Origin of the sequence: Bradyrhizobium sp. (assembly GCF_035935975.1) — a bacterium.
Taxonomy (GTDB): Bacteria; Pseudomonadota; Alphaproteobacteria; order Rhizobiales; family Xanthobacteraceae; genus Bradyrhizobium.
Map to the genome: position 1 here is coordinate 1 of NZ_DASYWN010000025.1, position 57,671 is coordinate 57,671.

Annotated in this window: 46 protein-coding genes (1 of these 46 running past the window's edge); 13 read left to right on the forward strand and 33 right to left on the reverse strand. The window is 65.9% G+C overall.

Annotation, left to right across the window (positions count from 1 at the left end; all coding sequences use genetic code 11):
• Positions 1 to 217 precede the first annotated feature (217 nt).
• Positions 218 to 4,027: a DUF3971 domain-containing protein gene (locus VGR99_RS13470; protein ID WP_326898864.1), complete on the reverse strand. Its 3,810-nt coding sequence runs from the start codon at positions 4,025 to 4,027 to the stop codon at positions 218 to 220.
• Between the two features lie 195 nt (positions 4,028 to 4,222).
• Between VGR99_RS13470 and VGR99_RS13475 the strand changes: the two genes are divergently transcribed.
• A complete protein-coding gene (locus tag VGR99_RS13475; RefSeq protein ID WP_326898865.1) occupies positions 4,223 to 4,903 on the forward strand; it encodes a peroxiredoxin in 681 nt (226 codons plus the stop codon).
• 111 nt (positions 4,904 to 5,014) lie between these two features.
• Positions 5,015 to 6,379: a M23 family metallopeptidase gene (locus tag VGR99_RS13480; protein WP_326898866.1), complete on the forward strand. Its 1,365-nt coding sequence runs from the start codon at positions 5,015 to 5,017 to the stop codon at positions 6,377 to 6,379.
• A gap of 37 nt (positions 6,380 to 6,416) precedes the next feature.
• On the opposite strand, the gene VGR99_RS13485 is transcribed toward VGR99_RS13480, so the two are convergent.
• Together VGR99_RS13485 and VGR99_RS13490 are read right to left on the reverse strand one after the other, a co-directional pair.
• Entirely contained in the window at positions 6,417 to 7,631 is a 1,215-nt protein-coding gene (locus VGR99_RS13485; RefSeq protein ID WP_326898867.1) for a DUF5666 domain-containing protein, read from the reverse strand.
• Positions 7,628 to 8,503: a DUF6502 family protein gene (locus VGR99_RS13490; protein ID WP_326898868.1), complete on the reverse strand. Its 876-nt coding sequence runs from the start codon at positions 8,501 to 8,503 to the stop codon at positions 7,628 to 7,630. Before VGR99_RS13490 ends, VGR99_RS13485 begins: the two co-directional genes overlap by 4 nt.
• A 125-nt stretch (positions 8,504 to 8,628) precedes the next feature.
• Between VGR99_RS13490 and VGR99_RS13495 the strand changes: the two genes are divergently transcribed.
• Genes VGR99_RS13495 through VGR99_RS13515 form a run of 5 tightly spaced genes read left to right on the forward strand, consistent with a single transcriptional unit; the run spans position 8,629 to position 14,150 of the window.
• Positions 8,629 to 8,790, forward strand: a complete 162-nt coding sequence (locus tag VGR99_RS13495) for a hypothetical protein (protein ID WP_326898869.1) — start codon at positions 8,629 to 8,631, stop codon at positions 8,788 to 8,790.
• A 10-nt stretch (positions 8,791 to 8,800) separates the two neighbouring features.
• Positions 8,801 to 10,729, forward strand: coding sequence for a glycosyltransferase (locus VGR99_RS13500; protein WP_326898870.1), 1,929 nt, complete (start codon positions 8,801 to 8,803; stop codon positions 10,727 to 10,729).
• Between the two features lie 3 nt (positions 10,730 to 10,732).
• Positions 10,733 to 11,473 carry an ABC transporter ATP-binding protein gene (locus tag VGR99_RS13505; protein WP_326898871.1) on the forward strand — a complete coding sequence of 247 codons (741 nt, stop codon included), beginning with the start codon at positions 10,733 to 10,735 and terminating at the stop codon, positions 11,471 to 11,473.
• Positions 11,470 to 12,864, forward strand: coding sequence for a glycosyltransferase family 1 protein (locus VGR99_RS13510; protein WP_326898872.1), 1,395 nt, complete (start codon positions 11,470 to 11,472; stop codon positions 12,862 to 12,864). The genes VGR99_RS13505 and VGR99_RS13510 overlap by 4 nt, the downstream gene beginning before the upstream one ends.
• Entirely contained in the window at positions 12,861 to 14,150 is a 1,290-nt protein-coding gene (locus VGR99_RS13515; protein WP_326898873.1) for an O-antigen ligase family protein, read from the forward strand. Before VGR99_RS13510 ends, VGR99_RS13515 begins: the two co-directional genes overlap by 4 nt.
• On the opposite strand, the gene VGR99_RS13520 is transcribed toward VGR99_RS13515, so the two are convergent.
• The 8 genes from VGR99_RS13520 to VGR99_RS13555 all read right to left on the reverse strand — a co-directional run bounded on the left by VGR99_RS13520 (position 14,151) and on the right by VGR99_RS13555 (position 24,051).
• Positions 14,151 to 15,386 carry an ABC transporter substrate-binding protein gene (locus tag VGR99_RS13520; protein WP_326898874.1) on the reverse strand — a complete coding sequence of 412 codons (1,236 nt, stop codon included), beginning with the start codon at positions 15,384 to 15,386 and terminating at the stop codon, positions 14,151 to 14,153.
• A 108-nt stretch (positions 15,387 to 15,494) separates the two neighbouring features.
• Entirely contained in the window at positions 15,495 to 16,406 is a 912-nt protein-coding gene (locus tag VGR99_RS13525) for a DMT family transporter (RefSeq protein ID WP_326898875.1), read from the reverse strand.
• 100 nt (positions 16,407 to 16,506) lie between these two features.
• The gene (locus VGR99_RS13530; RefSeq protein WP_326898876.1) at positions 16,507 to 16,962 is read right to left on the reverse strand and encodes a hypothetical protein; all 456 of its coding nucleotides are present in this window, start codon (positions 16,960 to 16,962) and stop codon (positions 16,507 to 16,509) included.
• 21 nt (positions 16,963 to 16,983) lie between these two features.
• Entirely contained in the window at positions 16,984 to 17,859 is an 876-nt protein-coding gene (locus VGR99_RS13535) for a DMT family transporter (protein ID WP_326898877.1), read from the reverse strand.
• Positions 17,860 to 17,873: 14 nt separating this feature from the next.
• Positions 17,874 to 18,755 (reverse strand): NAD(P)-dependent oxidoreductase, encoded by an 882-nt coding sequence (locus tag VGR99_RS13540; protein ID WP_326898878.1) that lies wholly within the window; start codon positions 18,753 to 18,755, stop codon positions 17,874 to 17,876.
• A 2-nt stretch (positions 18,756 to 18,757) separates the two neighbouring features.
• Positions 18,758 to 19,889 (reverse strand): peptide chain release factor 2 gene (prfB, locus tag VGR99_RS13545; protein WP_326898879.1). Its coding sequence is split into 2 segments (ribosomal slippage): positions 18,758 to 19,819 and positions 19,821 to 19,889, totalling 1,131 coding nucleotides; the frame shifts between segments, so codons are not numbered across the junction.
• 109 nt (positions 19,890 to 19,998) lie between these two features.
• On the reverse strand, positions 19,999 to 22,512 hold the full coding sequence (locus VGR99_RS13550) for a penicillin-binding protein 1A (RefSeq protein ID WP_326898880.1): 2,514 nt from the start codon (positions 22,510 to 22,512) through the stop codon (positions 19,999 to 20,001).
• 237 nt (positions 22,513 to 22,749) lie between these two features.
• Positions 22,750 to 24,051, reverse strand: a complete 1,302-nt coding sequence (locus VGR99_RS13555) for an N-acetylmuramoyl-L-alanine amidase (protein ID WP_326898881.1) — start codon at positions 24,049 to 24,051, stop codon at positions 22,750 to 22,752.
• A gap of 701 nt (positions 24,052 to 24,752) precedes the next feature.
• Here VGR99_RS13555 and VGR99_RS13565 point away from each other — a divergent pair.
• Positions 24,753 to 27,872: an Rne/Rng family ribonuclease gene (locus tag VGR99_RS13565; RefSeq protein WP_414645120.1), complete on the forward strand. Its 3,120-nt coding sequence runs from the start codon at positions 24,753 to 24,755 to the stop codon at positions 27,870 to 27,872.
• A 79-nt stretch (positions 27,873 to 27,951) separates the two neighbouring features.
• Here VGR99_RS13565 and VGR99_RS13570 read toward each other — a convergent pair whose 3' ends face one another.
• Positions 27,952 to 28,599 (reverse strand): XRE family transcriptional regulator, encoded by a 648-nt coding sequence (locus tag VGR99_RS13570; RefSeq protein WP_326898884.1) that lies wholly within the window; start codon positions 28,597 to 28,599, stop codon positions 27,952 to 27,954.
• 208 nt (positions 28,600 to 28,807) lie between these two features.
• On the opposite strand from VGR99_RS13570, the gene VGR99_RS13575 reads away from it, so the two are divergent.
• Genes VGR99_RS13575 through VGR99_RS13585 form a run of 3 tightly spaced genes read left to right on the forward strand, consistent with a single transcriptional unit; the run spans position 28,808 to position 32,833 of the window.
• On the forward strand, positions 28,808 to 30,304 hold the full coding sequence (locus VGR99_RS13575) for an amidase (protein WP_326898885.1): 1,497 nt from the start codon (positions 28,808 to 28,810) through the stop codon (positions 30,302 to 30,304).
• 50 nt (positions 30,305 to 30,354) lie between these two features.
• A complete protein-coding gene (locus VGR99_RS13580) occupies positions 30,355 to 31,584 on the forward strand; it encodes an MFS transporter (RefSeq protein ID WP_326898886.1) in 1,230 nt (409 codons plus the stop codon).
• Positions 31,585 to 31,600: 16 nt separating this feature from the next.
• A complete protein-coding gene (locus VGR99_RS13585) occupies positions 31,601 to 32,833 on the forward strand; it encodes an FAD-dependent oxidoreductase (RefSeq protein WP_326898887.1) in 1,233 nt (410 codons plus the stop codon).
• On the opposite strand, the gene VGR99_RS13590 is transcribed toward VGR99_RS13585, so the two are convergent.
• Both VGR99_RS13590 and VGR99_RS13595 read right to left on the reverse strand, forming a co-directional pair.
• On the reverse strand, positions 32,830 to 34,926 hold the full coding sequence (locus tag VGR99_RS13590; RefSeq protein ID WP_326898888.1) for a tetratricopeptide repeat protein: 2,097 nt from the start codon (positions 34,924 to 34,926) through the stop codon (positions 32,830 to 32,832). The genes VGR99_RS13585 and VGR99_RS13590 overlap by 4 nt on opposite strands.
• Positions 34,927 to 34,975: 49 nt before the next feature.
• Positions 34,976 to 35,812: a helix-turn-helix transcriptional regulator gene (locus VGR99_RS13595; RefSeq protein ID WP_326898889.1), complete on the reverse strand. Its 837-nt coding sequence runs from the start codon at positions 35,810 to 35,812 to the stop codon at positions 34,976 to 34,978.
• A gap of 105 nt (positions 35,813 to 35,917) precedes the next feature.
• On the opposite strand from VGR99_RS13595, the gene VGR99_RS13600 reads away from it, so the two are divergent.
• Complete coding sequence (locus VGR99_RS13600; protein WP_326898890.1) at positions 35,918 to 36,802, forward strand: SDR family oxidoreductase; 885 nt, start codon at positions 35,918 to 35,920, stop codon at positions 36,800 to 36,802.
• A 26-nt stretch (positions 36,803 to 36,828) separates the two neighbouring features.
• Here the strand turns inward: VGR99_RS13600 and VGR99_RS13605 are convergent, their stop codons facing one another.
• Together VGR99_RS13605 and VGR99_RS13610 are read right to left on the reverse strand one after the other, a co-directional pair.
• Entirely contained in the window at positions 36,829 to 38,163 is a 1,335-nt protein-coding gene (locus VGR99_RS13605) for a dicarboxylate/amino acid:cation symporter (RefSeq protein WP_326898891.1), read from the reverse strand.
• A gap of 83 nt (positions 38,164 to 38,246) precedes the next feature.
• Complete coding sequence (locus VGR99_RS13610; protein WP_326898988.1) at positions 38,247 to 38,804, reverse strand: biotin transporter BioY; 558 nt, start codon at positions 38,802 to 38,804, stop codon at positions 38,247 to 38,249.
• 260 nt (positions 38,805 to 39,064) lie between these two features.
• Between VGR99_RS13610 and VGR99_RS13615 the strand changes: the two genes are divergently transcribed.
• Positions 39,065 to 39,214, forward strand: a complete 150-nt coding sequence (locus tag VGR99_RS13615; RefSeq protein ID WP_326898892.1) for a hypothetical protein — start codon at positions 39,065 to 39,067, stop codon at positions 39,212 to 39,214.
• Here VGR99_RS13615 and VGR99_RS13620 read toward each other — a convergent pair.
• The 17 genes from VGR99_RS13620 to VGR99_RS13700 all read right to left on the reverse strand — a co-directional run.
• Positions 39,211 to 39,840: a phage tail tip lysozyme gene (locus VGR99_RS13620; protein WP_326898893.1), complete on the reverse strand. Its 630-nt coding sequence runs from the start codon at positions 39,838 to 39,840 to the stop codon at positions 39,211 to 39,213. The genes VGR99_RS13615 and VGR99_RS13620 overlap by 4 nt on opposite strands.
• Positions 39,830 to 42,865 carry a hypothetical protein gene (locus VGR99_RS13625; protein WP_326898894.1) on the reverse strand — a complete coding sequence of 1,012 codons (3,036 nt, stop codon included), beginning with the start codon at positions 42,863 to 42,865 and terminating at the stop codon, positions 39,830 to 39,832. Before VGR99_RS13625 ends, VGR99_RS13620 begins: the two co-directional genes overlap by 11 nt.
• Positions 42,862 to 44,304, reverse strand: a complete 1,443-nt coding sequence (locus VGR99_RS13630; protein ID WP_326898895.1) for a hypothetical protein — start codon at positions 44,302 to 44,304, stop codon at positions 42,862 to 42,864. The genes VGR99_RS13625 and VGR99_RS13630 overlap by 4 nt, the downstream gene beginning before the upstream one ends.
• A gap of 1 nt (position 44,305) precedes the next feature.
• Complete coding sequence (locus VGR99_RS13635; protein WP_326898896.1) at positions 44,306 to 44,944, reverse strand: hypothetical protein; 639 nt, start codon at positions 44,942 to 44,944, stop codon at positions 44,306 to 44,308.
• 98 nt (positions 44,945 to 45,042) lie between these two features.
• Positions 45,043 to 45,825, reverse strand: coding sequence for a hypothetical protein (locus tag VGR99_RS13640; protein ID WP_326898897.1), 783 nt, complete (start codon positions 45,823 to 45,825; stop codon positions 45,043 to 45,045).
• A complete protein-coding gene (locus tag VGR99_RS13645; RefSeq protein WP_326898898.1) occupies positions 45,806 to 46,282 on the reverse strand; it encodes a GNAT family N-acetyltransferase in 477 nt (158 codons plus the stop codon). The genes VGR99_RS13640 and VGR99_RS13645 overlap by 20 nt, the downstream gene beginning before the upstream one ends.
• Positions 46,279 to 48,201 (reverse strand): hypothetical protein, encoded by a 1,923-nt coding sequence (locus VGR99_RS13650; protein WP_326898899.1) that lies wholly within the window; start codon positions 48,199 to 48,201, stop codon positions 46,279 to 46,281. The genes VGR99_RS13645 and VGR99_RS13650 overlap by 4 nt, the downstream gene beginning before the upstream one ends.
• Positions 48,202 to 48,357: 156 nt before the next feature.
• Entirely contained in the window at positions 48,358 to 49,068 is a 711-nt protein-coding gene (locus VGR99_RS13655) for a hypothetical protein (RefSeq protein WP_326898900.1), read from the reverse strand.
• A gap of 16 nt (positions 49,069 to 49,084) precedes the next feature.
• The gene (locus VGR99_RS13660) at positions 49,085 to 49,675 is read right to left on the reverse strand and encodes a hypothetical protein (protein WP_326898901.1); all 591 of its coding nucleotides are present in this window, start codon (positions 49,673 to 49,675) and stop codon (positions 49,085 to 49,087) included.
• A gap of 62 nt (positions 49,676 to 49,737) precedes the next feature.
• Positions 49,738 to 50,421, reverse strand: coding sequence for a hypothetical protein (locus VGR99_RS13665; RefSeq protein WP_326898902.1), 684 nt, complete (start codon positions 50,419 to 50,421; stop codon positions 49,738 to 49,740).
• Between the two features lie 71 nt (positions 50,422 to 50,492).
• Positions 50,493 to 51,572 carry a phage major capsid protein gene (locus tag VGR99_RS13670; protein WP_326898903.1) on the reverse strand — a complete coding sequence of 360 codons (1,080 nt, stop codon included), beginning with the start codon at positions 51,570 to 51,572 and terminating at the stop codon, positions 50,493 to 50,495.
• A 17-nt stretch (positions 51,573 to 51,589) separates the two neighbouring features.
• Positions 51,590 to 52,579 (reverse strand): hypothetical protein, encoded by a 990-nt coding sequence (locus VGR99_RS13675; RefSeq protein WP_326898904.1) that lies wholly within the window; start codon positions 52,577 to 52,579, stop codon positions 51,590 to 51,592.
• A gap of 111 nt (positions 52,580 to 52,690) precedes the next feature.
• Positions 52,691 to 54,961: a hypothetical protein gene (locus VGR99_RS13680; protein ID WP_326898905.1), complete on the reverse strand. Its 2,271-nt coding sequence runs from the start codon at positions 54,959 to 54,961 to the stop codon at positions 52,691 to 52,693.
• 1 nt (position 54,962) lies between these two features.
• Positions 54,963 to 56,618, reverse strand: a complete 1,656-nt coding sequence (gene terL / locus VGR99_RS13685; protein WP_326898906.1) for a phage terminase large subunit — start codon at positions 56,616 to 56,618, stop codon at positions 54,963 to 54,965.
• On the reverse strand, positions 56,618 to 56,905 hold the full coding sequence (locus tag VGR99_RS13690; protein WP_326898989.1) for a hypothetical protein: 288 nt from the start codon (positions 56,903 to 56,905) through the stop codon (positions 56,618 to 56,620). The genes terL and VGR99_RS13690 overlap by 1 nt, the downstream gene beginning before the upstream one ends.
• Positions 56,905 to 57,264: a hypothetical protein gene (locus VGR99_RS13695; protein WP_326898907.1), complete on the reverse strand. Its 360-nt coding sequence runs from the start codon at positions 57,262 to 57,264 to the stop codon at positions 56,905 to 56,907. The genes VGR99_RS13690 and VGR99_RS13695 overlap by 1 nt, the downstream gene beginning before the upstream one ends.
• Before the next feature lie 159 nt (positions 57,265 to 57,423).
• Positions 57,424 to 57,671, reverse strand: the end of a protein-coding gene (locus VGR99_RS13700) for a glycoside hydrolase family protein (protein ID WP_326898908.1). 397 nt of this gene lie beyond the right edge of the window; only the last 248 of its 645 coding nucleotides appear in the window; its start codon lies beyond the right edge, outside the window; the stop codon is at positions 57,424 to 57,426.

A 57,671-nucleotide genomic window follows, 5' to 3' on the forward strand; every position in this document is an offset into this window, starting at 1 on the left:
GAAGGAACGCCCCCCTTTTTGCAGGCGACGGTCGCCAAACCGTCCCAGTCCAGTCTCCATGCTGTCCTCCTAGCCAGTCGGACAACACGGAATCAGACATCCTTCCCGTCTTCAACCTCGATGTGTGAATGCCGTAGCGCAAGCGGGAGAGGGAGCGGATCTTACCCTGCGGCCGCAATCGAATCTGACCAGCTACGAACCACAACGATCTCCGCCGCTATCGCCGCGTGAGGCTGCAGCCGCTCGATAGCTGACGGGTCGATCCGGTCGAAGAGCCGTCATTCGACTGCGAGGGGAATTCCTCGAACGGCGAGTTCTGCTTGCCGGTGTTGAACTCCATGATCTTGCGGGTCACGCCGGGAAAGATCGCGGAGATCGGATTGACGCGCATCACCGGGGCGGCCGGCGTGCCGACGACCTCGTAGGTCACACCGATCAATCCCTCTTTATCGCCAGCACCCAGGAACAACCCGAGCACCGGAATCTGTCCGAACATGTTGTTCAATCCGTACATCGGCACGAAGGTGCCGCTCATGCACACCTGGTTGCCGGGATAGTCGATCGAGCCCTCAATGGTGGCGCCGATCATCGGACCCTTGACCACGCCGTCGCGGACAGTCAGCGCGCCATTCTGACGGATGAACTCGGCGCGGAGCGCGGTGAAGGAGACGCCATTCCCCGTACCATTCGGAGCGCCTGCAGCCACCCGCTCGAGCTGCGCCTCGCCCTTCACCGTGAAGTCACGCACGTTGATCAGACCCTCGCGCGAGGTGTTCGCGTCGGATGTCGGCGGCTCCATCGCCACCACCATCTGGCCGCCGATCGCCTTGGTGTAGGTGTCGGTGAAGCGCAGCAGCGCGCCGGCATCGTTGGTCTGGAGGTAGATCACCTCGCGGTTGCCCTGCGCGCGGCCGCCGCGCAGATCCGCCGCAACAGGCGTGTCCTTGCCGATCTTGCCGCTCAGCGTGAAGGCCTTGATGGCCCCGCCGCGCTTCGACATCTTGGCGTCGACGCTGCGCATCGCCTCGCCGTTGAAGCCTGCGACTGCCCCGAGCTTCACGTCGATGTCGAAATCGACGTTCTTCAGCTTGCTCTTGGCATCGTCCTTGGAATTGCCTGAGATCGCCGACTTCAGGAAGCCGCGGCCGTCGAACACGTCGCCGCGCATGGTGCCGCGCACGACGCCGTCCTGGCTGCGCTCGACCTTCAACGAGGCCTTGTCGCCGTCGGACGGCGAATAGGTCGGGAAGTTTGCATTGATGAGATCGCCGTTCGGATCGACCTCGAGCGATCCCTTGATCGAAGCGCCGCCGCCTTCGATGACGATGTCCTCGAAGCGGGTCGACTGCGCCGTCGGCACCACCTTGAAGCTGGCCTTGCCCGACTTGCCCGGCAGCTTGACCCAGCCGGGCAGGATGTTGTCGAGCTTGACCGAGGTCAGGTCGGCCTCGACGCCAAGCTTCGTCGTCTGGTCGGGACCGCCGGCGATCTTGCCCGACAGCTTGATCGGCAGCGTACCGCTCACGGCGGGGCTGAGATCGAAGCCGAGGCGCGCGCGGCTCGCATCGTCCAGCGTCGCCTGCAGGCGGACATCGGCGTCGCCTTCGGCCGGCTTGCGGTAGTCGAGCGAGGCCGCCTGGCCGTTGATCTTGACGTCGCCCTTGACCTGGTAGCCCTGGTTGTTGGCTGCGATCTTGAGGTTGTTGGCCTCCAGCTTCTGGTTCATCACCAGCTTTTCGGCGGAGAAACCGTTGAGATCGGCGGTCACCGCATAAGCGGTATCGGCCTTGGTCAACTCGCCCTTGACCGGCAGGTTGAGCTGGATGTTCGCCGAGAACGTGCCCTTGCTGGTGTTGGGATCGACCACGGTCGACGACAGATCGCTCAGCCGATCATTGGAGAGCATCTCGGCCGCCGCCGGCACCGGTCCGTCGACGCGGAATCGGGTGCGCGACGGCGACGGCTTGGGCGCCATGTCGGGCACCTCGAAGGTGAAGTCCGAGATCGTGATCTTGCGGCCGGCCGGCGTGTCGGCGACGCCCTGCCCGATATTCACGGTCGCGGTGCGCCCGGTCACGCGCGCCTTCAGGTCGGCATCGTGCACGACGGGCATGCCGTCGACGGGGCGGACCGCGACGCCGCTCGCCACGATGTTGACCGACAGGCCGTCGTCCGGAATCGGCGGGCCTTTGCGCGGCAGGTTCTTCGTCGGCGAGTTGATCCCGATCTCGATGCGCTGGAGCGTGCCGCGCTCGATCCGCTCGATCACCCATTCGCGCAACTCGGGCACGACGAGCGTCGGCCACATCCGCTTCATCGCGGAGGCCGACATCGGCGTGCCCGCAAAGCCCAGCGTCAGCCGCGGCTCGCCGGAATAGTCGATGGCGCCGGTGCCGGCGACGCCGATCTCGCCGTTGGAGATATCGGCCTGCGTCAGCAGCAGACGCTTGTGGTCGGTGTCGAAGCGGAAGCCGATCGCGATCCGGTTGAAGACGAGCGGCGGCTCGTTGTCGATGCCGCCGAGCAGGATCGATCCACCGCTGAAGCCGAGCTGCCAGTCGTTGATGCTGCCGTTCGGCGGCTCGAGATGCGCCAGCAGCGTCAGGCGGTTGGCGCCCGAGAGAATCTTGAACGGGGCGACCAGCACGCGCCGGTTGGCGTCCCACTCGACATTGATCTCGGCGGAGTCGATCGCCATCGGATAGTCGGGCGTGTCGGTGTCGATGATGTTGCCCGCGCCGACCGTGACCTTGCCGCGGAAGAAGGTCGGCACGCCGTCGCGGCCGAGCTCGCCCTTGAGCTCGCCCGTCAGCGGCAGATCGGCGGTATAGGTGAGGTCCTTGACCCGCAGCGCCAGGAGGATGTTGGAGGTCGAGACCTTGTCGGCGCGAATGTCGACCGAGCGCACGCCGTTCTCGGCGGGGCCGATCGTGGCGCGCAGCAACCACGGGCGCGCGCCCTCTTCGCCGAGGCTGAGCGTGACGCCACCGCGGGCCGGCCGGCGCAGGCTGAGCGTGATGTTCTCGAACGACCATTTGCTGCCGCGCTGCTGATCGTCGACGATCAGGTTGCCGTTCTTCAGACCGATCTCGTTGAGGTTCTGGCCATCGAGGCCGGTCATGCTCAAGCTGTCGAGCCAGTCGAGGCCCTGGAGAATTCCGCTCTGCGCTGTCGCCTGAGGCGCGGCTTGCGACGCGTCCGGGCCCGCCGGCGCGGTGGCGAAGGGCGGGGGCGGGACGCCGTTGCGCGGGAATGTCGGCGGCAGGCCCGCGTCCTTCTTGGAGGCAACACCGGTTGCCAGCGGCTTTGCCGTGTCGCCGGCGGACACCGTGACGGTGCCGTCGGGCGCAATGCGGATCGCAAGCTCGGCGTCTACGAGATTGAGGCTCTCGGCGCGCAGATGGCCCATCAGGAGACCCGCGCCCGACAGCCTCACCTCGGCCTTCGGCGCGGTGGCGACGATGGCATGGTCGTGGTCGCGGACGACGATGTCGCGGATGCGGACGGCGATGCGGACCCGGCCGGCCCGCTCGATCTGGGTGCCGCCGACCTCAACCGTATTGCCGTGACCGATATTGTCCTCGATCGCAGCCGCGAGCCAGGGCGTCGCGATGTCGAGATTGATGGGACCGGCGCCGAGCCGCCACCACAGCGCACCGAAGCAGCCCACGAAGATGACGATCAGGGCGCCGACGACAATTGCGATCCGGCGAAGCCAGCGTCCGCTCGGCAGCGACCGCCGAACCGAGGAGAAGCCGCCGACGCGAAAGCGCGAATTGGAACGCGACAAGAGGCGGCGCGCGCGATGACCCGCCTCCTCGTCCTCCTGATCTTGATCCCAGTCGGCCTCGTCCCACTCCGGCGGTTCTTGATGGCCGCCGCGCCGATCGAAATCCCGATTGTGATCCTGGGGCGACGTATTCCTTGCCATTGCCTCTCGATACAGGCGCCCATCGTATGACTGAGCGCCGCCCGGACCGCAGCCGTCCACGGGGATCGAAGCACCCCGCGCCGGCGCTGCCGCCATACCTCGAATATTCCTGCTGTTCGTCATTTCGCCCCGGGAGCGCGTTCAACGAGCAGTGGGGTGGTGCGTGGAATTCCTTGTAACCATACTCCGGCGCCGTCAGACTTGCCCAGCCAAGGGCGCGAATCCGGCGTGCCGGACGAGAGCTGCAATACCGCTTTGGTTGACCCGCCGAAAGCGTCGAAAGGAAGGCGTATGTCCAAGAAATCCCGAAAGAAATCGTCCAAAGCGCCCTCCGGCAGTCCGACGGCTAAAAAGAAGACAGTGAAAGCGCGGACATCAACTCAAACGAAATCCGCGAAAACGGCGCGGGCGCCGGCCAGCAAATCAAAGGCGACCATAGCAAAGACAGCATCGCATGGGGCCGCATCGAAACAGTTAAATTCCTCCAAATCGGCTGCCGCGGCGAAAGGGTCCCTGGCCGAGGGCCAGAAGGCCCCGGCCTTCCGCCTGCCCCGCGACGGCGGCAGCGTCGCCACGCTCTCGGACTACGCCGGCCGGAAGCTCGTCCTGTTTTTCTACCCCCGCGCCGACACACCCGGCTGCACCCGGGAGGCCATCGACTTCACCCGCCTGGCTGGCGACTTCGCCAAAGCAGGCACCGCCGTGCTCGGCATTTCCGCGGATTCGTTAAAGGCCCAGGAGAAGTTTCGCGACAAGCACAGCCTCGGCGTCCCCCTGATCTCGGACGAGCAGCACGAGATGCTGGAGGCGTATGGCGCCTGGGGCGAAAAATCCATGTACGGCAAGAGCTTCCTCGGGATTCTTCGCACCACGGTGCTGGTCGGGAGTGACGGCAAGGTGGCCAAGGTCTGGCGCAACGTCCGGGTCGACGGACATGCCGATCAGGTGCTGGAAGCGGCAAGAAGTCTTTAACCAGCCCGTTAAGTTCTAACGGTTCCATTTCCGGAAAATTAACCATGACTGGCCCAGATTGCTGCGGCAATTGAGCCGCAAGGAACCCATCCGACCGGCGCGGGAGTGCCGATGTCGAAAAGTTCTGCCCAATACTCCCCGTACCCCCAGCATCACCCTCACGAACACGGACGAGCCTTCCAGCGTCGTCCTGCCGCCGCGGTGACAGCCGCGATCCCCCTTCCCGCGGCCGACGACGCCTACACCATCGTGCATCACGGCAAGCAGGTCCGCCTCGGACCCGTGGTGTTCTGGATCGTGGTCGGCACCGTCGTACTGCTCGGCCTGTGGTCGGCCGCGACCGCCACCTATTTCGCCTTCCGCGACGACGTCCTCACCCGGCTGATCGCCCGTCAGGCCGAGATGCAGTACGCCTATGAGGACCGCATCGCGGAGCTGCGCGCCAAGGTCGACCGCACCACCAGCCGGCAGCTGCTCGACCAGGAGCAGTTCGACCAGAAGCTCGACCAGATCATGAAGCGCCAGACGGCGCTGGAGTCCCGGGCGACGGCGCTTGGCGCCATGCCTGACGTGACCGGATCGATTCCCCGCTCGACGCAGCAGCGTGGCGACGCCGGCCAGGCCACGACGCAGGGCACGCCCAAACCGTCGCCGATCAGCGACACCGTGATCTTCGTGGCGCCGCCGGATCGCGAAGCGCGGCTTGAGTCGCGCGCGCCGGCCGCGATGGCGCCGCCGACCAGTCAGTTCGCCAAGAACCAGGGTTTTGACAATGTCCTGGTCCGGCTCACGACCTCTCTCGACCAGGTCGAGCGTCGCCAGATCGCGGCACTCAGCGCCGTCGAGGAAGGCATGGATTCGCGCATGCGCCGGATGCGCGGCGTCGTCAGCGATCTCGGTCTGAACCTCGCCAATCTCGAAGCCGCCGTGCCGCGCAGCGCCATGGGCGGCCCGTTCGTGCCGGTCAAGCTGACGGCCAATGCCGGACCATTCGAAAAGCAGCTCAACCGCATCAACGTCACCCGCGCCGAGATGGACCGGCTCAATCGCACGCTGGCGCTGGTGCCCTATCGCAAGCCCGTCATCGGCGAGGTCGAGTTCACCTCCGGCTTCGGCGTGCGCAGCGATCCCTTCCTCGGCCGGCCCGCGATGCACACCGGTCTCGACTTCCGCGCCGCCACCGGCGATCCCGTCCGCGTCACCGCTTACGGCAAGGTGGTCTCGGCCGCATGGTCCGGCGGCTACGGCCGCATGGTCGAGGTCGATCACGGCAACGGACTGTCGACCCGCTACGGCCATCTCTCCGAGATCAGTGTCAAGGTCGGTGAGATCGTGAAGATCGGTCAGGTCGTCGGCCTCGTCGGCTCCACCGGCCGTTCCACCGGCCCGCATCTGCACTATGAAACCCGCATCGACGGCGAAGCGGTCGATCCGCAGAGGTTCTTGCGCGCGGGCGTGCGTCTCAGCGCGGGCTAAGCCCGCGCTATTTCCTTTTTGCGAGACAGGCGGCCCTTTAGCGCCGGCCGCCGCCCATTCCGCCTCCCGGCCCGCCGGGACCTCCGAAGCCGCCACCACCCATGCCGCCGCCGGGCCCCATCGGCCCGCCGGGCGCGCCCATGCCGCCGGGACCTGACGGACCACCCGATGGCGCCGAGCCGGGGTTTGCGCCTGGGCTCGATCCAGGCGCAGCTCCGCCGGGGGCGCCCGGTGCGCCGGGCTGACCACCGCCGGGATTCGGCGTGGTGCGACCAGGATGCAGGATCGAGCCGCCGCCCGACCGGTTGGGACCACCGGCGCCACCAGGCCCCTGCTTCGGCGCCGCCGGGAACTGGCCACCGACGGCCTGCGCCGAGTCGAGCTGCAGACCGCGCGAGCGATCGAACACGCCATTGACCACCATGCGCGCTTCGCCCGCCGCAGGCCCGAACCGCGAGCCGTCGCGCGCGACCAGCCCGGAGCCGAGCTGGAGGTTTGCGCCCGCCCGCTGCACATAGGCTTCGATCGAGAGCCGGCTCGCGCCGACGAGATCCGAGAAATCGTCGATCCGCGTGCGCGCGGCCTGCAGTGACCCCTGGCTCGCGCTGCCCTCGATCTGGACGCGCTGGCCAACCAATAGCGGATCGACGCCGCTCAGCCTGAGCCCGCCGATATGCAGACCATCCGGCCCGCGCTCGACCAGACCTGTGACGCGCGCCGCCGCATCGCGCCGCGGCTCGACCAGGCTGGCGACGATGACGCCGTCGGTGCGGCGCAAGCCGTAGACGGCGACCTGGCTGCCGGCGCGGAGCTTGGCTTCCTTGTCGCTTGCGACGATCTTCTGGCCGAGCACGGTGAGCTCGTTGCCTTTCACCTGCTCGACCGGACCGGAAACCTCGCTGGCAATCGTGATGTTGCGCGTGACCAGCGTGCCGTCGGCCTGACGGGTCGCGACCACGCGCGCGAGCTGGCCGATGCGCAGTGCCTTGGCGCTGGCCGCCTCGCCGTCGATCCGGACCGGAACGTCGCTCGCATAGGTGACGCGCTCGCCGTTGACGTAGATGCTGCCGAAGCGCTGGATCACGCCGACGATTCCGGTGCCGCCGATGCCGTGATCATCGCCGCGCGTCAGCCCGGTGCCGCCGATGCCCTGGTCGGTGCCGCGCCCGCTCTGCGCACGGGCGATCGCGGTGCCGGCGAGCCAGAGTCCGGTCAGCAGCAGGCGGCGGGAAATCAGCGGCGGGCGGCTCATGAGGAGCTGCCCTCCTTGCCGCCGTCCTTGCCGTCGCTCTCCTCATCGGCGTCTTCGCTGTAGATGTAGATGCCGAAGTTCCAGCGGGCATCGCCGCCCTTGTCCTTGGCGAGCGCGCGGTTGGCTTCGCGATTGGCGGTCTTCAGCGCGTCCATCGCGAGCTCGCGCGAACGCGCCTCGAGGCGACGCGCCAGCTTCGGCGAGATGTTGTTGTAGTGCACCGCGCGTTCGAGGAAGCGCGGCCCGTCCGAGACGTTCTGCGCGGCGGCTGCGATGTGGTCGTGCAGGTTGCGGCCGAGATAATGCCACTTGCTGTCGTCCTCGCCCGACGGGACGAAGGCGGCCTCGACCAGCTCGATCTCGTCATTGTCGTTGATGGTGACGAGCTTGCGGTCGACCCATTCGTCGAGCACCGCGCGCGGCCGGACGTCCTTGGTGACGGAGGCGACGAGTTGCTCGAATGACGGCGCATCGCCCTCGGCGGTGCGCGGCAGCGCGAGCGGCTCGCCCTTGGCGTCGGTGAATTCGGGCGCGGCGAGCCAGCGCGCGATCACGGCGCTGGTCAGCGACACCGCAGCCGGCGCCTCGTGCACGGGCGCCCCCGCGCCGCGCAGCCGCGCCACCTCCTTGCGATGGATGCCGGTGAGCAGGCTGACGCGGCTGTCGGTCTGCTCCTTTCCCTCCAGCGCGAAATCATGCTCGGCGACGTTGACGAAAAGTTCGCGAAGCAGCTGCGCCAGCGCCGGAAAGGTCATGCCGCTGCGGATGCAGAGCCGCACCAGCGGGCGCAGCAGCCGCGCCAGCGGCGCGTGCAGCTTCGCGGCGGCATTCGGCTGTGGCGCCGCTGCTTTGGACCCGGACTTGGCATTCATGTCTGAATTGTACCTGCGCCTCACGTGGGACACAATCCCACATTTTCCCGATTTCGGATTGACGTGGTAAATTTTCCCACATATACGAGACGCCACTGAGGGGCGCGACGTAAAGGGACTCACCCATGGCTGACCGCTTGGTCCGCAATTCCACTTCGCTGCGTGCTGTGCCGGCTCCCGATTGGGGGCGCGGCGCCATCGAGCCGATGCTGCCCGCGCTGCTGCGCGGCGTGATCTTCATCTCGGTGCTGGCCGCACCGTTCGTCGCAGCGCTTCTCGCAGGCTGAGCGCGCCACCATGCATCACAGCCACGAAACCCCGCGCCGTCCGTCGGTCCTGCACATCTTCAAGATCTACTATCCCGACCTGTTCGGCGGCACGCTGACCGTGATCCGCGACATCTGCACGAGCCTGAAGGACGCTTTCGCCTCCGCCGTGCTGGTCTGTTCGAAATCGGCCGAGCGACGCGACATCGTCGTCGACGACGTGCCGGTCGAGCGCGTGCGATCGTTCGGCAACGTGATGTCGCTGCCCGCAGCCCCCACCTATCCCTGGCGCCTGTGGCGCAAAATGGCCGAGCACGATCTGCTCGCGCTCCACGCCCCCTTCCCGCTCGCCGACCTCGTCTTCGCCTTCGGGTTCGGCGCCAGGCGGCCGCTGGTGGTGCACTGGCACGCCGACATCGTCACCCATTCCGGCCTGCGCTGGCTCATCGCCCCCTTGATGCGGCGAACACTGCGCCGCGCCAAGGCGATCATCGTGTCGGACCATGCGCTGGTCGACAACACGCCGTTGCTCCGCGAATTCGAGGACAAGTGCCACGTGGTGCCGTTCGGTATCGACACTTCGGGCTATGACTGGCCGAAGATCGAGCCGCACCATGTCAACGATCGCGGCCGCCTCGTGATCGCCTGCGGCCGGCTCGTGCCCTACAAGGGTTTCGACGTGCTGATCCGCGCCGCAGCTGCCCACAATTTCGAGGTCTGGATCATCGGCGAAGGCGTCGAGCGGCCGCGGCTCGAGGAACTGATCCGCTTCCACGGCCTCGGCGAACGCGTCCGCCTGCTCGGCTCGGTCAATGATAGCGAGCGCATCAAGCTGATGTGCCTCGCCGACGTCTTCGTGATGCCGTCGGTGACCAATGCCGAGACCTTCGGCCTGGTCCAGCTCGAGGCCATGGCCGCCGGCCGCCCGGTCGTGAACACCGCGCTCGACACCGCGGTGCCGCGCGTCGCCCGCCACGGCGTGGAGGCGATCACCGTGCCGCCGGGCGATGCCGAGAAGCTGGGCGAAGCGATCGACACCCTGATCCGCGATTCCGAGCGTCGCCGCCGCATGGGACTTGCAGCCCGCACCCGTGCCCTCACCCGCTATTCGGCTACAGCCTTCAAGCAGGGCATGGAGGCCGTCTACCGCGATGCCGTCGCCGCATCCAACGAGGAGCGGTCGCCGACCAGCGAACCGCCGCAGGCGGCCGGCTGGCTGGACACCGTCAAGATCGCCGCGGCGCTGGCCTGGTCCGACATGCGGCACCGCTATGTCCGCTCGCTGCTCGGCCCGTTCTGGATGTCGCTGCAGATGGCGATCGTGGTTGTGGTGCTGGGCTCGGTCATCGGCCAGATGTCGAACGCCAACATGCTGTCACGCCTGCCGATGCTGGCGCTGTCGATGACGGCGTGGACTTTTCTCAACAGTGTCGTGCTCGATGCGACCACGGCGCTGCAGAACTCGGCTGGCCTGATCCGCGACCGGGCCCTTCCGCCAGTCATCTTCCTCCTGCAATGCACGTTCCGCCAGGCGCTGTTCGCGCTGCATAATGCCTGCGTGCCGCTGCTGCTCTGGCTGATCCTGTCGCCGCACGACCTCTCGCACGCGCTGGCCGCGCTGCCGGGCCTGCTGCTCTTCGTGGCCTGCACCTTTGCCCTGAGCCTCGTTCTCGGCGCCATGGCGACGCGCTACCGCGACCTCAAGCCGATCATCGAATCCACGCTGATGCTCGCCTTCCTCGCCTCGCCCGTGATCTGGTCGTCGGACATGATCAACCACCGCTCGACGGTGATGCGGCTCAATCCGCTGACACATCTGTTCGCGGTATGGCGCGAACCGCTGGCGGGCGGCCATGTCGATCCCGTCAGCATCATCTACGTGCTGGTCGCGCTGGCGCTGCTGATCGGCGCGAGCGTCCTGACGCTCGTCCATCTGCGCAAAGCTGCATTCTGGATCTGACGCATGGTCTCGATCAGCCTACGCAACGTCAGTCTCGATTACCCGCTCTACGGCGCCTACGACTACTCGCTGAAGCGGCGGCTGCTCGGACACATCATCCGCGAGCCGGGCGAGATGCGGATCATCCGCGCCGTCGACAACGTCACGATCGAGGCAGAAGCAGGCAGCCGCATCGGGCTGGCCGGTCCCAACGGCTCCGGCAAGTCGACGCTGCTGCGGCTGATCGCCGGCGTCTATCCGCCGAGCAGCGGCAGCATTGCGGTCAAGGGCAACATCGTGCCCCTGCTCGGCCTCAATGCCGGCGTCAACCTCGATTTCGTGGCCGAGGACAACATCGCGCTGCTGCTGCGGATCAGCGGCCGCAAGCCGACCCGCGCCGTGATCGACGAGATCTGGGCCTTCACCGAGCTCGAGAGGCGCATGCGGCGGCTGCCGTTGCGGATGTTCTCCTCGGGCATGCTGATGCGGGTGCTGTTCGCGACCGCCACCGCCTTTCCGGCCGACATCCTCCTGCTCGACGAATGGCTCAGCGTGGTCGACGAGCATTTTGCCGAGAAGGCACAGGAGCGCCTGTTGAACCTGGTGTCGCAGGCCGCGATCGTGATCATCGCCTCGCACGACCAGCCGCTGCTGCGCCGCACCTGCTCCAGCATCATCAATCTCGATCACGGCCGTATCGCCTCGACCGTCGCGGTCGAGCCGCCGGCCCCGCACCCTTACGAGCTTCGCGAGAAACGCGCATGAAACAGAACATCCTCGTCGTCTCCGAAGCGCTGGGCGAGCCCAACCACAAGCGCGGCATCTTCCACTTCACCCGCGAATTGATGCGCTCCCTCGCGGCCGAGGGGCATGAGTTGACGCTGCTGGTGGAGACCACGCGGCGCTTCCGCAAGCTGCGACGGCGCGAGCGGCGTACAAAACTGTTTCCGGCAGAGGCGCCCAACATCGAGCTGCTGGCGCTGTACCGCTTCCTCGACGAGGTCAACATGGCCGAGCCGGCCGCGCGCGGCGGCCTGCGCCGCACGCTCGACTGGATCCGCCACAAGGCCACCATGTCGGTGTCGTGGGACTATATCGTCTGCCTGCTGCGCGCGGTCGGCCTGCGCGGCCTCAAGGCCCGGCTGATCGAGAACAGGACGGCCGCGCTCGAATATGTCCCGCCGGATTTGCGCCATCTCGAGCTTTTCCGCGGCTTCCAGCTCGAGCCCGGCTTCTACAGCTATCAGGATTCCTCGGCATTCTTCCTGCTGCCGCCGCCGCGGGTCGATGCGCGCGACTACGACGTCATCGTCGTGGACACGCCGACGCGGGTGGCGATCCGGCGCAAGCCCGGCGCCAAGGTGATTTGCGTCGTCCACGATCTGCTGCCGCTCACCGACCTCAAGCTCAGCGACGTCGCTACGCGGCTGTTCCTGTCGAGGCTCCTCACCAGCCTGCGCCAGGCCGACGAGCTCGCCTTCGTTTCAAACTATAGCATGATGCGGTTCAGGGAACTGTTGCCGCAATTTGCGCACCTGCCGGCGCGGGTCGTGTATCCCCGCACCCGGTTCGACGCCCCGGATGTCCTACACCTGCCAGCCCCGTCGGGGCGTCCGGGGCGGCCGAGCTTCGTCGTCATCGTCTCGAACGAGCCGCGCAAGAACGTCGCCACCGTGATCCGCGCCTTTCGCGGCGTGCCCCAGGCCGATCTCGTCGTGATCGGCTATGCCGGCGAGACCAGCCGGATGCGCAATCTGCCGCAAAACGTCCGCTTCGCCGGCTATGTCGACGAGCCCGAAAAGGCCGCGCTGATCGCTGACGCCCACGGCCTGATCATGCCGAGCTATGCCGAAGGCTTTGGCGTCCCGATCATCGAGGCGCTGGCGGCGAACACGCCGGTGCTGTGCTCCGACATCGCGGTGTTTCGTGAGGTCGCCGGCGAGCTTGCCGACTATTTCGATCCGTTCTCGACCGATTCTATCGCAGCCTCCGTCACCCGCGTGCTGACACGGCAGGAGGAGTGCCGCGGCAGGATCCGCGCGCGGCGCCACGAACTGGCCGAGCGCTTCGGCTACGAGACCCAGGCCCGCGATTTCCTCGGGCATCATGTGCCCGCCGAAAGCCTCGCCACCGCGAAACTCGCATCCTACGGATGACCGCCGACTCCGCGACGTGGTCCGATCCCGCCGATCGGCAAGGCGGCGGGAGCCGGTGGCGGGCACTCGGCCGGTCACCCGCGCTGGCCCGGACGGCGGATGTGCTGGTCATTCTGATCGCGGCGTCACTGCCATGGTCCACCAGCGCCCCTTCGATCTTCGTCGGGCTCTGGCTGCTCGCGGTCACGCCGACCATCGACTGGCGCGCCTATGGGCGCGAGTTGCTGCGGCCCGCGTTCGCGCTGCCCTTCGCGCTCCTGCTGCTCGCGCTGGTGGGGACGCTGTGGTCGGATGGTGCCTGGGCTGACCGGCTGCACGCGATCAAGCCGGTCGCAAAGCTCGTGCTGATTCCGCCGCTGCTCTACCATTTCAGCCGGTCGGAGCGCGGCCTTTGGGTTGGCCTCGCCTTTCTCGCTTCATGCGCGCTGCTTGCGGTGTTCTCCTGGGTCGTGCTGTTCAATCCCGCCTGGAAGATCACCGCGACGGCGTCGACCGGCGTTCCCGTCAAGAACTACATCGACCAGAGCCAGGAATTCACACTGTGCGCCTTTGCACTGGCGCTGCCCGCGCTGACCTTCTGGCGCGGCGGAAGCAGGATCGCGGCAGCCGCATGCATTGCGTTGATCCTGCTGTTCGCCACCAACATGGTGTTCGTCGCCTCGGCCCGCACGGCGCTGCTCTGCATCGCGGTGCTGCTGGCCCTGTTCGCGTGGACGCATCTGAGCCGGCGGGCGACGCTGGTCCTGCTCGCAGGCACGGTCGTCGCGAGCGCGCTTGCCTGGACGACATCGTCCTATCTGCGCCAGCGCATCACCGACATCGCCGTCGAATACCGTCATGGCCATGAGGACATCAGCCGCGCCTCGACCGCGCAACGGCTGACCTATTGGCGCAAGTCGCTTCACGCCTTTGCAAAGGCGCCTCTCATCGGTCACGGCACCGGCTCGATCAAGCGCCAGTTCGAGCGCGCGGCCACCGGCGGAAGTAGCTTGGATGCGGAGATCGTCAGCAATCCCCACAACCAGACCCTCAACGTCGCCGTGCAGTGGGGCGTCCTTGGAATCGTCCTGCTCTACGCGATGTGGATCGCGCATCTCCGCCTGTTCCAGGGCGGCAGCCTTGCCGCCTGGATCGGCCTCGTGGTCGTGGTGCAGAACATCGCTAGCTCGCTGCTGAACTCGCATCTGTTCGATTTTCACGAGGGCTGGATGTATGTGCTGGGTGTCGGCGTCGCCGGCGGCATGGCGCTGAGGGCGAAAGCCGAACGCACGGACAACGGCCCCTGACTACTGGCTACGCTCGTGGCCGACCTCGCCGGTGATGACGTCCCCGAACAGCTCCCAGGCCTGCCCGTTGAAGCGCATCAGCTGCATCTGCTCGATCGGGAAATAATCGTCCGCCGAGGTGTTGACCATGATGCCAGGAAGCATCAGGTCGGTGTGGAAATCCTTCAGGCTCGCGGCCTGCTTCATGACGTTCTCGCGGGTGAGATTGTCGCCGCACTGCTTCAGCACCTGCGCCATCGCCTCGGCCTGGACATAGCCATAGATGTTGTTGGCGTTGGCCTTGTCGCCGTCAGGATAATACTTGTCCATGAACGCGCGCCATTTGATCACGGCCGGGTCCTTGTCCCAGGTCGGATCGGTCGGGTCCTTCAGATAGACCGTCGAGATGATGTCCTTGGAATAGTCGAGCCCGGCGGGCTTGAGCACCGAGGCGACCGAGGTCGCGGTGTTGGCGAGGAAGAACTTTGGCTTCCAGCCGAGCTCACCCACCTTCCGGATCGCCTGCGCCGAGCCCTTTGGCGCGGCCCATGAGAAGAAGATGTCCGCGCCGGAATCGTGCAGCGCCACGATCTGCGAGTCGATCGAGGGATCGCTGACCTCGTAGGACTTGTCGGCGACGATCATGCTCGCCTTGTCGCCGAGCCCGTCCTTCAGACCCTTGAACTGGTCCTTGCCGGCGTCGTCGTTCTGCCAGAACACCGCGATCTTGCCGTTCGGGAAATTGTCGCGGATATATTTTGCGTAGATCCGCCCCTCGCTCTGGTAGTTGGGCTGGAAGCCCATGGTCCAGGGGAAGTTCTTGGGATCGCCGAACTTGGTGCCGCCGGAGGCGACGAAGAGCTGCGGCACCTTCTTGGCGTTCATGTATTTCATGATCGCGGAATTCGAGGGCGTGCCGAGCGGCTGGAAGATCAACAGCACCTCGTCGCTCTCGACCAGCTTGCGCGCCTGCTCGATCGCCTTGGGCGGCGAATAGGCATCGTCATAGCTGATGAAGTTGATCTTGCGGCCGCTGATGCCGCCCTGCTCGTTGATCATCTTGAAATAGGCGGCCTCGGTCTTGCCGATCACGCCATAGGACGACGCCGGCCCGCTATAGGGCATGATGTTGCCGATCTTGATTTCGCTGTCGGAGGCGCCGGGGTCGTATTTCTTTTGCGCCAGGGCCGGTGTCGTGACGAGCACGCCGGCAATGAGAATGGCGAGGGCAGCAAGGCTTTCGCGACGACCCGGCATCGTTCTCTCCCCTATTTTGTAGTCTTGTTTTGCTGGAGAGTGTCGCAAGGAGACTCGCCGCTGGCAAGCGCGACGATTTTCCGCTGCGCGAAACGGTGATGCTGGAACTTACGTGACGCGCCGCAGCAGATTGAGAACGCGTCCATCGATCACGAGCAGCGCACTGCCGATGACGATGGCGCCCGCGATCTCGCGCGCAGAGATCGGCTCGCCCAGCACCAGCCAGCCGAGAAGAATGGCCGTGACGGGAATGAGCAGCGTCACCAGCATCACATTGGTCGCGCCAGAGCGCCGGATGATCTGAAAGAAGACGATGTAGGCGAGCGCGGTGGACAGGCCGGCAAGGCCGAGCACCGCGAGCCAGGTCGTGAGGCCGGGTATCGGCAGATGCCAGGGCTGCTCCACCACGCCGGCGACGACCGCCATCATCACGGTCGATGCCATCAGCTGAAACGCCGCCGTGCCCAGCGGCGGCGAGTCCTTCAACAGCCGCCGCGCCGCGAGTGCCGCAAAGCCATAGCTGAGCGCACCGCCAAGGCAGAGCAGGATGCCGAGCCCCTGCCCCGACCTCGTCTCGACGCCCCATCCGCGCAGGATGATTACGCCGGCAAGGCCCAGCGCCACGCCCGCCACGCGCCGCATTTGCAGAGCTTCTTCACGCGCCGCGGCCATCACCATCACCGTGAACAGCGGCGTGGTCGCATTCAGGATCGACGCCAGGCCGCTTGGGATGAACGTCTGGCCGATCACGATCAGCGAGAACGGGATGACGTTGTTGAGCAGCCCGATCGCGAGGAACGGCTTCCAGCCGGCGACGCCCTTGGGAAAGCTGATCCCCTGCATGCGCAGAAGCGGCAACAGCATGGCCGCACCAAGAACAACGCGTAGGAACACCAGCGTCAGCGGCGGCAACTCCCGCAACGCCGCGCCGTTGAAGAAGAACGAGCCGCCCCAGAGGACGGACAGCACCGCGAGCAGCGACCAGTCTCGCGCGTCAATCCGGCTATCATTTGGGGACATGGCGTCTCACATTGGTGACTGGCCTCACCGCCTAGTACGGCTCGATGAAGATTGCCACCCGATTTCCGACCGAGTGGGGGCCCGGAAACCAGGGCTCAACTTAGCCGGCACGCAATTTGTGGATCAGAGCATTGTCCGCAGCGGGCTCGAAAGTCCATTCAGCGGCGATACACTCAAATGTCTCATCGCGAAAATAGAACAGAAAGTGACGGGACGAAGTCGGAACTCCACGCGCCATCTTCCAATCTGTCGGGTCCATCAAATGGGGATCTGGACCTGCGATCTCGTAGAACTCTCCCCAACCCGGCGCCAGCTTGCTGTAACGGCATTGGCCCCGAAACCAGCCCTCATCGTTGGTTGCTCCGAGACGATAACGGACACAATTCTCGAAACGAAGGACGCCCTCATCTTCTTCCGCAAAGGACTTGAAGACAAAAGGGTTCAGCAAGAAGCGAAGAAGGACATCATGTCCTGATGTGACCACTCGCGGATACGGGGCATTGGGCTCTGCGTTCCACCCCTCATTCAGCTTCCGAAATGACAACCGCTCGGACATGTCACCTCCCAAAGTGGCGCGTTAGGCCTCTTCGCGCTTTGACGCGCCTCCGATGATATCGGCGACCACCGCCCCGATCACCAGCGCCCCGCCGATCAGCGCATGCACGGCCGGCACTTCGCCAAAGCTCACCCAGATCCAGAACGCCATCAGCGGTGTCTCCAGCGTTGCGATCAGCGACGCCTGCCCTGACGGCAGGAGGCGCGAGCCGAGCATGTAGAAGGTCAGGCCGAGCGCGACCTGGAGGCAGCCGAACGCCGCGAGGATCGCGAGGTTGTGGCCACCGACATGGGCGATGTCATGAGCGAATGGCAGGCTGACGAGGCTTCCGATGAAATTCGAGAGCGCAGCCGCCGCAACCATCGACGTCTCGCGATGGCGCCGGACCACCACCGTCATGGCGGAGATGGCGAGCACCATCAGGCAGCTCAGGGCGACGCCGCCGATATCGGCGCCGGCTCTGATCCCACCGACGGTGATCACCACGCCGGCAAACGCGACCAGGCTTGCGATCAGCGTACGCCAGGTCGCGGCTTCGCCGAGCCACAGCCACGCCAGCGCGGCAGCGACGAAGGGCTGCGTCGCGATCAGCACCGCGACATTCATGACATTGGTCATCTGGAGCGCGGGAATGAACGAGATCATGCCGATCGCGGACAATGACGCCACGAGCAGGCCGCCGCGTCCCGGCACCACCACTTGCCGCAGCGCCGCCTTCCCCTGCATCAGGACGAGAAGCACCGAGATCAGGCTGCCGCCGAACAGGCCACGCCAGAACAGGATGGTCCAGGGATCGAACGGCAGCAGCCGGGTGAAGAATGGCGCGGTGCTCCAGGCAACCGCCGCTGCGACGACGAGGGCAATGCCGAGACCGCGTTCCGATCGAGGCTGCCCCATGTCGATGTGCCCGGCTAGGACGGCTTCTTCGGCCGCGACACCAGCTCGATCATCTTGCCTTCGTCCTCGTCAGGCATGACGGCCTTGGCCTGGGCGTAGGATTCGACCGCAGCACGCGAGACCAGCGGCTTGTCGGCGAGCAGGCTCTCGGCGAGTTTGACGGCATAGGCGGCATCCTTGTGCCGGAGCGCTGCGGTGAAGGTCGCGCCACTGAAATCGCGGGCGACCATGCGCTTGGAGTGGCGCTGCACCTGTGGGCTGGCGGCGACGCCCGCCTGGATCGACTCCAGCACGAGGTTCATGTCGAGCCCGGCCTGCTCGGCGATGGCAAGGCCCTCGGCGAGCCCGGCGATCTGGATCGCGCCCATCAGATTGTTGATCAGCTTGTACACCGTGCCGGAGCCGACCGCGCCGAAATGGCGGATGGTCGAGCCGATCGGTTCGAGGAACGGGCGCGCGCGTTCGAGATCAGCCGCATCGGCGCCGGCCAGCAGCGTCAGCTTTCCGCTAGCTGCCGCATCCGGCAACCCGGTCACGGGGCAGTCGATGTAGATCAGCCCGCGGGCGTTGAGCTCGCGACCCATCTCGCGGGCGTGGTCATAGGAGACGGTGGAGCACTCGATCGCGATGGTGCCGGCCTTGGCGGTATTAGCCGCACCGTTGAGCCCCAGCCAGACGGCGCGCGAGGCTTCGTCATCGGCGACCATGGTCACGACGGCGTCGGCATCGATCGCGGCGTCCTCGGGCGACGTCGCCCAAAGCGCGCCGCGCGCGATCAGATCTTCCGCCTTGGCCTTGCTGCGATTCCAGAGCGTCACCGTGAAACCGGCATCGAGATAGCGGCCGGCCATGCCGTGGCCCATCCGTCCAAGCCCGATGAAGGCGACGCGGGTCATGGCTAGTCGACGTCCTCGATGTCACCGCCGGTGGTGCCGAAGGCGCGCTGCGCCAAGGTCGCGGCCATGAACTCGTCGAGATCGCCGCCGAGCACGCCCGAGGTGTCGGAGGTCTGCACGCCCGTGCGCAGGTCCTTCACCATCTGGTAGGGCTGCAGCACATACGAACGGATCTGGTGGCCCCAGCCGATATCGGTCTTGGCGGCCTGGTCGGCGGCGGCCTTCTCCTCGCGCTTCTTCAGCTCGATTTCATAAAGCCGCGCGCGCAGCATGTCCCAGGCCTGCGCCCGGTTCTTGTGCTGGGAGCGGCCGGCCTGACAGACCACCGCGACGCCGGTCGGAATGTGCGTCAAGCGCACCGCGGATTCAGTCTTGTTGACGTGCTGGCCGCCGGCACCGCCCGAGCGCATGGTGTCGACGCGGACGTCGGATTCCTTGATGTCGATCTTGATGCTGTCGTCGATGACGGGGAAGACCTGCACGCTCGAGAACGAGGTGTGCCGGCGCGCATTGGAATCGAACGGCGAGATGCGCACCAGGCGGTGCACGCCCGCCTCGGTCTTCAGCCAGCCATAGGCATTGTGGCCGGAGACCTGGATGGTCGCCGACTTGATGCCGGCCTCTTCGCCCTCGGACTCCTCGAGGAACTCGACCTTGAAGCCGTGGGTTTCGGCCCAGCGCGTGTACATGCGGAGCAGCATCTGCGCCCAGTCCTGGCTCTCGGTGCCGCCGGCGCCGGCGTGGACCTCGAGATAGGAATCGAAGCGGTCGGCCTCGCCCGAGAGCAGCGCCTCGAGCTCGCGCCGCGCGACTTCCTTCTTCAGGTTCTTGAGCGCAGCTTCAGCCTCGGCCACGACACCCGCATCGCCCTCGGCCTCGCCGAGTTCGATCATGCCGATATCGTCTTCGAGCTCCTGCTCGACCTTGCCGATGCCGCTGAGCGAATCCTCAAGAGAGGTCCGCTCCTGCATCAGCTTCTGGGCTTTCTGGGGATCGTTCCAGAGGTTGGGATCTTCTGCGAGCTTGTTCAGCTCAGCGAGGCGTGCCGTCGATTTCTCGACGTCAAAGATGCCTCCTCAGCAGCCCGACTGACTGCTTGATCTCTTCTACCAACCGTTCGATTTCGGCGCGCATGTCGTTCTCTGATCTCGCGGAATCCCGCGTCCAATTGAGTGTGGGATGTAGCGGCGGCGGCTGCAAAGCGCAACCGCCGGAACCGCGATCGTCCGTCTTGTCCTAAGCCTTAGTACAGGCCACCGGTCGCCGGCCGCATGAAGAAGCCGGAATCCGGCTGCTGCTGCTGCGAGGCTGGCATGCCGCCGCCGCGCCCGTCGGCATCGGCAACACCGATGACCGAGTAATTATCCGGCGGCGCCGTGCCCGGCTTGAAGGCTTCCAGGATGGTTCCGCCGGTTTCGCCGGGGCCGGCGCGCATGCCGGTCTTGGCGACAACGCGGACCAGCTTGATGCCGGCCGGCACCTTGAACGGAACGGCGGGCTTGTCGGCGAGCGCGAGCTTGAGGAAATCGCGCGCGATCGGCGCGGCCAGATGGCCGCCGGTCGCGGCGTTGCCCCTGCCGAGCGCGCGCGGCTTGTCGTAACCCATGTAGATGGCGACGGCGACGTCAGGCGAGAAGCCGACGAACCAGGCGTCCTTGGCCTCGTTGGTGGTGCCGGTCTTGCCGGCGATCGGCTTGCCGACCTCCTTGACCACGGTCGCGGTACCGGCCTGGACCACGCCTTCCATCAGCTCGGTGATCTGATAGGCGGTCATGGAATCCAGCACCTGCTCGCGGCGGTCGATCAGCTGCGGCTCGGCCTGGTTCTTCCAGCCGCCCGGCGCGTCGCAGCCGCGGCATTCGCGCTGGTCGTGCTTGAAGATGGTGCGGCCGTAGCGGTCCTGGATACGGTCGATCAGGGTCGGCTTCACGCGACGACCGCCATTGGCGAGCATCGAATAGGCCGTGACCATGCGCATCGCCGTCGTTTCGCCGGCCCCGAGCGCGTAGGACAGATAATTCGGGAGCTCGTCATAGACGCCAAAGCGGCGGGCATATTCGCCGATCAGGGGCATGCCGATGTCCTGCGCGAGGCGCACCGTCACGGTGTTGAGCGACTGGCGCAGCGCGTTGCGCAGCGTCACCGGGCCCTGGAACTTGCCCGAGGAGAAGTTTTCCGGACGCCACACGCCGGCGCCCTGGCCCTGGTCGATTTCGATCGGCGCGTCGAGCACGACGGTCGAGGGCGTATAGCCGTTGTCGAGCGCGGCCGAATAGACGATCGGCTTGAACGACGAGCCCGGCTGGCGATAGGCCTGCGTGGCGCGGTTGAACTGGCTCTGGTCGAACGAGAAGCCGCCGACCATTGCGAGCACGCGGCCGGTCCACGGGTCCATCACCACCATCGCGCCGGACACTTCCGGAATCTGGCGCAGGCGGTACTGGCCTTCGACCGGCTGTCCCTCCTTGCTGTAGAGCGGATCGGCATAGATCACGTCGCCGGGCTGCAGCACCTGCGCCACCGACGTCGGCTGCTTGCCTTTGGCGTTGCCTTGCGTCGCCCTCGCCCAGCGCACGCCGTCGAGCGTGACGAGGCCGGTCTCGCGCTGCTTGCTGATGGCGCCGCCGAGCTCGCGGCTCGGCTGGAAGCCGATGCGCGCCGACTGGTCGCTGGTCTCCAGCACCACCGCCATGCGCCACGGCGAGATGTCGGACAGCGACTTGATCTCGGCGAGCTTCACGCCCCAATCGCCCGAGATATCGAGCTTGCTCATGGCGCCGCGATAGCCCTGCTGCTCGTCATAGTTCACGAGGCCAGAGACCATGGTCTTGCGCGCCATGACCTGGATCTTCGGATCGAGCGTGGTGCGGACGGAAAGGCCGCCCTCGTAGAGCTTCTTCTCGCCATAGCGCTCGAAGATGTCGCGGCGGACTTCCTCGGCGAAATATTCGCCGGCAAACGTGTGAGCGCCGTTGGAGCGGTTGGTGACGGCCAGCGCCTCCTTGCGGGCCTTGTCGGCGTCGGCCTGCTTGATCCAGCCGTTCTCGAGCAGACGGTCGATCACATAGTTGCGGCGTTCGATGGCGCGGTCGCGGTTACGCACCGGATGCAGCGTCGCCGGCATCTTCGGCAGCGCCGCGAGATAGGAGGCTTCCGCCACCGTCAACTCGTTCACCGACTTGTCGAAATAGACCAGCGAGGCGGCCGCGATGCCGTAGGCGCCGAGGCCGAGATAGATTTCGTTCAGATACAGTTCGAGGATCTTGTCCTTCGAATAGGTCTTCTCGATCCGCATCGCCAGCAAGGCTTCCTTGATCTTGCGGGAGAAGGAGACCTCGTTGGTCAGAAGGAAGTTCTTGGCGACCTGCTGGGTGATCGTGGAGGCGCCCTGCGGACGACGGTTGGAGCCGAAGTTCTGCAGATAGAGCACGCCCGCGCGCGCCATGCCGGTGTAGTCGATGCCGCCGTGCTCGTAGAAATTCTTGTCCTCGGCCGCGAGGAAGGCGTTGATCACGAGCTTGGGCACCGCCTGGATCGGCAGATACAGCCGCCGCTCCTTGGCGTATTCGCCGAGCAGCGAGCCGTCGACCGCGTGCACGCGGGTCATCACCGGCGGCTCGTAATCCTGAAGCTGAGAGTAATCGGGCAAGTCCTTGGAGAAATGCCAGATCAGGCCTGCCACGGCCCCGACACCGACCAGGAACACCACCGTTCCCGCGGCGAACAGGAAGCCCATGAACCGCACCAGCAAGCGCATTATGTGTTTATCCGTTCAAACTCTGGATCAGCCCAGTATCAGCCCAACTGGCACCTGAAACTGGCGCCAACCTCACGTCGCGAATTCACCGGCCTACGCAATCACATCAAGGCCGGGCCTAAAGACGTTTGCCGAGCGGGATTCTCTCCGATTCCGGAACCCCCTGCGGTGTTTTTATAAATCGCCCGCTGTGGCCAAACTAGGGCTTTTGCGGCGGGACGGAAAAAGCCTTCTTCTTCAATTCGACGCTCCCCCGGCGGTCGTCGCCATCCGTTTGGCCAGGAATCCGTCGATCGCCTGCGCCATCGAGCCGACGGCCTTCGACCGCCAGCCCTCGGACACGAGATGCTCGAGGTCGCCCTTGTTGGAGACATAACCGATCTCGACCAGCACCGAGGGCACGTCGGGCGCCTTCAGCACCCGGAAACCGGCGGATTTCAGGGGATGCTTGTGCATCCGTACCGTCGACTTCATTTCGCCCATCAGCAAATGGGCAAAACGGTTTGAAAACGTGCGCGTTTCCCGCTGCGTCAGGTCGATCAGGATGTCGGCGACGTCGGTCGGCTCCTCCGCCAGATTGAAGCCGGCGATCGCATCCGCACGGTTTTCGGCGTCGGCCAGACGCTGGGCTTCGGCGTCGGAGGCCTTGTCGGACAGCGTATAGATGGTGGCCCCCTGCGCATCGCCCTCGGCACGCGGCAGCGCGTCGGCGTGGATCGAGACGAACAAGGCGGCCTTCAGGTTGCGCGCGATCTTGGTCCGGTCATTGAGGGGGATGAAGGTGTCGTCGTCCCGCGTCATCACCACGCGGTATTTGCCGGCCTTTTCCAGCCGGTCGCGCAGCGCGAGGCCAAAGGCCAGCACCAGGTTCTTCTCACTCTCGCCGCTGGACTGCGTACCGTTGTCGATGCCGCCATGGCCGGGATCGATCACGACCACCGGACGGCTATCGGCCTTTTGCTGCGGAGACTCAGGGGCCGCCTTGGCGGGAATCGTCGCCGGCGGCGCGTCGGCGATCGCAGGCCGCAAATCGGGGCGGTTCTCCGGAGCGAGCGATTGCACGAAGGCGGCGCGATCGACCTCCTCCAGCTCGAGCACCAGCCGCGCAGGCTGGCCGTTCGCCGCTTCCACCACGTAGGACTTGGCGATCTTGGCCGGTCCGGTCAGGTCGAACACGATTCGCGAGCCGCCGGGCATGACCAGGCCGTAGCGGAACGCCTTGACCAGCCCCCGCCCCCCGGCCCCGGTGCCGGCCGGGAGCTGAAAATTGACCTGGGGAACGTCGACCACCACCCGATAGGGGTCGTCGAGCGTGACTGCGCGGAAGGTGACGGTCTGATCGATATCGAGGATGAAGCGCGTCTGCTTGCCGTCACCGGCGAGGCGCGCGCCCGTCGCAACTGGAAAATTCGCTACCGCAACAGAGGGTTGCGACTGGCTCTCCGCCGCGCTCAGGCGCGAGGAATCAGCATACGGCAATGCTGCAGCGCACAACAGTGCGCATCCCAGCAAAACGCTTTGATTTGCGCGGCTCGCCAACGATTCCGTGCCTCCGAGCTGCTTTTTTAACGCAATAGAACCACAGGGTTAATCGATCCTTAATGAAGGGATCGCGAAACTCGCCGACTGTGACCGCCGTGCGACGCTCCCTTGCACGGATGGCCCATTCCTCGTATGTACGGAATGCTGACGGCCGATATTTTCGGTTGTGTCGCATTCAGCCTCCCGGTGCAGCGCCGGAGCTCCCAAGATTTGGGAATTCCAGCGTTTTCCGTTCCCCTCTAAGACCAGCGCGGTGCGCGGCAGCGAGGTGGAGCGGGTCAAGCCCCGGCGGCGGACGGTTTCCGGGTACCTCGTTTCCGGGACGGTTCTGACAGCGGCGTAACCCATTACCCGGTCCCTTGATCCCAAGGGGGCGGTTCGTGATCCCCAAGGCGAGCGCGCTCGCGCCATGCCTGGCCAGCAGCAACTGATTGAGGGGCGGCCCCGCCGCCCAATGTTTCATACGGGCCGACGCTTGATGCGCCAGACTGTGCCGACGAATTCTGAAGGACGATTCGCGACGCTGCGGAGTGACAATCCCGCGCGCCGCTTTGGTCCTGAAGCTTCCGGTTCGGCAAGGCGCGAGAGACGGCGTTTCGGCCTTCCCCTCACCCCCGAATCAGGTGGACCGTCGCGTCACCCGGCAGCGCAGATCGCGCCCACGGTGAGTCGCGCCCGCCGCCGCCAAGAGTTAAGACATGCCCAACAAGATGTTGATCGATGCCACCCACCCGGAGGAGACCCGGGTCGTCGTGGTCCGCGGCAATCGCGTCGAAGAGTTTGATTTCGAGACCGCGCAACGCAAGCAACTGCGCGGGAACATTTACCTCGCCAAGGTCACCAGGGTCGAACCCTCGCTCCAGGCCGCTTTCGTCGAATATGGCGGCAACCGCCACGGCTTCCTCGCCTTCAGCGAAATTCATCCCGACTACTACCAGATCCCGGTCGCCGACCGGCAGGCGCTGATCGAGGCCGAGGAACAGGCCCATCGCGAGGCCGAGGAAGAGAGCGAGAACCGCTCCCACGGCCGCCGCCGTTCGCGCCACCGCAACGCCCGTCGCCGCGGTCATGGCGAGCGCATGCGCAGCGATATCGTCGAAGGCCTCGACGCAGGTAGCGATCCCGCGGCCCAGCCGGTCGAGGGCGCCCCGCTGCCGGAGCACGCCGAAGGCGTCCCGCACGAGGGCGAGCATCTGCACGCCGATGCCGGGCATCACGACGAGCACGAAGCTCATGATCACGAGCATGATCATCACGAGCACGATCACGACGATCACGGCCATGACGATCACGGCCATGATGACGATCACAACCACGATCATGACGACCACAATCATGATGGCGAGCACGATCATCACGACCATGATCATGCCGGCGAGACGCCCGCGCCTGTCGTCGCTGCGGTTGGCGCCGAGCCCGTGGTTGCGACCGAAGCTGCCGCCGATGCCGAGCCGCACGAGGCAGTTCTCTCCGAAGCCCATGCCGAATTCCACGCCGAGGCTCTGGCCGAGGCCGTGACGTCAGCCGCTGAACCGGCCGATGCCGTCTATGGCGAGAGCGCCGAGGCGCCGCATGGCGAAGCCGCGGACGCCGCCGGTGAAGACGACGAGGACGAGGATGACGACGGCGAGGAAGCCGAAGAGGAAGTCGTCGAGTCCGTCGGCGGTGACGACGTGCTGGAGGAAGTGCCGGAGCGCACCTTCCGCCCGCGCCGCCAGTACAAGATCCAGGAAGTCATCAAGCGCCGCCAGGTGATGCTGGTGCAGGTCGTCAAGGAAGAGCGCGGCAACAAGGGCGCGGCGCTCACGACCTATCTCTCGCTCGCCGGCCGCTATGCCGTGTTGATGCCGAACACCGCGCGTGGCGGCGGCATCAGCCGCAAGATCACCAGCGCCCAGGACCGCTCCCGCCTGAAAGAAGTGGTGCAGGATCTCGACGTGCCCGAGGGCATGGGCATCATCCTGCGCACCGCGGGCGCCGCCCGCACCAAGCCCGAGATCAAGCGCGACTTCGAGTACCTGATCCGGATGTGGGAGACGGTGCGCGACCTAACGCTGAAGTCGCAGGCCCCGACCCTCGTCTACGAGGAAGGCTCGCTCATCAAGCGCTCGCTGCGCGACCTCTACAACAAGGAGATCGACGAGATCTCGGTCGCCGGCGAGTCCGGCTACCGCGAAGCGCGCGACTTCATGAAGATGCTGATGCCCGCCAATGTCAGCGCGGTGAAGCAGTATCGCGACGGCCAGCCGCTGTTCTCACGGATGGGCGTCGAGAGCCAGCTCGATGCGATGTTCTCGCCGACGGTACAATTGCGCTCCGGCGGCTATGTCGTGATCAACCAGACCGAGGCGCTGGTCTCGATCGACGTCAACTCCGGACGCTCGACCCGCGAGCACCATATCGAGGACACCGCGCTCAAGACCAATCTGGAGGCGGCCGAAGAAGTCGCCCGCCAGCTCCGCCTGCGCGACCTCGCCGGCCTGATCGTCATCGACTTCATCGACATGGACGAGAAGCGCAACAACCGTGCGGTCGAGCGCAAGCTGTCCGACTGCCTGCGGCAGGATCGCGCGCGCATCCAGGTCGGCCGCATCTCGCATTTCGGCCTGCTGGAGATGTCGCGCCAGCGCATCCGCGCCAGCGTGCTGGAGAGCTCGACCGATCCCTGCCCGCATTGCGGCGGCACCGGCCACGTCCGCTCGGTGTCCTCGGTGGCGCTGCAGCTGTTGCGCGGCCTCGAAGAGATCCTGATGAAGGGCGCGACCCACAATCTCGTGGTCCGTACCCGTACCGACGTCGCGCTCTACGTGCTTAACCACAAGCGCGGCCATCTGCGCGACCTCGAAAACGGCTTCAAGGTCACGCTGTCTGTCATCGCCGACCCCAGCGTCAGCGGTCCGCAGGCCTATCTGATCGACCGCGGCGAGCAGGTGCACACGCTTGAAGCCGCCAAGGCGCTGCTGGCGGCACAAGCCGCTGCGAGCCCGCCGCCGGTGGCTGAAGAGGCCTACGAGGACGAGGAGTTCGATCCGGAGCTGGAATCCGAGATCGAGACCGAGGAGACCGAAGGTCTTGCCGAGGAGCAGGCTGGCGGCGAAGCGTCCGCCGAGCAGGACGGCCAGCGCCGCAAGCGCCGCCGTCGCCGGCGCGGCCGCGGTGGCCAGCGCGATGGTGAGCTTCGCGAGGATAGCCCGCCCACCCTTCCCGAGGCGGCCGTTGCGGCCGGCGAAGGCGACGAGGATGCCGACACCGAACAGGAAGGCGAAGAAGGCGAGGAACAGGCCGCCCGCGGCGATCAGCAGGGCAGCGGCGAGCGCCGGCGCCGGCGTGGTCGCAGGGGTGGACGTCGTCGGCGCGGTAGCGGCGAGGAAGGTCTCGCCGGCTCCATCGGCGACGAGCTCGGTGGCAATCAACCGTCGGAAGCAACCGACGCGGTTGCCGATTTCGATAGCTCCGGCAGCGAGCCAGCACCGTCGATCGCGCACTCGGAGCACATTACTCCGGTCGAAACGTCTCAGCCCGAGTTTCAGTGGCAGGCTCCGGTCGAAACGCCGGTGCAGCCCGCGCCTTCTGCCGCTGTTGCAGAGGAAGAGCCCGCATCCGACGACAAGGCAGCCCGACGCCGCTCCACCGTCCGCGAGAAGGTGAGCTTCCTCTCGAGCGGCCCGAGCGAGCCGACAACACCGGTTGCGGCAGCGCCGGAGCCGGTCGCTCCGCCCGCACCTGAGCCTGAGCCCGCGCCGGAAGCAGCCAGCGAGACGCCGGCCGCCCCGCGTCGTGCCGGCTGGTGGTCCCGCCGCTTCGGTGGCGGCGAATAAGCCGGACACGGAATCAAAAACGCCCGGCCAAGCCGGGCGTTTTTCGTTTCAGGACTCCGCTTCAGGACTCGCTGACGCGCTACTCGCGCGAGGCGATCTGGCGGAGCTGGTCGTAGAGATCGGGCGCTTCGCTGGTGCAGAGACAGACGCCTTTGGCGGAGGATGCTTCGCCGGCGTTGAGGTAGGCGTGGCCCATGGTGCTGTCGAGATAGATGCCGTCGCCCTCGTCCAGGATCTCGGGCGCGTAGAACTCGGTGTGGACGGCGACGCGTCCGCTCGTCACGACAAAATACTCCTCGCCGCTGTGGCGCAGCAGCGGGCCGAACTCCTCCAGCGAGCGCGCGCGGACCTCGGCCACGATCGGCACCATGCGTTTGCCGATCAGGTCGGTGCATTGATAGGTGTAGGTGTAGAACTTCGTGGTGATCACCTGACCCTGCCCGGCCCGGCTGATGCTCCGCCGCGCCGTCACCGGCCGACCTTGCACAGGCGCCGCCACCGCCGGATTGAACAGCTCGGCGATCTCCATCTTCAGGCCTGACGTGAGCTGGACCAGCTTGTCGTAGGTCAGCGACATCAGGCCGTTCTCGACCTTGGACAGCGTCGAGAGCGCCATGCCGGTCCGCTCCGCCACCTGCTTGAGCGTCAGGCCGCGCGCCTGGCGGGCCGCCTTGAGGCATTGGCCGAGCTGGGAATTGGCCCCTTCGGGCGTCGTGATCTCGCTCATGCAGCGATCCTAGCACGCCGGCGGAAAAATTGTTGACCTATCCATCTACTCTTTTCGGCCAAAGCGGCCGCTGCGAGCCCCATTTGGCGGCCTGTTGGGCAGCCGAGCCAGCATTTGTGCATGAAACGCCCTAATCTGACGATTATTGGTGCGCCCGCCCCACTTTCCGATATGCTAAACCGTTTTCATAATTTGAAAGGGATTGGCCTTGCCCGACCTGTGCGATTCCAGCGCCGTTGAGCTGCGCCGCCTGCTGGCCGCGCGGACGATCTCGCCTGTCGAGCTGCTCGACGCCTGCCTGTCGCGCATCGCCACCGTCAATCCCGCCGTCAACGCCGTCGTGACCTTGGACGAACCCGGCGCGCGCGCCGCCGCCAAGGCGGCCGAAGCGGCCATCCTGCGCGGTGAGGATCAAGGTGCGCTGCATGGGCTCCCCGTCCTGATCAAGGACACCCAGGACACGGCCGGGATGCGTTCCACCTATGGCAGCCCGCTGCTGCGCGACAACGTGCCGGTGAGCGACCAGGGCTCGGTCGCCCGGTTGCGCGCGGCCGGCGCCATCATCTTCGGCAAGACCAACACGCCGGAATGGGCGGCCGGCGCCAACACCCGCAACCCCGTGTTCGGTGCCACCGGCAATCCCTTCGATCCCTCGCGCTCGGCGGCCGGCTCGTCCGGCGGCTCGGCCGTCGCGCTCGCCTGCGGCATGGCCCCGCTCGCCTCGGGCTCCGACACCGGCGGTTCCTTGCGCAATCCGGCCGGCTTCTCCGGCATCGTCGGCATGCGTCCCTCCTACGGCCTCGTGCCCAGCGAGAAGCGCGTCTTCGGCTGGTCCAGCCTGTCGACCGACGGGCCGATGGCGCGCAACGTCGCCGACGTCGCGCTGATGCTGTCAGTGATGGCGAGCGATGATGCCCGCGATCCGCTCGCCTACGCCTTGCCCGGCGAGCCCGTGCGTGCGCGCGCCGAGCGCTGGGCCGCGCCGCGCCCGGCAGAACTCGGCAAGCTACGCCTCGCCTTCACGGAAGACTTTGGCTTCGCCCCGACCGAGCGGGCGATCCGCCGCGTGTTTCGCGCGCGCGTGGAGAAGCTCGCACCGCTGTTCGCCGAAAGCCGCGAGGCCACGCCCGACTGCACTGGCGCCGATGATGCCTTCGCCGTGCTGCGCGCCGGCATGTTCCTGGCAACGCATGGCAAGAACTACATAGAACGGCCCGAGATGCTCGGCCCCAACGTGCGCGCCAATGTCGAGGAAGGCCTAGGCTATTCGCTTCAAGACCACGCCCGCGCCTCCACGACGCAGACGCGGATCTATCGCGCCTACCAGACCTTCTTCGCGAACTGCGACGTGCTGATCAGCCCGACGATCACGCTCAGCCCGCGGCCCTGGTCGGAGCCTTATCCCGCCGAGATCGACGGCGTGCCGACCAAATCCTATTTCCACTGGCTCGCGCTCGCTTACGCCGTGACGCTGGCAGGGCATCCCGCGATCAGCATTCCGCTCGGCCTCGATGAAGCCGGGCTGCCGTTCGGCCTCCAGATCGTCGGCCCGCGCGGCGGCGACGCCATCGTGCTCGCGGTCGCCGCGAGCATCGAGGCTGCGTTCGCAAGCGATGCGCAAATGTGCCGGCCGGTGCCCGACCTCGCCCGGCTCGCCGCCGCACCGCCGCTGTCGGCCGCGCCCGGCTTCCTCACCTGGGAATAGATAGCCCGGGCAGGCTGACCGCCGGGATCGCCGGCAAATCGGAGACGAGCATGACGATGACGGACCTGCCGAGGAAGACCAGCGTCACCGCCTTCGTCCTGCTCTACATCGCCTACTGCATCTCCTATATCGACCGCGCGGCGATCTCGCTGGCGCTGGCGCAGATCGGCAAGGACTTCAACCTCCAGGCCGCCGATCTCGGCATCGTCATCAGCGCGTTCTTCCTCGGCTACGCCGCGATGCAGGTGCCGGGCGGATGGCTCTCCGACCGCTTCGGCTCGAAATATGTGGTGATCGTCACCATCGTGATGTGGTCGCTGTTCACGGCGTTCACGAGCATCGCCTGGTCGCTGACCTCGCTGATCGCGATCCGCTTCATCTTCGGCATCGCCGAGGGCGGCTTTCCGCCGGCGAGCATCCGCGCCATCGCCGAAGTGTTCAGGAAGGACAGCCGGCCGAAGATGTCGGCGCTGCTGCTCTCCTCCAACTATGCCGGCAGCATGGTCGCGCCGCTGATCATGGCGCCGCTGATCCTCTGGCTCGGGTGGCGCCATGCCTTCAACACGATCGGCATCGCCGGCATCGTGTTCGCGGTGGCCTATTTCGTCTTCGTTCCGTATCTCGGCCGCCCGGACAAGCCCGATGCGAGCGCACCAGCGAAGGCCGCAAGCCGCGCACCGATGCGCGAGCTGATGAAGAATCCGCTGCTGTGGCAGTTGATGGTGGTGTGGTTCGGCCTCAGCTGCGTCAACAAGGGCCTGGATTCCTGGATGCCGCTGTATCTGCTGCAACAGCGCGGGCTCGACCTCAAGACTGTCGGCGTGGTGGCGCCGATCCCGTTCGTGATGGCGACGATCGCGACCGCGATGGGCGGCTGGGTGATGACGACGTTTTTCGCCGAGCGCGAAAAATATCTGCTGATCGGCAGCTCCGCGTTGACCGGCATCTTCCTCTACGCCATGTACAAGGCGGAGACGATCGCGATGCTGATCGTCTTCCAGTCGGTGGTCTATTTCTTCAAATCCTTCGTGCTGGCCTCGGTGGTTGCGCTTCCGACCAAACTGCTCCGCGACGACCAGATCGGATCCGGCGTCGGCATGGTCAATCTCGGCGGCCAGAGTGCGGGCTTTGTCGCACCGGCCATCATGGGCTTCATCGTCACCGGAACCGGATCGTTCGATGCCGCCTTCGGATTCCTCGTGGCGATGACGGCATTGTCGGTCGTCGTTGCCGCGACCATCAACACGGCGCAGCCAAGGCTTGCGCCGAAGCCGGCCTGACAGGAGAATTTTTCCGATGCAAAGCGCGATCATTCTCGGCGGCGGCATGGTGGGCGTGGGCGCCGCCTTGCATCTGAAGCAGCGCGGCTGGACCGTCACGCTGGTTGACCGCAGGGAGCCGGGCCGCGAGACCAGCTACGGCAATGCCGGGATGATCCAGGCCGAGGCGGTCCGCCCCTATCCGATGCCGCGCGACCTCGCCTCGCTGGTGAAGATCGCGACCGGCCGCACCAACGATGTGCGCTACAGCCTGTCCTCGCTCCATCGCCATGTCGAGCCGCTGCTGCGCTACTGGTGGCATTCGGCGCCGAAGCGGCATCGCGAGGCGATCGTCGGCTGGGCGCGCCTGATTGGCTATGCGACGAGCGAACACGATGTCCTCATTCGCGAAGCCCATGCCGACAATCTCATTCGCCGCGCCGGCTATCGGGCGCTGTATCGCGATCGCGCGGCACTCGATGAATCGCTCAAGGCCGCGGAGGAAGACCGGCGCGAATTCGGCGTGAATTTTCGCGTGCTGTCGGGCAGCGAGCTCACCAAGGCCGAGCCGATCCTGCGCGACGATCTGCCCGGCGCGATCCATTGGCTCGACACCTGGACCGTGTCCGATCCCGGCGCGCTCGTCACCGCCTATGCCGAGCTGTTCCAGCGCCTTGGCGGCAACATCGTGCTCGGCGATGCGCAGTCGCTGCAGCAGACCGCAACCGGCTGGTCGGTCAACACCGACCAGGGTCGCATCGATGCGGCCCACGCCGTCGTGACACTCGGGCCGTGGTCGCCGGATCTGCTCTACAAATTCGGCTATCGCATCCCCTTGGTGCGCAAGCGCGGCTATCACATGCATTACACGGGCGGCGCATCGCTCGATCTGCCATTGGTCGACAAGGGCGGCGGCTATGCCATGGGTCCGATGGCCAAGGGCATCCGCATCACCACCGGCGCCGAACTGACCGGGCCGGATGCGCTGGCAACGCCGGTGCAGCTCGCCAGCGCCGAAGCCTCCGCCCGCGAGCTGATCGACCTCGGCAAGCGCGCCGAGCCCGATCCGTGGTTCGGCACCCGCCCCTGCACGCCCGACATGCTGCCGGTGCTCGGCCGCGCCCCCCGCCATCCCGGTCTCTGGATGAATTTCGGCCACGGCCACCAGGGCTTTACGCTCGGGCCCGCGACCGGACGCCTGCTGGCGGAAATGATGAGCGGCGAGACGCCCTCGATTGACCCTGCGCCTTACCGGCCGGAACGGTTCTAACTCTCAGCGTTCGCGGCGAGCACTGCGAGCGCGGCCGACAGGCGCATCAGCGGATCGTCCCATTCGCGGGGACTGCGCTGGCGGAACAGCCGCATGGTCGGATACCACGGGCTGTCTTCGCGCTCGCGCAGCCAGCGCCAGTCGAGCGCGTAAGGCGTCAGCATCCACACCGGACGTCCCAGCGCGCCGGCAAGATGCGCCACCGACGTGTCGACGGCGATGACGAGATCGAGCGCAGCGACCGCTGCCGCGGTGTCGGCGAAATCACCGAGCGCGGGCGCAAGATCGATAACGGCCTCGCCGAGCGCGGCCAGCACTTCGGCATCCTCCGGCCTCGGCTCCTTTTGCAGGCTGTAGAGCTGCACGCCCGGCATCACCAGGCGCGGCAGCACGGCCTCAGCCGGCAGTGAGCGCTGGCGGTCGCCCTTGTGCCTGGCGTTGCCGGCCCAGACCACGCCGACCTTCAGCACCGTCACATCTGCAAGCGCCGCACACCAGCGTGCCAGCTTGGCCGGATCGGGATGCAGATACGGGACCTCCGCTGGAATGGTGTCCAGCGTCGTGCCGAATATCCGCGGCAGGCTCATCAGCGGCAATTGCAGATCGAACGGCGGCAGCGGCGCGCCGCGCGGGATCACCGTCACATCCGGTAGCTGCTGCAACAGCGCGGCGAGCGCGGGCTGAACCTGGAGGATGATCTTGCCGCCGCGCGCCATCACCATCGGCGGATAGCGCACGAAATGCAGGGCATCGCCGAGCCCATATTCGGCGAACAGCAGCAAGGTGCGGCCGTCAAGCGGCTCGCCCTGCCATTCCGGCTCGGCGAAGGCGGGATCGCCGTCCGACAGCGTCCTGCATTTGCGCCGCCAGCGATAGGCTTCGAAGCCGTTTTCGAAGTCGCCGTTCATCAGCAGGAAATGCGCGTGGTTGTACTGCGCGAGCGGCTGCTCCGGATCGAGCGCGATCGCGCGATGCGAGACTTCCAGCGCCTCGTCGATCTCGCCGGCATTGCGCAGCGCGACCGCGAGATTGGCGTGGCCCTTGGCATAGTCAGGATCGGCCACGACCGCGCAGCGATGCGCCGCGACCGCATCGCTGGCGCGCTCCAGTTTCTCGAAGATGATGCCGAGATTGGTCCAGGCCGGGGCGTGATCGGGCCTCAGCAGCAGCGCATGCTCGCAGGCACCGATCGCCTCGTCGAGTTCGCCGAGCTCGGAGAGGCAGGCGCCGAGATTGCTGGCGATCACATGGTCCGATGCATCGCGCGCAAAGCTCTGCCGGTAGATCTCGGCCGCCTCTTGCAAATGACCGGCCTCATGCAGCACGAGGCCGAGCAGCCGCAGCGCCGGATCATGGCTCGGCGCCAGCGCGATCGCGCGGCGATACTGGACGATGGCGTCTTCGAGCAATCCTTGCCGATAGAGCACGGCGCCGAGATTGCAGAGCAATCCGGAATCATCGGGGTCGCCGTCGAGCGCGCGGCGATAGGCCACCTCCGCCTCGTCGAGCCGCGCCTGATCCACGAGCAGATTGCCGAGATTGGTCCAGACGCCGCGATGCGAAGGCTCCCGCGCGATCACGGCACGATAGGCATCTTCGGCCTCGTCAAGCCGCCCCTGCTCCGCAAGCACAACGGCGAGATTGAAGCAGGCCCGCGTCAGATGCGCATCCAGCGCCAGAGCACGGCGATAAGCAGCTTCAGCCTCGTCGAAGCGCGAGAGCTCGCCGAGCGCCACGCCGAGCTTGTTGTGCAGCCCGGCATCGTCAGGCTGTCGCACCAGAGCGCGCCGGAACGCCGCCACCGCTCCCTCCTGCTCGCCCTTCACCGCCAGCGCGTCACCGAGCGTGACGAGCGCCGGCGCGTGCTCGGGGTCGACGGTGAAGATGCGGCCGAGCAGCGCGGCGCCGTCGGCCGCGCGGTCGGTGACGAAGGCCGCCACGGCCGCCAGATGCAGCGCCGGAACGTGATCCGGATCGGTCTTCAGAACCTCCGCGCAGAGCGCATCCGCCTGGTCCGGCCGCCCCGCCGCAAAGTGCTCCGCCGCCTGCACCACAATCGGATTCACAGCCGCCTTGCCCACGATACCACCCACCCCTTCGAGGTCCGAGATGGGGGTTAAACGCGCGAGCCCGCAAATTCCGTCAGTCGGCGCGTTCGGCGAGCAAAGTCCTGATGCGCTCGGCATCCTCAGGCGTTGCCGGGTTGTAGACGATCATGCTGAGATCCGAGCGGCCCTCGACGTTGAAGCTCGAATATTCGAACGACATCGTGCCGTGCACGGGGTGCTTCAGCCGCTTGGTGCCGTCGCCGTGATGGCGCACGTCGTTGTCACGCCAGAGCGCCGCAAATTCCGGGCTGGTGCGGCAAAGCTCGTCGACGAAATCGGCGACATGCGAGACCGCGCCCGCGCGCGCCGCATCCGCCCGAAATGCCGCCACCACAAAGCGCGCCACGCTGTCCCAGTCATATTGCGCGGCGCGCACGCGCGGATCGCAGAAGATGAAGCGCAGGATGTTGCGCTGTCCCGGCGGGATCGCGCCGTAATCGGTCAGCACGGCGGTTGCGGCACGATTCCAGGCAACGACGTCCCAGGTCGCGGTCCGCACCAGCGCCGGGCTGAAGGCGAGCGCATCGAGCACGCGCTGCAGCCGCGGCGAGACCCCTTCGGTGGCCTGGTAGCGCACCTCGGGCGGACGGCCGAGCCCGATCAGGAACAGGTGCTCGCGCTCGACATCGGTCAGCATCAGGGCGCCGGCGATGCGGTCGAGCACGTCGGCCGACGGCGCGCCGCCGCGGCCCTGCTCCAGCCAAGTGTACCAGGTCGGGCTGATATTGGCGCGCTGCGCCACCTCCTCGCGCCGTAGGCCCGGCGTGCGCCTGCGGCTGCCGCTGAGGCCGAACGCAGCGGCATCGAGCCGGGTGCGGCGGTCCTTCAGATAGGCCCCGAGCAGGTTTTCGGCTGTCGCTGTCTCGCTCATCCTGTTAGCCATTATACCCTGATAATGTCACTACTTTACCCGGATAATTCTAGCGCAGAAGCTTGTCTCCACCAACCTCTCGACCCCGCCCCTTGGAGATATCTCATGCGTGTATTCGTCACCGGCGCCACCGGCTTTGTCGGCTCCGCCGTCGTCCGCGACCTGATCGCCGCCGGCCACCGCGTCACCGGCCTTGCCCGCACCGACGACGGCGCGGCCGCCATCACCGCGATGGGCGCCGAGGTCCATCGCGGCTCCCTCGAAGACCATGCCTCCTTGCGCAGCGGGGCGGCGGCGTCGGACGGCGTGCTTCACCTCGCCTTCAACCACGACTTCTCGAAGTTCGCCGACAATTGCGAGCTCGACCGGCAGGCCATCCTCGCGCTCGGCGAGGAGCTGAAAGGCTCCGAGCGTCCGCTCATCGTCACCTCGGGCGTCGCGCTGCTCGCGCCCGGACGCCTCGCGACCGAGGACGACACCGCAGCCCGCCACTTTCCCCGCGTCTCGGAAGCCACCGCCGAAGACCTCATGCAGCAGGGCGTCCGCGCCGGCATCGTGCGGCTGCCGCCGACGACCCATGGCGAGGGCGATCACGGCTTCGTCCCGCGCCTGATCGCGATCGCGCGCGAGAAAGGCGCCGCCGCCTATCTCGGCGAGGGCAACAACCGCTGGCCGGCCGCGCACCGCTTCGACGCCGCGCGCGTCTATCGCCTCGCGCTGGAGCAAGGCGCATCGAGCGGGCGCTATCACGCCATTGCCGAGGAAGGCGTGCCGTTCAGGGTGATCGCGGAGGTGATCGGCAAACGGCTCGGCGTGCCCGTGGTCTCGAAATCCATGGAAGAGGCGGAGCAGCATTTCGGCTGGTTCGCGCGTTTTGCCAGCGTCGACGTTCCGACCTCGAGCGCGAAGACGCGCGCGGCTCTCGGCTGGGCGCCAAAAGAAAAAGGGCTGATCGAGGATCTCGACCAGCCCTATTACTTCAAGGTCTAGCGGCGCACCGCGCCGTTAGATCCGGATCAGTCCGTCGTGAGAGCGGTTTCCAGGTCCGTCGGATCGATCTGCCGGCTCAAGCCCGCGGTGAGCTTGTCGCGGTCGAGCTCGCCTTCCCACCAGGCCACGATCACGCAGGCCACGCCGTTGCCGCACAGATTGGTCAGCGCGCGGCACTCGCTCATGAACTTGTCGATGCCGAGCACGATCGCCATGCCCGGCACGAGCCGGGGGTCGACCACGGCCAGCGTCGCCGCCAGCGTGATGAAGCCCGCACCGGTGATGCCGGAGGCGCCCTTCGAGGTCAGCATCGCCACCACCAGAATGGTGAGCTGCTGGCCGAAGGTGAGATCGAAGCCGAGCGCCTGCGCGATGAACAGCGTCGCCAGCGTCATGTAGATGTTGGTGCCGTCGAGGTTGAACGAGTAACCCGTGGGCACCACGAGGCCGACCACCGACTTGGAGCAGCCGAGACGCTCCAGCTTCTCCATCAAGGACGGCAGCGCGCTTTCCGACGACGAGGTGCCGAGCACGATCAGCAGTTCGTCCTTGATGTAGGCCAGGAACTTGAAGATCGAGAAGCCCGCAAGCCGCGCGATGGTCCCGAGCACCACGAACACGAACAGCGCGGCGGTCAGGTAGAACGTCGCGATCAGGCCCATCAGGTTGAGGATCGCGCCGGTGCCGAACTTGCCGATGGTGAAGGCCATCGCACCGAACGCACCGATCGGCGCCGCGCGCATCACGATGGAGATGACGCCGAACACGGCATGCGCGGCATCGTCGATGAAGCTGCGGATGGTATGGCCGCGCTCGCCGAGGCTCATGATCGCGAAGCCGAACAGCACCGAGAACAGCAGCACCTGCAGTATCTCGCCCTGCGCGAAGGCGCCGACCACGGTGTCGGGAATGATGTGCAGGATGAAGTCGACCGACTTCTGGCCTTCGGCCTGCTTGGCATAGTTGGCGACGGCCTGCGCGTTGGCGGCGGCACTGCCGAAGCCCGCGCCCGGCTTGACGAGATTGCCGACGAGAAGACCGATCACCAGCGCGAAGGTCGAGACGACCTCGAAATAGACCAGCGCCTTGACGCCGATGCGGCCGACCTTCTTGGCGTCCTGGATGTGAGCGATGCCGGAGACCACGGTGCAGAAGATGATCGGCGCGATCACCATCTTGATCAGCTTGATGAAGCCGTCGCCGAGCGCCTTGATCCAGTCATTGGTGGCAACGGTCGGCCAGAGCCAGCCGACAATGGCGCCGAGCACGATCGCGATCAGCACCTGGACGTAGAGAACCTTGTACCACGGCTTGGCTGCGGCCGGCGCGACAGGCGCCCCCGCCATCGTTGTCGTCGTCATTGTTTCACTCCCCCTCACACTCAAGAGCCAGCCAAGATCAACTTGGCCGGCCCTGTCAATTGGAACTGCTTGTTCTTGGCGGTTTACCCGCGGCGGTCGACGATCCGGCGGGCTGCCGGCATCAGCGTCGCGCCCAGCGCGTTCTTGACCAGCGAGGCCGCGATGAACGGCGCAACGCCGACCAGCCAGGCCTTGTTGGCGCCAAGTCCGATGCCGTAGGCCAGCCAGCCAAAGCCGCCCATGAAAATAACGACATGGCCGACCGCCATCGCCGCAAACAGCCACACGACGCTGCGATCCCAGCCGCGCTCGGCGAGCCAGCCGGTGATGAAAGCGGCACCAACGAAGCCGTAGAGATAGCCGGCGGTCGGGCCGACCAGCGGTGCAATTCCACCGACGGGCCCTGCGAACACCGGCAGGCCCATCGCGCCTTCAGCGAGGTAGGCGATCATGGTTGCGCTGCCAAGGCGCCAGCCATAGGCGGCGCCGATCATCAGCACCACCAGCGTCTGCAAGGTCATGGGCACGTAGGGCAGCGGCAGGTTCACCTTGGCCGACAGCGTCATCAGTGCGGTGCCGAGCGCGATCAGCACGACGGCGCGCAATGCGCCGACTTTTTCGCCCGGCCGGGTCGGCCACATCAAAGCGGCGAGAGGAGAATGCGTGGCGGTGGTCGGGATGGAACGGTCAGACAAGTTGCACTCCAGAAGGCTGTCGAAAACTGGCGGCTATTTAAGCCATTAAGCCAAACGTATCAACCCAAATCGCTGTTTAGGCTTGGTTTTGTTGGGTTTTGTCTCTCGTATGTATGCCACTTGATACAACGTTTTGGGCGCATTTTTGGGCGCTCTTTACTACTTGCCGTTGCGTGTGTATGTCTACTCAGCCAAGGAATTAAATCATGAAAAAGCCAAAACTTACCGTGGTCGGATGGGATAGCGATGACCGGCCCGTGCTGGGCAGGGGTTCATCTTTCCGACCCGACATCGTTGTTGGAATCGCCGCTGTTATCTTCCTCGCCTCCGTAACCGCCTTGATCTTGCTGAACTAGCCGTACAGCCCTGCCAGCCCGCCGCCAATGGCGGCGCGGCGCCGTTCCTCGTCCTGTGCTGCGGCCACTGCCCGCTGCCGCGCGAACTCATCGTCGACCGGCTGCACGAACGAGAGCGCCAGCCCCGCGGGCGCTGCCGGCATGGCTGCGGGCTGCATTGCCGCTGCGACCGGGCCCGAAGTCGGAATTCCGACCGCGGGTTCACCGGCGAGCTCGGCGGCTTTGCCGTAGCGGTTGCCCCACCCGTGCCCGGCCTCCGGATTGGCCGTCGTCCAGCCCTGCGGCCGCTCGTAGCCCATGCCGGCGCGGACGGCGTCGCGAACATTCGTCGCGCCGAAGAGCGCGTCGCCGGATCGCTTCTCGGTCGTGTGCAGCTCGTGGTCCATATAGCCGAGTTGCGCGTCGAGGCTGTCCGGCCGCTGCCCCGTCGATCGCGCGTAGTCGTAGAGCCCGGCCAGGCGCGAGCCACGCCACTGGAAGGCGCCATAGGCCGTCCCGTTGTCGCCGGTCGCGTTCGGGTTCAGCCCGCTTTCCTGCACGCCGTGGCCGACCATCGCCGCAGCCTGCGGCAAGCCGTAGCCTCGCTTTTGCAGCCACTGCAGCGCGTAGGAAACGCTATCGGCCATTGTCTTTCCTCATGACGGCGTCGCGCGTCTCGTCCTTCGGCTCCGGCCCGTTCAGCAGGTCGGTCACGCTCGAGGCCTCGTTGCCGAGATAGCCCTTCGCCGTGCGCGCCAGGGCGGCCCGATTCGCCGGGTTGTTCTCTTTCAGCAGCTGCGCGGCCAGGTCCGGATCCAGCAGCGCGCGATCGAGCAGCTTTTCGATGGCCTCCCCCTGCGCGCCGCGCACGAGCCGGCGGGCCGCCACGGAGCCCAGCGCGGTCAACATGAAGCCAAGCGATGTCTGCCCGCGCTTGTAGGCGTAGAGGCGGCTCTGCAAGGTCTCCGGCGTGAGCACGTTGGAAATGCTCTGCGCCGTGCCCGACGTGTTCACAGCCTTGCCGCGGGTCCGCAGGTCGACGTTCTGCAGCTCGTCGGAGATCTTCCGGATATTGGCGAGCTGTTCCGGGTCGTCCCGGTAAAGGCGCTCGGCGACGGCCGCTGCCGCGGGGTCGTCGAGGAAGTTCTTCAGCCGATTCGGCATCCACGGCTGCGCGCCGTCGACGGTCTTCGTCGTCTCGCCGTTCGACCTGGCCCTGCTCTGCATCAAGTCCCAAAACGACTTGCGCGCGCCGGCGACGGCTTCCGGGGCGTCATTGACGAACCGCAGCATCTCGTCGATCGCCGCGGCCGGATCTTTCGACGCCAGCACGCCCTTCAAGGCGTCCTGCGACCTTTCGTCGCCATACTGCAGATACTTGCCGACAGTGCTCGTGCCGGGGCGCTCGGCGGTGCCGAGCTCGCGCGTCAGCTGCGTCTCGGCGGCAGTTGATTCGTCGAGCGTGCGCCGGAGGCCAGCTGCATTATCAAGTTCACCGCGGACGCCGGCGAATCGACGATCGGAGAGGATCGTGTTGTATCGGGCGAGGTAGTCGCGAAGCTGGTCGGGCCGTTCAAGCAATCCGCGATCGCGGACATCAGCAAGAATCTGATCGCGGACAGCTGCAACTGTGCGTTGGTCATTGCCGGCTTCCCTCATAAGCGCCTGAAAATCAGCGATTCGGCCCTGATCGTCCTGCACGAACTTGCGCGTCACGGCGCTGTCCGGCTGCCGGTACTGGCCTTCCTGTCGGTCCAGCGTCTGCGCGATGGCCGTCTGCGGCCGCGTGAAACGGTCGTGGTAGTCGACCGTCGCGGCGCGCGCCTCGTCGTAGCTCTGGCGCAGCTCCGGCGGCACGGCGTCGTCGAGATAGCGGTCGAGCGCTTCGACGTGCTGGTCGATGATTCGGGCCTCGTTGGTACGGCCGGCGGTGCGGGCTTCGCGGCTGGCGTCCGTCAAGGCGCTGCGCAGGCCCGTCACTTCGTTGATGGGCTGCGTGATCGGCTCGGTGACGGCCGGCTGAATGACGTTGCCCTCCGCGTCTGTCACAGCGGGCGACACTTCGCGATCGCCGGACAGGCGCCGCGGGATGTCGGTCTCGTTCGGTTGGAAACGCTCGGCCTCCGCGGTGGACATGCCACGGCGCACGCCTTGGAACTCGTCGGCGAGCGGCGCCATGTCGACACGCGCGCCGCTGTTGTTGACCGGCTCCCATGCCGCCCGCAGGATATTGCGCGCGCCCTCGCTGGCCGCCTCGAGCGCCTGGCGGATGTCCGCGCCGCGCCCTTCGCCTGTGAGAGCGGGCTGCAGGGCCTGCGTCGCGCGGTCGAAGTCTTCCTGCGCGTTCTGCCGGTTCACGCCGGCGTCGGTCAGACGCCGCTCGCGCTCGAGCGCCAATTCGGCCCGCAGCGCCGCCGGGTTGCCGTCGGGCGCGTTGGCGTTCATCGCGTTGTCGACCGCGGTCGTGTTCTCGGCGCGCTGCTGGACGAACTTGCCGGCGTTCGGACCTGACTGACGGCCGTATTCGAGGGTGGCGAGGCCTGCATCGCCCGTGCGATCAGCGACGCTTTCCTTGAAGCCGGGTATCGTGTCGCTGACACGCCGGCCGCCCATGATGGCGTCGATCAGCGGCTGCGCGTCGATCGGCTGGCCTTCCGTCTTCGGCACCGAATCGGCGTTGTTCAACAGGCGGTCGGTGACATTTTCCTGCACGACGCGGTTGTTGAATTTATCCCGGGAGAAAATCGCCTGTCGGATGTCGTCGAGCGGCTTCGCCGTAATGCGCGCCGCGCCGAGCAGGCCCGCGCCGCTGAGCGCGCCGAGAATGTCGGCCAGAGTAAACGCGGTGTCTCCTTTCTTCGCTCCGGAGGCGCGCGCAATCTCGTCGGCCGCTGCCGCGCCCGTGCCGGCCGCAACGGCCGTCGCACCTTCCTTGGCGGCGAACTTCGCGGGATCGATCGCGGCGGGCTCTACGAACGCGCGCACGAGCCCCGGCAGTTTGCGGGCCGCATCGACGCCGATCTTGGCGCCCTTTGTGATCGCTCCAGCGACCGGAACGAGCATTGCGCCGACTTCCTGGCCGACGCGGTTCGTGCCGCGCTCGAGGATGGTCGTGCCTTCCTGAACCGGCCGCGCGACGCCGAGCGTGTCCGCCGTGGCGTTGTTCGCCGTGTCGAGATAGTGCTGCAGAGCGTCGCCGCCGACATAGGGCTGCAAGGCCGCAACGCCGTTCACCGCAGCGCCAGGCGGCGAGTTGCGGATCGCAGCTTGAACAATGTCAGGCACTCCGACCTTGTCCGCCACATAGCCGCTAACAGCCTTCGCGCCCGCTGCGGCGTCAGCGGGCAGGCCCGCTACCGTCGTCAGGCCCTGCGCGACACCGCGCACACCCTGATCGACAACGCCCATCACGCCGCGGTTGCCGTCGAACACGGCGTCGCGCAGCGTGTCCATCCAGCCTTTCGGCTGCGCGGCCTGCGTCAAGGCCGTCGTGTCGGCGTTGGCACGCGCAGCGGCGACCTGCGGCTGAGCAGCGGTATCCGGTGCCGTAGATGCGGCCACACTCGACAGGCTCGGCGGATAGTTCTGTTTCATCACGCCGACGATAGTTTCGTCAGGCGTGCCGTCCGGAAATTGAACGATACTTCCGTCCGGGGCTTTGATCTGGATCATTCAAGCTGCCCCGTGGCCGGGTTCCAAGTACGGACTGTCGGCGTTGCCGGCGCCGCCGATGCTGGCGTCGCGGGAGTGGGTGGGATTGCGGCCTGTCCAATCTTCGCGGCGCCAGGCGCGGCCGGCGAGAGCAGCGCGCGCCTATCGGTGATGATCCTGTCGAGCTGGTCGAGCGTCGCGATCGTGCGCTGCGAGTTGCCGGTCATGCCGCCGGCGCCGAGCGCCTTCGCGACCTGTTCGTAGCGGTCGTTCGAGATCCGGCCGTTCGGGTCGAGCACCTTCGCGACCTGCGCCGTCAGCAGGGTTTCCAGCATGTTCACCGCGGGGATGTTCGGATCGAATTTCGAGAACTTCGCCACCACGGCCGGATCGACGCGGCCCGCCGCGATGTCTTCCTGCATCTTCTTCATGTTGACGTCGAAGAGCTGGCCGACTTCGCCGCCGGCGGCGAGCACGTCCTGCACTGTGCCGCGGATCGCACCGACGAGCCCCTGCGCGCCAGGGTTCTTCGTGACGATGTCGCGAAGACGCTTCGACGTCTGATCGGTCAGCGCCAGGTCGACGAGCTGGCCTTCGACGCTGTTCTTCGTGCTGGCGCCGAGCCCGGTCGCGTCTTTGTCGCCCTGCAGATTGGCGCTGTAAGTCTGGATGCCGGCGGGCAACACTTCCTTCGTCTGCGTGTCGATCCATCGGCCGTCGTCGGCAAGCGACGCCGAGCCAACGCTGCCGTCCGGCCGCTTATAGTTCGCCACGGTCGGCTTGCTGTTGTCCTTGACGTAAGCCTGCTTCCCGACGGCGTCGGGGGTGAACGACACGACCGGGTTGCCGTCTTTGCCGACGACGTTCGTCGTGCCGACGCCCTGCAAGGCGGCCGCGCGCTTCTCGTTCTGCGGCAGATCTTGCAGGATCGCGCCGCGCACCTCACTATCCGTCAGCGGCTTCGGCGCGCCGCTGATAACTTCGCCGCCCGGCGTCGCGACGATATCGCCCGGCTTGGCCGTGATGTTGCCGCGGAACATACCCGGGAGACCGCGCGCGGTGGCTTCTTCCGGCGGCAAATATGCCGTGGTCCCGTCCGTGACGAGGACCGGCTTGGCGCGCTCGAGCGCGAGATCGCTTGCGTTTTTCTCGCGCCCGAACTGGATGTTGGCGGCATTCGTCGCGGCGTTCTTCTTCAGATCCGTCGCGTTGTTCTGATCCTGCGCGTAATAGCTCTGAATCGGCGTGTAGTTGCCTGCCGCGACGTTGCGGCGGTCGAAGTTCGGGTCGTTCGGGTTGTCGAACAGGTATTGCAGCCGCGACGCCTTCTGCTTCTCGGCGCCGGCCTTCGCGTAGGCCAAAACATCGGTCGCCTTCGGGCCGGAGAACGCTTCGGCCAGGTTGTCGAACGCGGTCGAGAAGGCCGGATCGTAGTAGAGCCCGTTTTGCCGCACAGCCATGTTAGCGCCCGTAGGTTAGGAACGGCGTGGCGCCGCCCGAAAACACGTTGTTGACAAGCGGCGCCCCGCCGACCGACGTCGGGCCGATCGCGCCCGGGATCGCCCCGGCTGCCGTCGTTGCCCCGGCGCCAGCGCCGGCCAGCACGGGCGACAGGCCGGCGGTCAGTCCGACCTTGCCGAGCCCGCCGAGAATATCCCCGAAGAACTTGTAGCTGTTGCCCGCACGGTTCGCATTGTCGAGCTCGAGCTGCGTGACAGCCTCCGAGCCTTTCTTGAAGCTGCCGATCTGGCCGACTTTCGACGCATCGTCGGCCACGCCGCGCCCGGCTGTGCCGATGACGTCACCAAAGGATCGAAGCTGTGCCAGCTTGTCGGCCTGATCGGCACCGTAGGCGCTCGCGAGCGACTTCTTCGCGTCGATCTCACGCTGCACGACATCGCTGCTTGCCGCCGGCAGCGCCGCGGCGTTGTAGGTCGGCGTGTTCACGCCGTTGACCGGCGTCGTAAAGAGCGTCTTCAGCCGGTCCTTGTCGGACGCCATCTGCTGATCGAAGTTGACGTAGCGCCCGAGCGACTGATCGGTCAGGCCCTTCGCTTCGGTGTCGAAACCCTGCTGCCGCGCGCGCTCGGCGTTGAGCACGTTTGCGCGAGCCGCGTTGACTGCGTCGTTCGCCGCGCCGTTGAGGTATGACGACGCGATGCTCGATATGATGCCTGCGCCAAGGGAAAACGGTTCCATTATGCCGTCACCTTTACCGATCCGGAGGGCGCGAACAGGCCGGTGTAGAACGGCGCCTGCACCGCGCCGCCGCTATAGGCCTGCGCCTTCTCCGCGTTCGCCTGCGTGCTGAGCGCGCCCGTGAAATTCGCGAATACCTGCCCCAACGGGCTGAACTGCGTCGGCGCCGACAGCGCCGTCACACGGCCGAGCGCGTCGTTGATAGTCTGCGTCTGATCGCCGGTCGTGTTAAGTTCGTTGATCAGATCCGACTTCGCGCCGGCGACGGCGGTGCGCGCCTGGTTGGCCGTCGAGTTTGCAGTGTCGTTGATCTGCAGCTGCGCGGCGTCGGCCGTCTTTTGGAGCTTGCCTTCCTGATCGGCCCGGGTCGAACTGTTCAGGTTGCCGCCGCGCGCGAGCGAATAGGTCAGCTGCTTGCGCGCGTCGGTCAGCTGATCCTGCAGCTGAGGCGTCGCATAGTCCTGATAGGACTTCGCGATGTTGCTGTAGAAATTGTCGTTGAAGCCGCCGAACGTGTTGCCGGCCAGCGGGTCGGGCGTGGTGCTGGTTGTCGTGCCGCCGAGCCGCGATGCGAGTGCATTCCCGGCGTCCCCGACGAAGCTGCCGCCAGCAAACGGCTGCGTGGCTGGTGTGCTGGTCGTATCGGCCGGGACCGGCGTGCCGTCGAACAGCGCATTGATGCGCGCCGTGCCGTTCCGAATTTTGGCCTGACGCGCCTGCTCGTCGGAGCGCGATTGCTGCGCCAGCTGCGCGGCCGCGTCGTCACCGCCCTTTTTTGACATTCCGAGCCCCGAACTTGCGCCGGACGAACGTTCCGACCGGCTCAAAGCCGAAGTGGCCTAACAGCCTGGTCGTGCGTTCCGTCGTCAGGTTGTTGTCGTTGCCTCCGGTGCTCTCGACGGCGCCTAGACCGTCGCTCCACCGGCAATATTCGGCAATCAACATCGCGGCCGCCCGAGTGCCGCGTTTATCGGGACGAACGAATGTACCACAAAGCGTCGTAAAAACGCCATCGGAGAAATCGTAGGACGAGATCCCGGCCTGCAGCACCCCTATCACGTCGCCGTCCTGATCGGCGAAGAAGAAGGTCGGGTGCGCGGTGTTGAGGTAGCGCTGGTAGGTCTCCCGGGCGACCGGCTCACTGAAAACCTGATCCGGGTAGCTCTCGGCGAGCATCTGCCGCGCCAGGCCGACGAACAGGTCTTCTTCCTCCGGCATGCCGAGCCGAATCTTAATCATGTGTCACCGTCAAACTTGACGGCGGCCGCGGAGATCTTCTTCGGTCCGCGGCCGGTTCCCTTGAAGCGCAGACTGATGTGGGTGTATTCGACTTCGTGGGGGATGCTGTCCAAGCCGTAGGTCGTTTCGCTGATGGTCGCAATCTTGTCGGACGCGCTCCGGTCGTTGAGATTGTGGCCGGCGCTGACGACCCACGACCCCTCGCACGCGACGTCAATGCTGCGGAACTGCTTTTTCTCCGCTGGCGTGCCGGCGTCGAGATAGGGCAGCCAGAGCTCCGGCGATGTGTTGTCATACGACACGGTCGCGCCAAGCCCGCCGAAGCAGTAAACCATGTCGCCAGATCGCAAAAAGACCTTGTCGCGGAATACCGTGTAGTCGTCGATCGAGAACTCGACGCCGTTAACCGACGGCGTATAGGTCGACCAGGCGCTGATCTTTGAGCCTTCGAACAGGCTAAAAACGGCAATCAGATCGGGAAACACGAGCCAGAAACGGCCCGACGTCGGCTCGATCAGGCCGCCGATCTCGCTCTTCTGGACGCCGGTCAGCGTCGCCAGTTTTTCGACGATCAACGTGTCGATCGGCACTCCGACGTCGTTTGTCGATGCCGCGTTCGACGCGTCGCGGGCGCGGAGCGACCGGACGCCGCTGGCGGCCAAATAGAAGAGATCGCTGTCGCCGAACTGTGTCACGCTGCGCGGGCTGGTCGTGCCGGTATTGTTGAGCGTCTGCTGCTGCGCGTTCTGCGCCGGATCGGGATCGACGTACCAAATCTGCGTCACGCGCTCGGCGAAGACGGCGATCCACTTCTGATATTTCGCAACCGCCGTCAGCTTCTCCGCGCCGGACGCCTGCGCCGACATGTCGACGAAACCCGCGCCAGTGTTGGTGCTCGCGAACCCTGTCGGCGTCAGAATGCCGGAGAAATTCAAGAACTGCGCGGCGGTCACATAGACTTTCGACAGGATCGTCTTCGCGAACGATCCGCTTTGAAACGTCGTGTTGTCGACGAGATCCGCGCCGCCGGCGAGCGTCGGGTTGGTGGGCGCCACCGTGAAATTGCGCAGCAACGTGAACGTTACCGCATAGCCGTTCGACGCCGCATTCGGGAGAGCGGTCAGGATATTGACCTTGTCGTCCGTCACCGTCGCCACGTAATCGGGCGAGCTGGCGTAAGAGTTGATCGAATCGACGATCAGCTGCGCGGTCGTGGCGTTGTCGGTCGTCCAATCGACCGGGCCTGCCAGGATCGACACGCCGTTAACTTGCAGGTCCGCGAGCTGCGAATTGGCCGCTACGGCGCCGCCCGTCATTGACGTGATGCCTGCGACGAGCACGTCGCCGGTCAGGACGAGGACGGGCGTCAGGCCGTTCGCGGCCGGGCCAGTGGCGGCCGCCGTGATCGTGACGACCGCGCCGACAGCCGCGGCCGTATAGTCCGGCGACGACACGAAGGTGTTGATCTGCGCTGCGACTGCGGCTGCTGTGGTCGCGTTGTTGCCGGTGTGCTGAACGGGGGCGCCGAGAATCGAGACGCCGCCGAGCGTGATATCGCCGATCGTGTTGACGATGCTCGCCGAGCCGCTTGTTACCGTGAACTGGCAGCTCGCGCGCGTTGCCGGTTGCAGGCCGCCGCCCGTGACACGGAACGACGCGCGAGCGCGGGCGTCAATCCAGTCGGTGACGCGAACACCATCGTAGAAGTGAAAAAGCGTGCCGTCCCCGAATTCGGCCACCACGTAGATTTTGCCGGCGAACAGGTCGAAGCTGCGCACGCGCACGAGCGGCGTGCTGCCGTCCGGGTGCTGCAGGCGCTGATAGAGCACCCCGCGCGGCATCGCCGGCGCAGCGCCGCTGCCGAACGCGTAAAGGCTGTTATTGTCGCAGGCGAGGCCGAGCGTCGCGCCCGCCGGCAACGCGAACGTCGGGACAAAGGCGGGCCGCTGCTCGAACTCGCCGCCCCGGTTGACGTGGCCGTCATTGGCGCGGATCGCGGAGCCGCCAGGCAGCGCTTCGGCGAGCCGCCGGGTGTCGAGGCCGCCTTTGATGTCCTTGAGCCAGAGCGTGCCCATTTACGCCCCGGGCGGCCGATAGTTGCCGACGATCGGGCGGGTGTAGACAGGCTCGCGCCGGCCGACGCCGAACATCTTGAACTGCCGCCGCGGCGTCAGCCGGCCCTTGATCTTGGCGAGGCGCTTGTTGGCGCGGTTCAGCGCCATCTTGCCTTCCTTGCTGTCCGGCGAGTAGGACGACGCGGCGTAGAGGAAGATCAGTTGGTCGTCGATGTCGGCTCGATCACTGTCCTTGACGAGCGGCGCCAGCTTCCGGATGCCCGTCACCTTGACGTAGCCCTGCAGGGTCGTCGGGTCGCCATTCGTCACTGGTACCGGCCACAGTTCGACTTGCTCGTCGGGCGCGATGCGCCACTTGCGCACGGGATCGGCGCGCTGGTCGAGCTCGGTATTGTAAATCGAATAGTCGTTCGTGTTCAGGTTCGCGAAGACCGGCTGCCAGCGCCCGCCGTTCATGACCTCGATCTTTTCGATGCGCTCGAGATCGAAGTCGGCGCCGAAGTCGTAAAGGTGCTGGCCGGCCTGCAGCGCGTAGTTCTTGTTATCGCGCAGATGCGGCCAGTTGTAGTCCTCCCACAGCCATTCCTGCGTTTTGTTCAGGAAATGGACCTGCTTGTCACGGACCTGATTGTTGTGCGCGGGATTGAGCGACGTGTGAAGCTCGGCGCGCAGTTGGTCGAGCAGTTTTACAAGCGTAGTCCCGCGCGCCATGCTTCACCCGTTCCCGTTACGCGAAAGCGTCGTCGCCGCCCTGCGTGTCGATACCGTCGTCGATGTCGCCGATGCCGTCGTCCTCGACGCCTTCATCCGCGGCCGGCTCGCCGAGCTTTTCGGACAGCGCCTTGCGCGCGGCTTCCTGCTGCGCGATGGCGGCGTCGATCTCTTCCTGCGTGCTCTTCGACGCGTAGCCGGTCGGCGGGTAGGCATCGGCGGCATAGCCGGCGGCGACCCACTCGGATACGGTCGGGCCGTCCTGGCGAACCACACCCTCGGCGCTCATGCGGCCCGTGGCCTTGAAGAAATCGCCCGGCAACTCCAGCTCAGCCAGAGTTTCGTGCACGCGCGCAGCGACGCCGGGGAACAGGCTTTCCACGATCGGGCGGCCGTCCTCGAACTTCGCCCCGCCGTAGATGCCGAGCAGACGATCGCGCTCGGTCCGGTGCGTCGTCTTGATGACGTGGCCGGGCTCCACATCCTTGATGGATTCATCGCCGTGGATCGCGCGCAGCACGGCGATCTCCGCGGCGGTCACGCCAAACTTCGGGACGGTGTTGCCGTGGTGCCCGCCAAGGGACAGAAGGATATTCGCGGTCTGCATGGTATCTCCGGGTCAGTTGCTCGTTGCGGTGATTGGCGGGGCCGAAGCCCCGCCGAAGTGCCTTAGAAGGCGTCGGACGCCGTATGGCGGCAGCGCAGATAGAATTGCACCACACCTTCGACGAAGGCGGTCGTTGCCGAAGCCTTGAGGCCGATCTTCGCGGACTCGTCGAACGCGTTCGCGCCCGTGATCAGCGAGCCGGCCACGGTGACGCCCGCCGGCGTCATGTTGGCCGACGTGAGCGCCATCACGCCGCCGGTCACGTCGACGCCGTTGATCGTCGGGTTGACGCTCGACAGCTTCGCCGCGGTGGTCGCCGGGGTCTGAACGTAGGCCTCGCAGTATTCGATCGTGCCCTTGAAACCGAGCCGCAGGCCCGGGTTCAGCAGCGCGCCGTTCGCGATCGAGGCCAGGTTGTAGGCGATGGTGACGGTGTTGATGACGTTGCCGTCCTGCTTGTCGATGTTCAGCGTGAACGCCGTGCCGGCCGACCACGTCACGCCGGACGTGTTCGTGACGGTGATGTTCGAGCCGCCGAAGGCCAGCGTGAAGCCGCCGCCCGCGATGGTGTAGCGGTCGCTGTTGTTGAGCAGGATCGTCCCCTGCCCCGGCACGGCCAGGCCAGTGTCGAAATACTGCTGCGAGGCGAAGCCGGTCGGATAGGCCACCGTGAAGGTGCCGTTGTTCGCGACGTCGGCGTTCAGGACGCCGCTGATGACCGCGAATTTGTCGTTAAACTTGGGCATGGTCGAATCTTTCGTAAGGTTGATCGGAGAAGCGGAGACGGGCGCCTTGGCGCCCGCCGTATCACGCTGTCTTACGCGATATCGTACACGCCGGACGTGTTGAGCTGCTTCGCAACCATCACGGCCGTGGTGGAGATACCGTTGTACATGACCATGCGGTCATACGGCCGCGCGGGGTTGTGCTTCTTCATGCGCTGGCCGTTGAGGTACAGCATGCGGACGCCCGTCTTGCTGACGTCGAGCACATAGCAGCGCTTGGAGTAGCCGGTGTCGTCGAGCGTCGGGTCCCAAACGATCGGGTTGCCGTGCCACTCGAGCTCGCCCTGCGAACCGTCGACCTTCCCCTTGAGGCCGTTCATGGTGTAGAAGCCGTTCGCCCGCATTTCCTTGCGGTAGCCGGCGATCCAGTCGGAGCCCGCGTAGATCTTGTAGCGGGTGGTGCCCTTCCGATACTTCGAAAGCTGCAGCCATTCCTTCTCCATGAACTCGATCAGCGCGCCGCCGTTGGCGGTGTTCACGGTGATCGGGCCCTGCCCGCCGGCGCCGCCGTATGCGGTCGTGGCGGCGCGGTTGCGCCAGGGCGCGAACGCCACACGCGAGATGTTGCCGGTCGAACCGACGGCCGGCGAGTCGAGGATGATCGAGCGGATACCGGCCAGCGCCTTCGCGTCGGTCGAGCCGTCACCGTGGATCAGGCGATCGAGGCTGAACGCGTAGTCCTCGCCGAGATCGTCCATCTTCTCGTCGAGCAGGTTCGCCAGGGCGTGCTCTTCGCGGCCGTCCATGTTGTTCGGCGTCTGCTCGGCGCCGTCCTCGGTGATCTCGATACCGTCGATCTTGAGCTCGGTATGCGTGACCTGAATGCCGATGAAGTGCTCTTTCCACGGCCACTGCGTCCGCTTCGTGCCGGTCGGGTTGTAGTAGCTGAGCTGATCGTCGCCGCTGTAGCCAGCGAGAGATCCGCCACCCTGCCCGGCCTTGACGGCGAAGCTGACGGTGAGGTTGCCGCCGGAGAACTTGCCCGCCGAAGCGTTGAAGTCCTTCAGCATCGGCTTGTTCGCGATGTTCTGCGCCCACACCTTGCCCTTGTCGATGTACTCGACAAGAGCCGCGTTGTTGATGTTGGCAATTTCGTCCGCAGTAAACGCCATGTTACGCTAACCCTAAGTTAGCTCGCCTTCTTCGCCCGGTTGGCTCGAACGATGTCGAGCGTTGACAGGGGCTTCTTCGGCTGAGCTGCGCCATTTTTGGCCTGACCGCTCGTCACGGGCGCGACCGGGGGTTTGCGGCCGCCTGGCTGGGGAGTCGGCGCTGCGGGCTTGAACGCTTTGTTCACTGCCTCATAGGCCTTCTTCAGCTGAGCGACGACGCCGTCCTTGGTCTTCGGTTTGCCTTCCTTCTGCTGAAGATAGGCAACCTCCCGTTCGAGCATCGGATACTTGGCTTCGAAGTTCGGGTCTTTGACTTTGCGGTCGGATTCCCAATCCATCGCGGCGGTCGCGAGCTCAGTCGACAGGCTGACCTGCGACTGGCGCTGCTGCCGCTGCGCCTCGAACCCCTGACGCGTCTCGTGCGACTTGTCCTTCGCCCGCATGCGGCTCATCTCGAGAGCCACTTCGTGCGTCAGCTCGCCTTTCTCGACACGCGACTTCAGATCGTCCGGCAACACTTCGCCGGCGGCGACCAAGAGGTTCTGCAGCCACGGCTTCAGCTCGGCAAAGGCTCCCGCCGGGTCAAACTTCGCTCGCGCGAAGGTCGACAGGGCGTTCGCCGCTTCCTCGGAGGACAGGTTGTTCTGCTCGAGGTAGTCCGTGATGTTCTTGTAGCGACCGGCGTCTTCGCGGAAGGCGTTGCGCTGGCCGACAAGAGCCTGAAACCGTGGATGCTTGTGGAACGGGACGTCCGAGAAGGTCTCGTTGTCCGGCTCCGTGGACTGAGCGCCGCCGGCCCCCTGCCCGGCTTCTGCGCCTTCGGCTGACGAGGCCGCCGCTGCGGGGCGCTCGCTGACGACGTCGCGAACGACGCTCAGCAAACCCGCATCGGAATCGTCGGTTTGCGCGGTGGATGATGCCGCGCTGGCTGCACCGCCATCTTCGCCGCCCGCAGGCGTTTCGATGTCGGTAACTTCACCCGGGTTTTCGATGGTGGACGATTCCATCTCTTCAATGTCGTCCGTTGAATTAGAGATCGGAGGCATACGTATCCCTAGTTTGCGGTGATGTTGTATCGCGTGTATGTCACAATATCAAGCGATTTGGTACAAAAAGCCCTAAACCCGGTTGTTCCCCATCGGTGCGTCGCTGCCGGGCTGGACTTCCGACGGCCCCTTTTGCGCGTTCTGCGCGCCCTGGCCGCCCTGCGCGGCCGGGTTCTGCTCGGCGCCGGCCGCGCCCGGCTGCTTGATCGCGTTCATCTGCGCGATCGACGGGATGCCGTCCGCCACGGCGTCGGTCAGATCCATGCGGTCGTCGAGGCGCCGCAGCGTTTCCTTCGCGAGCCACAGCGGCTTGATGCCGCCCATCTGGATCAGCAGCGGCAGCATCTGCTTCCAGTTGTTGACTTCGACCTGCTGGTTGGGCTTGCCCATCGAACCGGCTTCGATCGTCAGATAGAGCTCTTCGGCGATCTCCGAGAGCTGCATATGCGGCCACACCGCGCCGGGGCCGACGATCTGCTTGACGCTTTCCTCTGACATCTCCCGCAGCAGGACCATACCGGACGCCCGCGCGAGCTCGGTGATGAACGCGTCGAGATCGTCCACGCTCGAGCTGTCGATCGAATTCGTCGTGCCCGCGGCGATGGCCGCTTCCGTGGCGCTGGACTTCGAGGACGTGCCGCCGAGCTGCGCTTCCTGCGCGCCGACGACGAACTGCGCGTCGGTCATGACCTCGTTGGTGTCGTAGAGGTTCGGATCGACGCCCGGGATCGGGAACCGCTGGATGACCTTTGCGATATCGGTCGACGGGTCCATGTTGAGGCCGATCGCGTCAAACGGCTTCACCTTGCGCAGCCGGTCGACGTCCTCGTCCTCGAACAGCCCGTTGGCGTAGGCCCAGCGCGGCCGCGCGGCTTCCCGGTGCTCCCGCTTGCCCTGGCGTGAGCGGTTGAGCTCCATCTGCATGTCGTGGATCAGCGCCACGTCCGACGGCGGGAAAATCTCGGTCTCGTTCTCGACGTCGTTGAACGTCAGCGCGTAGACGGGCCAGAAGGTGTCGACGAACACGTCAGGCGCGGCAGGCGGCTTCAGGAACTTGTCGTAACCATCGGCGACGTAATAGACGAGCCCGGACAGCTTGTCGTAGCGCTTCCAGACGCGCACCAGGCCGGAATCCTTGTCGCGCCGCGACCAGGCGCCGGTCTCGTCGTAGGTCTCGCCGACGATGTTCGAGAATTCGTGCCCTTCCTCCGTGAATTTGGCGCAGTTCGACAGGTCGACGTCGAACAGTTCCTTGGCGCGGGGGACCGTGTATTCATATTCGATCGTGACGTGCCGGCTACCGACAAAGCCGACGAGCTCTTTGCACAGCCGATCCGGAATGACCTTCGTCGACTTCGGCCAATCGAAGATCAGCCCTTCCCGCACGAGCACTTCAGGCTCTTGCTGCAAGGCTTCCGTCGCGCGCTGCAGCTCGTCCATCTCGGCGTCGCAGTCATAGACTTCGCCTTCCTGCACCTGTTCAGCGAGCACGCGCAGATGGTCGAGCCGTGTCCGGATGTCGGTCAGCTCGTCGTCGAGCCCGGGGCGCGGGCCGTATTCGCGCTGAAACGTCAGCTCGGCATATCCGACGCCGGTCGTCGAGGCGCGCCGGACGCACTGCTTCGCCGCAGCCTTGAAGTCGATCGGTTGCTGGTTGCGCAGCGCCCGCGCGAACAGGATTTCCAGCGTCTTGCCGACCTTGTCGATGGTCTTCCGGCGCTCCATACCCTGCTGGAAGTCCGCCAGCACCGCCGCCCCTTCGACCGCCTGCGGCGGCATCTGGAACGGCTCCGGTTGCATCACAGGGGCGCCGTTGTGGCCCATCAGGGCCGCAGCCATCGGATCCGCGGGCGGCTGCGCCGCCATGACGGCCGCTTGGGCCTGCGCGTGCTGCGCGGCCATCGCCTGCCCCTGCGCGACCGCCATCGTGGCCTGCATCAGGCTCTGCGGATCTTCATCCCACAGGGCGAAGTCGAGCTTTTCGGCGCGGCGCGCCGTGGCCTTCGGGTTCTTCGCGTAGAGCGTCGCGACCTTGTTCTTGACGTGGCGACCGGCGATGTTGGCCTTGTAGTTGCTCTCGGCCCACGTCTCATCGCGGCCATTCGTCGCGATGAACATATCGCGCCGCATCCGCTTGAACGCCTTGGCGTGGTGCCGCTTGTCCAGCCGGATGTCGCGAATGATCTTCGCGACGTGATCCTTCTCGGCCTGCTCGGCGTTGCCTTCCTGCTCGGTCTCTGCCTGGCTGGCGCCGCTGGCGTTCGCGTCCTCTGCCGGCGCTTCCGCGTCGTCAGCAACGAAGTTGCTCATGACAGGCTCGTCGGTGCCTTCTTCGTACGCCATCTCAGAAACCCCTGGCCGATACTTCGGCCTGCTTTTCCTTGGTCCACTTGTCGTTTTGCTTCAGCCAGTTCACGGTGCCGTAGGCGGGCTGCGCCTTCTTTGCTGCGCCAGCGCCGCTGCGGGGCTTGAACTGGCTTTGCAGGCCGAGACCGATATAGGCGAGCGCGTCGACGAAATCGTCGTGGTTGCCGTTCGGAAACGCCAACATCTCGTTGATCGCCTTCTCGGTCCACAAAGCACGCCGCGGGAAATACACCTTGCCCATCGCTACCCGCGCGGCGATCGACTGCGCGCGCTGCTCTTTGTCGATCGCCGGCGTGACTTCGACGAGGTGAAAAAACGTCCCCGTCTCGAGCATCCGCTTGCGCAGGAACGGCCCGATCGACTTCGAGATGTGCCCGCGCTCAGCCCACCACAGCAACGGTCGCTTGTCGCCGCCTCCCATCACGAGCATGGCTTCGACGGCGACGTTGGTCGGCATGCGCCGCCAATCGCACTCGACGACATAGATGTTGTCCTGCCTGTCGACGCCCACCTTGAGAAGGCACGACGGGTCGTTGCGCTGGCCTGTCCCGACGGCGTGGTCGCTCGCCGCGTAGAAACGAAGCTGCTCTGGCAGTTCATCGTAATACTGGATCGTCTCTCGCCGAAACAGCACACCATCGGCGACGGTGGGTCGCTGTTGCGTCAGCGCCGCGAAGCCGAGCGGATCGCGGCGTTGATTGGCAAGGTGGTAATCAAGGTCATAGCGCTCCGGCCACAGCGGCTCGCCAGGCGCCCGTCCTAGCGGGTCGTCTTCTTCGGCCAGCCCCGGAAGCCGGATGATCTTCCACGACTTCGCTTCCTCGGCGTTGTAGTGAGGATTTTCGGGGTCGGTCAGGCGCCCGATAATGTCGTCGCTGTGCCACCGCGTCATCGTGATGATCGTCAGGCGCTTGCCCATGCGGCGATAGAGGGCGACCTTGACGAGCCAATCCCACGCCTGGTCGCGGATCGCCTGCGAGCGCGCCTCGGCGGCGTCTTTGTAAAGATCGTCGACCAGCAGCAGATGCGCGCCGCGGCCGTTGATCTGACCGCCGCGGCCGGCGAAGATCATGCGGCCGCCTTGATCGGTCTGAATGTTGTCCTTCGCGTTCCCACCGCGCCGCAGCTTGTGGTTCGGGAAGACCTGCTTGTGCTGCGGTGAATGGATGATCGCACGCACATCGGCGCCGAAGTCGCCGGCCAGATCGTCACCCGCCGCTGCAACAATGACGTCGTGATCGGGGTGTCGCCCGCTATACTGCGCGGCGAGGCGCTTTGTCGCCATTTCGGTTTTGCCGTGGCGCGGCGGCATGCAAAAAATCAGCTGCGTGCAGATACGGCCGTCTTCGAACGTCAGTTCGCCAGCGAGGAACTTGTCGAGCACCGCCGCCACTTCGCGATGGAATTTGGCGTCTTGATACCGCGACCGCGACAGGTCGTTCGGGTCTTCCGGGTCCGGCATCGTGAATTTGGTATAAGCGAGCAGGCTCGTCGAAGCGCGCAACGCCGCATCTTGCCGCTGAAGCAGGGCAACCTGCCGGCGCAGCGCTACGACTTCGGGATCCTGATGCTTGGGATCGACGAAGTCGAAGCGCTTCCCGGTGCGGGGGTTGATGCGGTTCGCCTGCGGCATTATTTGCCTAGCCACGACTTGATGCCGACGCCGAGCGCGCCGAGCAGGCCTGTGCAGATCGTCGTCACGACGATCTTGAAGCCGAGACTCTGCGCTTCCTCGACGCTCTTCCGCCATTTGCGCAGATGCACGAAATCGGCTTGAAGCTCGATCCGGTCGTCGTCGGAAATGCCGAAAGACTTCAAAATCGTCGCCACCGTCTTGAGCACGGTCGCGTCGATGTCGACGGACTTCTCTTGCTCGGCGAGAACCGCGGCGACGACAGCTCTGACTTCATGCTCTTGCATCACGCGACCGGCTTCCTGAACTTCGCTTTCAACTTCTGCCAGCGCGTCGGCGGCTTCGCCTTCGGCAGCGGTACGGGCTTTTCCTCGATCGACGCCGGTCGCGCGGCGGGGCGATCCCAACCACAGCCTGCGACGCCTGCTTCCGTGATGCGGTTCGCCCACAGCTGGTCGTAGGCCGTCTTGCCAACGATCGCATACTGCGGCCGCTCGAACGCGCTGCACACGCCGGGGCCTTCCTTGGCCGAGTCGGCGCCGAACGTCTGGAAGGTGGAGCTACCGACACACCCCGCTAACAGCGTCCCAAAAGCCGCCATTAGCGCTACAGTCGTCCACCTTTGAAACTGCGCCGCGGACAGCATGGATAGCCTCACTGTTGCGGGCCGCGACGCCGGCGATGGCGGCGTTCCAGCCCTGATTGTATTTGAATAGGCCATAGCCAGCGAAGCCTCCGACGGCGCCCGCCGCGACAAGCGCATAAACGCCGTACTGGACGGCGAGCCGGAGCAGGAATTGCTGAATCACGTCGCCCCCTTGCACTTAAATATCCACGGTAGAAAACACTTCGGCGCCGACTGCGTCGCGGCGACAACGGCCGGTGCTGGTGCAGGCCTCACGACCGGCGCGGGCTTCGGCTCGCGCGCCGCCGCAAGGCACTTCTTCTGTTCGTCGGCCCGTCTATTCACAAGGCCGCGCTGAATGACGAACGGGCCTTTCGGCCCCTTCGGATGCGAGCCGACGCGCCATCCGGTGTACCTGCCGTCGGCGT

Coding starts and splice junctions, on each gene's coding strand:
- VGR99_RS13470 (WP_326898864.1), bottom strand. CDS start 4,027: ATGGCGGCAGCGCCGGCGCGGGGTGCTTCGATCCCCGTGGACGGCTGC.
- VGR99_RS13475 (WP_326898865.1), top strand. CDS start 4,223: ATGTCCAAGAAATCCCGAAAGAAATCGTCCAAAGCGCCCTCCGGCAGT.
- VGR99_RS13480 (WP_326898866.1), top strand. CDS start 5,015: ATGTCGAAAAGTTCTGCCCAATACTCCCCGTACCCCCAGCATCACCCT.
- VGR99_RS13485 (WP_326898867.1), bottom strand. CDS start 7,631: ATGAGCCGCCCGCCGCTGATTTCCCGCCGCCTGCTGCTGACCGGACTC.
- VGR99_RS13490 (WP_326898868.1), bottom strand. CDS start 8,503: ATGAATGCCAAGTCCGGGTCCAAAGCAGCGGCGCCACAGCCGAATGCC.
- VGR99_RS13495 (WP_326898869.1), top strand. CDS start 8,629: ATGGCTGACCGCTTGGTCCGCAATTCCACTTCGCTGCGTGCTGTGCCG.
- VGR99_RS13500 (WP_326898870.1), top strand. CDS start 8,801: ATGCATCACAGCCACGAAACCCCGCGCCGTCCGTCGGTCCTGCACATC.
- VGR99_RS13505 (WP_326898871.1), top strand. CDS start 10,733: ATGGTCTCGATCAGCCTACGCAACGTCAGTCTCGATTACCCGCTCTAC.
- VGR99_RS13510 (WP_326898872.1), top strand. CDS start 11,470: ATGAAACAGAACATCCTCGTCGTCTCCGAAGCGCTGGGCGAGCCCAAC.
- VGR99_RS13515 (WP_326898873.1), top strand. CDS start 12,861: ATGACCGCCGACTCCGCGACGTGGTCCGATCCCGCCGATCGGCAAGGC.
- VGR99_RS13520 (WP_326898874.1), bottom strand. CDS start 15,386: ATGCCGGGTCGTCGCGAAAGCCTTGCTGCCCTCGCCATTCTCATTGCC.
- VGR99_RS13525 (WP_326898875.1), bottom strand. CDS start 16,406: ATGTCCCCAAATGATAGCCGGATTGACGCGCGAGACTGGTCGCTGCTC.
- VGR99_RS13530 (WP_326898876.1), bottom strand. CDS start 16,962: ATGTCCGAGCGGTTGTCATTTCGGAAGCTGAATGAGGGGTGGAACGCA.
- VGR99_RS13535 (WP_326898877.1), bottom strand. CDS start 17,859: ATGGGGCAGCCTCGATCGGAACGCGGTCTCGGCATTGCCCTCGTCGTC.
- VGR99_RS13540 (WP_326898878.1), bottom strand. CDS start 18,755: ATGACCCGCGTCGCCTTCATCGGGCTTGGACGGATGGGCCACGGCATG.
- VGR99_RS13550 (WP_326898880.1), bottom strand. CDS start 22,512: ATGCGCTTGCTGGTGCGGTTCATGGGCTTCCTGTTCGCCGCGGGAACG.
- VGR99_RS13565 (WP_414645120.1), top strand. CDS start 24,753: ATGCCCAACAAGATGTTGATCGATGCCACCCACCCGGAGGAGACCCGG.
- VGR99_RS13570 (WP_326898884.1), bottom strand. CDS start 28,599: ATGAGCGAGATCACGACGCCCGAAGGGGCCAATTCCCAGCTCGGCCAA.
- VGR99_RS13580 (WP_326898886.1), top strand. CDS start 30,355: ATGACGATGACGGACCTGCCGAGGAAGACCAGCGTCACCGCCTTCGTC.
- VGR99_RS13585 (WP_326898887.1), top strand. CDS start 31,601: ATGCAAAGCGCGATCATTCTCGGCGGCGGCATGGTGGGCGTGGGCGCC.
- VGR99_RS13595 (WP_326898889.1), bottom strand. CDS start 35,812: ATGAGCGAGACAGCGACAGCCGAAAACCTGCTCGGGGCCTATCTGAAG.
- VGR99_RS13600 (WP_326898890.1), top strand. CDS start 35,918: ATGCGTGTATTCGTCACCGGCGCCACCGGCTTTGTCGGCTCCGCCGTC.
- VGR99_RS13605 (WP_326898891.1), bottom strand. CDS start 38,163: ATGACGACGACAACGATGGCGGGGGCGCCTGTCGCGCCGGCCGCAGCC.
- VGR99_RS13610 (WP_326898988.1), bottom strand. CDS start 38,804: ATGTGGCCGACCCGGCCGGGCGAAAAAGTCGGCGCATTGCGCGCCGTC.
- VGR99_RS13615 (WP_326898892.1), top strand. CDS start 39,065: ATGAAAAAGCCAAAACTTACCGTGGTCGGATGGGATAGCGATGACCGG.
- VGR99_RS13620 (WP_326898893.1), bottom strand. CDS start 39,840: ATGGCCGATAGCGTTTCCTACGCGCTGCAGTGGCTGCAAAAGCGAGGC.
- VGR99_RS13625 (WP_326898894.1), bottom strand. CDS start 42,865: ATGATCCAGATCAAAGCCCCGGACGGAAGTATCGTTCAATTTCCGGAC.
- VGR99_RS13630 (WP_326898895.1), bottom strand. CDS start 44,304: ATGGCTGTGCGGCAAAACGGGCTCTACTACGATCCGGCCTTCTCGACC.
- VGR99_RS13640 (WP_326898897.1), bottom strand. CDS start 45,825: ATGTCAAAAAAGGGCGGTGACGACGCGGCCGCGCAGCTGGCGCAGCAA.
- VGR99_RS13645 (WP_326898898.1), bottom strand. CDS start 46,282: ATGATTAAGATTCGGCTCGGCATGCCGGAGGAAGAAGACCTGTTCGTC.
- VGR99_RS13655 (WP_326898900.1), bottom strand. CDS start 49,068: ATGGCGCGCGGGACTACGCTTGTAAAACTGCTCGACCAACTGCGCGCC.
- VGR99_RS13660 (WP_326898901.1), bottom strand. CDS start 49,675: ATGCAGACCGCGAATATCCTTCTGTCCCTTGGCGGGCACCACGGCAAC.
- VGR99_RS13665 (WP_326898902.1), bottom strand. CDS start 50,421: ATGCCCAAGTTTAACGACAAATTCGCGGTCATCAGCGGCGTCCTGAAC.
- VGR99_RS13670 (WP_326898903.1), bottom strand. CDS start 51,572: ATGGCGTTTACTGCGGACGAAATTGCCAACATCAACAACGCGGCTCTT.
- VGR99_RS13675 (WP_326898904.1), bottom strand. CDS start 52,579: ATGGAATCGTCCACCATCGAAAACCCGGGTGAAGTTACCGACATCGAA.
- VGR99_RS13680 (WP_326898905.1), bottom strand. CDS start 54,961: ATGGCGTACGAAGAAGGCACCGACGAGCCTGTCATGAGCAACTTCGTT.
- terL (WP_326898906.1), bottom strand. CDS start 56,618: ATGCCGCAGGCGAACCGCATCAACCCCCGCACCGGGAAGCGCTTCGAC.
- VGR99_RS13690 (WP_326898989.1), bottom strand. CDS start 56,905: ATGCAAGAGCATGAAGTCAGAGCTGTCGTCGCCGCGGTTCTCGCCGAG.
- VGR99_RS13695 (WP_326898907.1), bottom strand. CDS start 57,264: ATGCTGTCCGCGGCGCAGTTTCAAAGGTGGACGACTGTAGCGCTAATG.